Here is a 57671-nt window from a genome sequence, read left to right as displayed (position 1 = left end):
GACCCCCTCCCGTACCCGAGCCGCCGAGATGGTCGACTCAGCGTAAACACGCCGGGACATTTCCGGCATCCGGGACGGGTGCAGGGGGTGTACGGAAAGGGAACGAAGAAGGAATCGTGACTACTGCGGCGGGTTGCCCGTCGAGATCTTGAGGGTGAACTCGGCGTCCTCGTCCGTGATGTCCTCACCGGCCGGCGGGAACTGCTCCAGGACCGTGCCCTCGCCGTACGTGGACTCGTCCACCGGCGTCTGGGTCATGATCTTCCAGCCGGCCGCCTGGACACACGCCTTCACCGACTGGATGTTCTTGTAGGTGAAGTTCGGGACCTCGAACTTGGAGGGGTCGTCCTGCGACTCCGAAGGCTGCGTGCACTTCTTCATGTCGATGGTCTTGGTCAGGTCGGGGCCCTTGTGGCCGGGTGCCGCCGTCTGGCTCTGCTCCGTGCCGCCCGTGCCGCCCGCCTGCGGGTCCTGGGGGTCGTCCTTCATGTTGAGCACCGCCACCAGGCCGCCGATCGCGAGCAGTGCGACGGCGATCGCGCCGACGATGACCGGGGTGTTCCGGCGGGAGCCGGAGCCGGAGCCGCCGGTCGCGACGGGCGCGGGCGTCGGCATGGACATGGGCGCCGGGGCCGGCGTCGGGGCGTACGGCGAGGGGGCCGGGGTCTGGTACATCGGCGCGGGCGTCGGGGCCTGCTGCGGGTAGCCGTACGCCGGAGCGGGCGCCGGGGTCGCGGGGCCGTACGGGCCGGGCTGCGACGTCGGCGGCAGGTACGGCTGCTGCACGCCGTGCGCGGCCGGCGGCGGGGTCTGGCCGACGGGCGGGAAGACGGCCGAGCCGACGCCCGCGCCGCTGCTCACCGGACCGCCCTGGACGATCACGGGCGCACCGGTCTGGCCGGCCGCCAGGACCCGCAGGCACTCGTCGCGCATCGCCGCCGCGCTCGGGAACCGCTCGTTCGGGTTCTTCCGCAGCGCGCGCGCCACGAGCGCGTCCATCGCCGGCGTCACCGAGCGGTTGACGGAGGACGGGGCGACCGGCTCCTCCTGCACGTGCGCGTAGGCGATGGCGAGCGGCGAGTCGGCGTCGAAGGGGAGACGGCCCGTCAGCAGCTGGAAGAGCATGATGCCGACCGAATAAAGGTCGGAGCGGGCGTCCACCGCGCGGCCGAGGGCCTGCTCGGGGGAGAGGTACTGGGGGGTGCCGACGACCATGCCGGTCTGCGTCATCGAGGTGACGCCGGACTGCATGGCCCGCGCGATGCCGAAGTCCATGACCTTGACGACGCCGCGCTTGGTCGTCATCACGTTGCCCGGCTTGATGTCGCGGTGGACCAGGCCCATCTCGTGGCTGACCTCGAGGGCGGCGAGCACGTCGGCCGTGACCTTCAGCGCCTTGTCCGCGGGCATCGCACCGTACTGCTGGACGTCCGCGGCGAGGACCGAGCCGAGCGGCTGCCCCTCCACGTACTCCATGACGATGTACGGCATGACGGCGCCGTCGAGGGTGTCCTCGCCGGTGTCGAAGACCGAGACGATGTTGGTGTGCGACAGCTTCGCGACGGCCTGGGCCTCGCGCCGGAAACGCTCGCGGAAGGACTGCTCCCGGCCGAGCTCCGTGTGCAGCGTCTTGATGGCGACCTGCCGGTCGAGGGCGCTGTCGTACGCCAGGTACACCGACGCCATGCCGCCCTCGCCGAGAAGGTCACGCAGCTGGTACCGGCCGCCCGCGACCGAACCGCCCGCATAGCGGCCCTGTGCGCCGTCCTGGCTCATCTGTGCTTCCCCCTACGCGCGCGTGGCGGCGTTGATCCGGAATTTCCTGGCGCAAGTCTGCCGCAGGGCAGTGACACGTCAAGCCGCGCCCCGGTTCGGTACCCGTTCCGTGACCCTCCGCACAGGAAGCGTTTCCGCACGGGCGCGGGAAACCCGTCGAATTTGCACAGGCGTACGTCGAGGCGGTTGGATGGCCGGTCCATCTCGGACCGTGGTGTCGTACGGAGCCTGTAGCGTGACGACTGGACACGGCACGACAGACGACGGCGAGGACTGATGGCACCCGAATCCGGAGCAGGTAACGGTGTGCCGGACGCGTCGGCGGAATCGTGGGGCGAGGGCGGCGTCGTCGGCGACGGCCGCTACCGCCTGACGCACCGCCTGGGCCGGGGCGGCATGGCGGAGGTCTTCGCCGCCGAGGACGTACGGCTCGGCCGCACGGTGGCCGTCAAGCTGCTGCGCGCCGATCTCGCCGAGGACCCGGTCTCCAAGGCCCGCTTCACGCGCGAGGCGCAGTCCGTCGCCGGGCTCAACCACCACGCCATCGTCGCCGTGTACGACTCCGGCGAGGACCTCGTGGGCGGCCGGCCCGTGCCGTACATCGTGATGGAGCTGGTCGAGGGCCGCACCATCCGCGACCTGCTGCTCAGCGCCGAGGCGCCCGGTCCCGAGCAGGCGCTCATCATCGTCTCCGGGGTCCTGGAGGCGCTGGCCTACTCGCACCAGCACGGCATCGTGCACCGTGACATCAAGCCGGCGAACGTGATCATCACGAACACCGGTGCGGTGAAGGTCATGGACTTCGGCATCGCGCGCGCCCTGCACGGCGCGCAGTCGACGATGACCCAGACCGGCATGGTCATGGGCACCCCGCAGTACCTCTCCCCCGAGCAGGCCCTCGGCAAGGCGGTCGACCACCGCTCCGACCTGTACGCGACGGGCTGCCTGCTCTACGAGCTCCTCGCGCTGCGTCCCCCGTTCACCGGCGAGACCCCGCTGTCCGTCGTGTACCAGCACGTCCAGGACGCGCCGATCCCGCCGTCCGACGTGACGGGCTCCGTGCCGCCGGAGCTCGACGGTCTCGTGATGCGCTCGCTCGCGAAGGACCCGGACGACCGGTTCCAGAGCGCCGAGGAGATGCGCGGGCTCATCCAGTACGCCCTCCAGATGCTCCAGCAGCAGGGCGGTTACACCGGCGCGTGGAACACCGGGCCGGTCGAGATGTACGAGGGCGGGCACACCCCGGTCGGCGGCATGGCCGCGACGACCGCGATGGGTCACCCGATGCACGGCGAGACCGCGCAGGGCCCGATCCTCCCCCCGATGAACCCGAACGACGGCGGGTACAACGGCTACGACGGCGGCACGGGCGGCACCGGCGGCTACGGCCAGGACGGGTACGGCTCCCAGAAGGGCGGCGGCCGGGGCAAGATGCTGCTGTTCGCCGCGCTCGCGCTGATCGCGATCGTCGCGGGTGTCGTGTACGCGATCGACAAGGCGGGTGACTCGGGCGGCAACGTGAAGACGCCGACGAGCATCAGCAACTCGCCGTCCACGGCCTCCGAGGAGCCGACCGCCACCGAGGAGCCCACCCAGGAGCCCACCGAGGACACGGGCACGACGACCGGCGGCGAGACGCAGCAGCCGTGGAACCCGCCGACGACGCAGGAGCCGACCCGGTCCACGGGCGAGCCGACGACCGAGCCCCCGACGAAGCCGACGACCGCGCCGCCGACCCAGTCCACGGACAATCCGACGGAGCCGACGACCGAGCCGACGACCGAGCCGCCCACGCAGCCGACCGACCAGCCGACCGACGACTCCTCCGGCGGCAACGGCAACCCGGACACCCCGCCGACGGGCGGCGCGGGCGCCACGACCGGCTGACGAGGCCCTTCGGGGAGCCTCAGCCGGCGAAGGCGTCGCGGACCGCCGCGTACTCGCGCGTCCACCACACCGCCAGGGCCGACACCGCGGGGAACTGCGGGTCGGCCCTCCGGTCGTGCAGCTGGTAGCGCCAGCGCAGGGTCCAGAAGTCGTTCAGCCGCTCCCACCACACCCGGTGCGCCGCCGCCGCCAGCTCGGCGCCGTCCGCGCCCGTCGCCCGCCGGTACGCGCGCGCGTACGCCCGCACCTTCTCCAGCGCCAGCTCCCCCTCCGGCCGTACGAAGAAGATCGCGGCGGCCCTGACCGCCTCCTCGGCCCTGGGGCGGACCCCGAGCCGGTCCCAGTCGACGATCGCGGCCGGCTCCGCGCCCCGGTAGAGCAGGTTCAGCGGGTGGAAGTCGCCGTGCACCCAGCTGGCGGCCGAGGCGGGCGGCGGGCGGTGGTGGGCGTGCTGGGCGAGGAGCCTGCGGCGCTCCCTGAGGCGGTGCTCGGCGAGCGCGTCGAAGTCGTCGCGGGGGCGGTGCGCGCGGGCGAGGCGGAGCAGCTCGTCGATGGCCCGGAAGGTGTCCTCGGGGTGGGCGCTCTCGTGGTCGCCGCCGGGCGGCGGGGACTCCATGACCTGTTCCAGGCAGGTGTGGACGCGGCCGAGGAGGGTGCCGAGGCGGCGGGAGCAGCCGGTGGAGAGCTGGGCGCCGTCGCGGTGGCGGCCGTCGACCCAGGGGTGCAGGGCGTAGCAGTGTCCGCCGACGAGCGCGACCGTGCGGCCCCGGCTGTCGGGGAGCGGCGGCGCGACCGGCAGGCCGAGGGCGTGCAGGCGCTCGGTGGCCCGGTGCTGGCGGGTGATGGTGGCCCGGTCGGAGGTGGGGGCGTCCAGGTGCTGCTTGAGGAAGTACGCGCCGCGGGTGGTGGAGAGCCGGTACCCGCGGTTGAGTAAGCCCTCGGTCACGGGGACGCAGGAGAGGGGCTCGCCGACGTCCGCGTAGCGGCGCAGGAGGGGGCGGATCGGCGGAGCGTGGAGTACAGATGAGCGCGGCACTCCGCAGATGTTAGATCACGCTGCGTGGTGCAGGGGTCGCTCATCGGAGTTCCCGCTGTAGTCGAGCTCGTGGACCGTCACGAACTGCGGCTCGATCCGCATGAACACCGGGGTGAAGGGCTCCCCGTCCACCCGTACGGGCTCGGGGCCGAAGGCCGCCAGCTCCTCCGCCGTCGGCTCGACGATCTCCGCCGTGCCCGTGAACTGCACGGACCAGATCCGCTCGGCGCCGGACTCGGAGTTGTCCGCGCCGTACGCGACGACGCTGCCGTTGCAGGCGCGGTGGTAGCCGAGGCCCCGGTGCATCCGGAGCAGGACGCGGCCGTCGACCACGATGTGGCGGGCGGGGGCGACGAACGGCATGGCCCGCATGCTCGTCGCCACCCGGCCGTACGACACGCGGTTGAGCAACTCGATGGCGCGGATCTCGTCGCGGATCTCGTCGGAGGACATGGTCTCCACTCTCCGCCACCGGCACCGTGCCGGAAAAGGGGCCCCTGCCCCGGTTCGACGGGGACGTAGGTCCCGAAAACCGGCCGGAGGGCCCCGCCCGGGCCCGTACGGGGGAGGTACGGGCCCGGGGAGTGCCCAGGCCTCAGTGCCGCTCGGCCTGCAGTCGTGCCACGTACGCCGCCGCCTGCGAGCGGCGCTCCATGCCCAGCTTCGACAGCAGGCTGGAGACGTAGTTCTTGATCGTCTTCTCCGCGAGGTGGAGCCGCTCGCCGATGACCCGGTTGGTCAGGCCCTCGCCGATCAGGTCCAGGATCTTGCGCTCCTGCTCGGTCAGGCTGGCGAGCCTTTCGTCGCCCTTCGGGGTGTTGCCGTCACGCAGCCGCTCCAGGACCCGGGCGGTGGCCACCGGGTCGAGCAGCGACCGGCCGGCCGCCACGTCCCGCACGGCGTTGAGCAGCTCGTTGCCCCGGATGGCCTTGAGGACGTACCCCGAGGCCCCGGCCATGATCGCGTCGAAGAGCGCCTCGTCGTCCGCGAACGAGGTCAGCATCAGGCATTTGATCGACTCGTCCTGGGAGCGGACCTCGCGGCACACCTCGACCCCGCTGCCGTCGGGCAGCCGGACGTCGAGCACCGCGACGTCGGGGCGGGTCGCGGGGATCCTGACCAGCGCGTCCGCCGCCGTCCCGGCCTCGCCGACCACCTCGATGTCGTCCTCCACGGAGAGCAGCTCGTGGACGCCGCGCCGGACGACTTCATGGTCGTCCAGCAGAAATACCCGGATTTTTCCTTCTTCGCGCACGCGGTCAGTCTCACATATTGGGTCTTCCGGCGCCCGGGGTGCGCGGGATAACGTGCCGGGTGTTCCGACGGCGTCGTCGGGCCGCTGTCCATGCTCTGACCAGGGATGAGTCCCCCCTTTTCTCGATTTACTTGGAAATCCAAGCAAAATCGCAGGTCAAGTGGGGTTTCGCGGGAATGCCGCGTAATGGGTAACGTGCCTATGACGGCGCACGCCGGGGCACCTTTCACGCCCGACTCCGGCCGCGTCGCACCCACCCCGTGCGAAGGTACGGACAAGGCGGAGCCGCACTGGCCTCACCGGCGAACCCGGGGGCCGGACCGACGGAGGAGCACGCACGTGACCGTGGAGAGCACTGCCGCGCGCAAGACGACGCGACGCAGCAGCGGCACCAAGCGCACCGCAAGCGCGAGCACGAGCACCACCAAGAAGGCAACGGCCGCCACGGCCTCGGAGCCCGAGCTCGTTCAGCTGCTGACGCCCGAAGGGGAGCGCGTCCAGCACCCCGAGTACGACATCGACCTGAGCGCCGAGGAGCTGCGCGGTCTGTACCGCGACATGGTCCTCACCCGGCGCTTCGACGCCGAGGCGACCGCCCTGCAGCGTCAGGGCGAGCTGGGCCTGTGGGCCTCGCTGCTCGGCCAGGAGGCCGCCCAGATCGGTTCGGGCCGGGCCCTGCGCGACGACGACTACGTCTTCCCGACCTACCGCGAGCACGGCGTCGCCTGGTGCCGCGGGGTCGACCCGACGAATCTGCTGGGAATGTTCCGCGGTGTGAACAACGGCGGCTGGGACCCCAGCACCAACAATTTCCACCTGTACACGATCGTCCTCGGCTCGCAGACCCTGCACGCCACCGGCTATGCCATGGGCATCGCCAAGGACGGCGCGGACTCCGCCGTGCTCGCGTACTTCGGTGACGGCGCCTCCAGCCAGGGCGACGTCAACGAGTCGTTCGTCTTCTCCTCGGTCTACAACGCCCCGGTCGTGTTCTTCTGCCAGAACAACCAGTGGGCCATTTCCGAGCCCACCGAGAAGCAGACCCGCGTCCCGCTCTACCAGCGCGCCCGCGGCTTCGGCTTCCCCGGCATCCGGGTCGACGGCAACGACGTCCTCGCGTGCCTGGCCGTGACCCGGTCGGCCCTGGAGCGCGCCCGCCGCGGCGAGGGCCCGACGCTCATCGAGGCGTTCACCTACCGCATGGCCGCCCACACCACCTCCGACGACCCGACCCGCTACCGCCGCGACGCGGAGCGCGAGGAGTGGGAGGCCAAGGACCCGATCCTGCGCCTCAAGGCGTACCTGGAGAACGAGGGCCACGCCGATGCGGCCTTCTTCGAGGAGCTGGAGGCCGAGAGCGAGGCCCTCGGCAAGAGCGTCCGCGAGGTCGTCCGCGCCATGCCCGTCCCGGACCACATGGCGATGTTCGACAACGTGTACGCGGACGGGCACGCGCTCGTCGACGAGGAGCGCGCGCAGTACGCCGCCTACCAGGCGTCCTTCGAGGGCGGAGAGGCCGAGTAATCATGGCTGTTCAGAAGCTTCCCCTGGCAAAGGCGCTCAACGAGTCGCTGCGCAAGGCCCTGGAGACCGACCCCAAGGTCGTCATCATGGGCCTGGACGTCGGCAAGCTCGGCGGTGTCTTCCGCATCACCGACGGCCTGCAGAAGGACTTCGGCGAGGACCGCGTCGTCGACACCCCGCTCGCCGAGTCCGGCATCGTCGGCACCGCGATCGGCCTCGCGCTGCGCGGCTACCGGCCGGTCGTGGAGATCCAGTTCGACGGCTTCGTCTTCCCCGCGTACGACCAGATCGTCACGCAGCTGGCCAAGATGCGGGCCCGCTCGCTCGGCACCGTGAAGATGCCGGTCGTCATCCGCATCCCGTACGGCGGCGGCATCGGCGCCGTCGAGCACCACTCCGAGTCCCCCGAGTCGCTCTTCGCGCACGTCGCGGGCCTCAAGGTCGTCACCCCGGCGAACTCCTCCGACGCCTACTGGATGCTCCAGCAGGCGATCCAGAGCGACGACCCGGTCATCTTCTTCGAGCCCAAGCGCCGCTACTGGGACAAGGGCGAGGTCGACACCGAGGCCATCCCCGGCGAACTGCACAAGGCCCGGGTCGCCCGCGAGGGCACGGACCTCACCCTCGTCGCCTACGGCCCGATGGTGAAGACCTGCCTGGAGGTGGCCGCGGCCGCCGCCGAGGAGGGCAAGTCGATCGAGGTCGTGGACCTGCGCTCGATCTCCCCGCTCGACTTCGACACCATCCAGGCCTCGGTCGAGAAGACCCGCCGCCTGGTCGTCGTCCACGAGGCGCCGGTGTTCTTCGGCTCCGGCGCGGAGATCGCCGCCCGGATCACCGAGCGCTGCTTCTACCACCTGGAGGCCCCCGTCCTGCGGGTCGGCGGCTACCACGCGCCGTACCCGCCGGCGCGCCTGGAGGAGGAGTACCTGCCGGGCCTGGACCGCGTGCTCGACGCCGTCGACCGCTCGCTGGCGTACTGAGGAGAGCACGACCATGACGATCCGCGAATTCAAGATGCCCGACGTGGGCGAGGGCCTCACCGAGGCCGAGATCCTCAAGTGGTACGTCCAGCCCGGTGACACCGTCACCGACGGGCAGGTCGTGATCGAGGTCGAGACGGCCAAGGCCGCCGTCGAGCTCCCGATCCCCTTCGACGGGACGGTCCACGAGCTTCTCTTCCCCGAGGGCACCACGGTCGACGTCGGCCAGGTCATCATCTCGGTGAACGTCGGCGGCGGCGCCGAGCCCGAGGCGCCTGCCGCCCCGGCCGTGGCTGCCGCCCCCGCGCAGGAGACGGTCGCCGAGCCGGCCGCCGAGGCCGAGCCGGAGGGCCGCCAGCCGGTCCTCGTCGGCTACGGCGTGGCCGCGTCCTCCACCAAGCGGCGCGCCCGCAAGACGACGGCGGCCGCCCCGGCCGCCGAGGTCGCCGCGCCCGCCCCGGTGGTCCCCGAGCAGCTGAACGGCCACGGTCCCGCGACCGACCGCCCGCTGGCCAAGCCGCCGGTGCGGAAGCTGGCCAAGGACCTCGGTGTCGACCTGGCGACGGTCACCCCGACCGGTCCGGACGGGATCATCACCCGCGAGGACGTCCACGCGGCGGCCGCTCCGGCGCCCGCCCCGGTCGTGGAGGCCCCCGCGCCCGCGGCGGCCCCGGCCCCCGTCGCGGCACCCGCCGCGCCGACGGCCGTGGCGTCGGACGCCCGGGAGACCCGTGTGCCCATCAAGGGCGTACGGAAGGCCACGGCGGCGGCGATGGTCGGTTCGGCCTTCACCGCCCCGCACGTCACCGAGTTCGTGACCTTCGACATCACGCGCACGATGAAGCTGGTCGAGGAGCTCAAGTCCGACAAGGACATGGCGGGCCTGCGGGTCAACCCGCTCCTCCTCATCGCCAAGGCCGTCCTGGTCGCGGTCAAGCGCAACCCGGAGATCAACGCGGCCTGGGACGAGGCGGCGCAGGAGATCGTCCTCAAGCACTACGTGAACCTGGGCATCGCCGCGGCCACCCCGCGCGGTCTGATCGTGCCGAACATCAAGGACGCGCACGCCCAGACGCTGCCCGAGCTCTCGAAGTCCCTGAGCGAGCTCGTCGCCACCGCCCGCGAGGGCAAGACGACCCCGTCGGCGATGCAGGGCGGCACCTTCACCATCACCAACGTCGGCGTCTTCGGCGTCGACACCGGTACGCCGATCCTCAACCCCGGCGAGTCCGCGATCCTCGCGGTCGGTGCGATCAAGCTCCAGCCGTGGGTCCACAAGGGCAAGGTGAAGCCGCGCCAGGTCACCACGCTGGCCCTCTCCTTCGACCACCGCCTGGTCGACGGCGAGCTCGGCTCCAAGTTCCTCGCGGACATCGCCGCGATCCTGGAGAACCCGAAGCGCCTCATCACCTGGGCGTAGCAAGCGGGTTCGCCCGTTTCACGTGAAACATCCGGTGGTGGCATCAGCCACCACCGGATGTTTGGGTTGAGGCCATGGACCTCCACCTCGCACCGCCGCACGGCGCCGGGCCCGTACGCCTCGGCATGACCCTCGACGAGGCTGTCGCGGCCGTCTCCCCCTGGGGGGAGCCCCGGGTGCGCACCCGTCCGAACCGCGTCCTGGTGACGGTCTCGGCCGCCTGTGACCACGTGGGCGTCGAGGTGCTCCTGGAGGAGGAGAACCGCGTCACGGCCGTCGAGCTGTGGTGGCCGGGAGAAGGGCGGGAGACCTCGACGCGGCTGCTCCTGGAGGGCGTCGGCACGCTTCGCGCTGCCGACGTCGACGTCTTCCGGACCCCCGCCGACGAAGTCCTCCGGCGCATCGCCGCCCAGGGGTGGCGGGTGTACGACGCGGATGGCGAAGCCCCCTTCGTGGCCGGCCTCTCGCTCGGCTTCACCCGCCGCACCTCCCAGGAGGTCCCGCGCCGGCCCGACGGCCTCCCGGTGTGCTTCACCTCCGTCCTCGTCGGCGGCGAGGACTACTACGACTTCAGGCTCCCCCGATAGCCCAGGATCCGGCGCCCCGTAAGGAGTCCAGGATGCGGACGCGGCTGTCTGTTGCACCCCTGTTGTATCTATTCTGTGCGCATGCCATCAGCCCCCGCCGGTCCCGCCCCGCTGCCCACCAAGCAGCCCCCCGCCGCCGACCGTGTCTACATGCACGTCAAGCAGGCCGTACTCGACCGGCGTTACGAGGGAGGCACCCTCCTCACCGAGGGCGAACTCGCCCAGGCCGTCGGGGTGTCCAGGACGCCCGTCCGCGAGGCGCTGCTCAAGCTGGAGATGGAAGGGCTCCTCAAGCTCTACCCGAAGAAGGGCGCCCTCGTCCTCGCCGTCTCCGCGCAGGAGATCGCCGACGTCGTCGAGACCCGGCTGCTCGTCGAGGAGTTCGCCGTCCGCCGCGCCGTGCCCGCACCCCCCGCGCTCGTCGCCCGCCTCGAAGAGCTCCTGGAGGAGCAGAAGCGCCGCGCCGAGGCCGGGGACCTCGCCGAGGTCGCCGTCACCGACCGCTGCTTCCACGCCGAGATCGTCCGGCACGCCGGCAACCAGATCCTTTCCCGCCTCTACGACCAGCTCCGCGACCGCCAGCTGCGCATGGGCGTCGCCGTGATGCAGTCCCAGCCCGACCGCGTCGCCAAGAACATCGCCGAGCACGCCGAGATCCTCGACCGCATCAAGGCCGGCGACGTCGAAGGCGCCGCGCGCTGCGTCCGCCAGCACCTCAGCTGGGTCAAGGTCCTCGTCCGGGGTGAGGCCCGATGAGCCCCGTCAGCCTGCCCGACGATCCGCCCGGCGGTCGTCGCGCCGCCCTCGTCTGGGGCGTCGGCGTCGCCGTCTACTTCGTCGCCGTCATCTTCCGTACGTCCCTGGGCGTCGCCGGACTCGACGCCGCCGACCGCTTCGACGTCAACGCCTCGGCGCTCTCCACCTTCTCCATCCTGCAGCTGCTCGTCTACGCGGGCATGCAGATACCCGTCGGCCTCATGGTCGACCGCCTCGGCACCAAGAGGGTCCTCGCCCTCGGCGTCGTCCTCTTCACCACCGGCCAGCTGGGCTTCGCGCTCTCCCCCTCGTACGGCACCGCGCTCGCCTCCCGCGCCCTCCTCGGCTGCGGCGACGCCATGACCTTCATCAGCGTCCTCCGGCTCGGCAGCCGGTGGTTCCCCGCCCGCCGGGGCCCGCTCATCGGCCAGGTCGCCGCCCTCTTCGGCATGGCCGGCAACCTCGTCTCCACCGTCTTCATCGCCCGCGCCCTGCACGGCCTCGGCTGGACGACCACCTTCGTCGGCAGCTCCCTCGCCGGCGTCGTCGTCCTCGTCCTGCTGCTGCTCTTCCTCAAGGACCACCCCGAGGGGTACGAGCCGGAGCCCGCCCGCCACGCGGGCGCCGCCTTCGTCCGCCGCCAGATCGCCGAGTCCTGGCGCGAGCCCGGCACCCGGCTCGGCATGTGGGTGCACTTCACCACCCAGTTCCCCGCCATGGTGTTCCTGCTGCTCTGGGGCCTGCCGTTCCTCGTCGAGGCGCAGGGCCTCTCCCGGTCCACCGCCGGGACGCTGCTCACCCTGGTCGTCCTGTCGAACATGGTCGTCGGACTCGCGTACGGGCAGATCATCGCCCGCCACCACGAGGCCCGCGCCCCGCTCGCCCTCGGCACGGTCGCGGCCACCGCCCTGCTGTGGGGGACGACCCTCGCGTACCCCGGCGACCACGCGCCGATGTGGCTGCTCGTCACCCTCTGCCTGGTCCTCGGCGCTTGCGGACCGGCCTCGATGATCGGCTTCGACTTCGCCCGCCCGGCCAACCCGCCCGAGCGTCAGGGCACCGCCTCCGGCATCGTCAACATGGGCGGTTTCGTCGCCTCGATGACGACGCTGCTCGCCGTCGGCGTGCTGCTCGACGCGACCGGCGACGACTACCGGATCGCGTTCTCGTCGGTCTTCGTCCTGGAGGCCCTCGGCGTCGTCCAGATCCTGCGCCTCAAGGCCCGCACCCACCGCAGGGAACGGGAACGGCTCGTCGCCAGCCGCGTCGAGGCCGTGCACGTACCGGTGTAGAGACCGACGGGATCCATCGGGACGTCACCGCGCCCCGTATGGAGAGCGCCGCGATCTACCGGGGCGTCACCGCGAAGTTGTCCAGGATCGCCGCCGCCAGCTCCGCGTCGCCCTCGGTCTTGACCCGGTCGGCCACCTCGGCCGGCCGGACCCGGCCGCAGGCGAGGCGCACGAACGTCTCCCAGTCCGTCGTCAGCGTCACCGCGGGGCCCAGCGACGGCGCGCCGTCGATCGAACCGCGGCCCTCCGCGTCCACCCGTATCGTCCGCAGGAACTCCACCGGACCGGTCACGTCGAGCACCACCGCCGAGGACGCGGGCGCCCCGGCGTCCTTCGCGACCACGTCCGGCAGCGCCTCCAGGAGCACGTCCCGGGCCACCAGCGCGCCCGCCGAGTCCAGGTTCCCCGGCACGCCCAGCGCCGCCCGCAGGTCCTGCTCGTGCACCCACACGTCGAAGGCCCGGTCCCGGTAGCCCATTTCGAGGGTCTGCTCGGCGCTGAGGGGAGCGCGGATCAGATGCTCGGGGGAGCGGTTCTCGTTGCGGAGCTGACGGGCCCGCCGGATCAGGATGTACTCCAGCTCCGAGGTCATCTCCGGGGAGGTGTGGTGCCGCCGCACATCGACCTGTACCTCCATGTAGCGGGCGAAGTCAGTGCGCACGTGGTACAGATCGCGGGGCAGGGAGTGGATCGGCCGCGGATCGCCGAGCATCTCCGTCTCCATGCCGATCACATGGGAGACGATGTCCCGCACCGACCAGCCGACGCACGGCGTCGGCCGGTTCCATTCGCCTTCCACGAGCGGCTGCACCAGCTCGGCTATCGCCTCGATGGAGTGGGTCCAGGCGTCGGCGTAGTTCTGGAGGCTGGGATGGACGGTCACGGGACCCCTCGGCGGTTCTTCGGTGCGCGGGCTGAAAACACGACTGGATGGGAGGCTCGGACGCTAAGTTACGCTGCCCGAAGGCACCCCGGCAGTGCTTTCGTGTGACGATCGTAGGCCGGTGTTGACGGCTCGAATGCCAGGACGGTGGTAGTGTGCGCGCCTCGCTGATCCAGATCGCGGTAGACCCGGACGAACCGGTCGAAGCCCGTCGCGCCCGAGCGGCGCAGCTCGTACGGGAAGAATCCGGCCACGCCGACCTCGTCGTCCTCCCGGAGCTGTGGACCGTCGGCGCCTTCGCGTCCGACCTCTTCGCCTCCGAGTCCGAACCGCTGAACGGCCCCACCCACCGCGCCATGGCCGCGGCCGCCCGCGACGCCGGGGTCTGGCTGCACGCGGGCTCCTTCGTCGAGGCGGAGGGCGGCGCCCTCTACAACACCTCGCTCGTCCTCTCCCCCGACGGCGAACTCGTCGCCTCGTACCGGAAGATCCACCGCTTCGGCTTCGACAAGGGCGAGGCCGTCCTCATGGCGGCCGGCGAGGACCTCGTCACCGTCGACCTGCCGCACCTCACCGTCGGCGTCGGCACCTGCTACGACCTGCGCTTCCCCGAACTCTTCCGCGGCCTCGTCGACGCGGGCGCCCAGGCCTTCGTCGTCCCGGCCGGCTGGCCCGCCCGCCGCCGCGCCCACTGGACCCTCCTCGCGCGGGCCCGGGCCGTCGAGAACCAGGCGTACGTCCTCGCCTGCGGCACCGCCGGCACCCACGCGGGCGTGGAGCAGGCCGGGCACTCCATCGTCGTCGACCCCTGGGGCGAGACCCTCGCGGAGGCCGGTCCGGACGAGGAGGTCCTGCGGGTCGTCCTCGACCCGGAGAAGGTCCGCACGACCCGGGAGGAGTTCCCGGCGCTCAAGGACCGGGTCCTGGGGATCGCGGCGCCGAGGCGGGCCTGATGGCCCACCAGGACCAGGACGGCCCGATAGCCGGCCAGAGCGCCGACGGCCCGATGGCCCAACAGGACGACGACGGCCTGATGGCCCAACAGGACGACGACGGCCCGATGGCCCACCAGGCCGACGACGGTCCGATGGTCGGCCAGGAGGCCACCGCCGCCTTCGCCGAGCTCTTCGGGCCGCCGCCGGAGGGACCCGCGACACCCGTCGACTGGGACGCCGTCGAGGAGTGGCTCGGCCTGCGCCTGCCCGCCGACTACAAGGCCGTGGCCACCGCCTACGGCCCGCTCGACATCGGCGAACGGCTCTGGCTGCACACCCCCTTCACGAGCGACGCGCGCCTCTTCGACTACGGCCGCTTCGTCGAGGACGGCCGCCGGGACGCCCCCGGCGTCCTCCCCTTCGGCGAGACCCGCATGTCCGACACCCTCTACTGGGACACCACCGCCTCCGACGACCCGGACCGGTGGCCGGTCGTCGTCCACGTGCGGGACCTCGCGAACGCCGGGAAGGACCCCTGGCTCCGCCCCGGCACCACCCTCCTGCCGACCCTCGCCGGCTTCGTCGGCGACGGCCTGCGCCCGAGCCTCGCCCGCAGCGGCCTCGCCGGCGGCGAACCGTCCCCCTGGACCCCGCCGGCCCGCCGCCCCGAACCGACCCCCGAGCAGCGCGCCGCACTCGCCGGGGGCACCGGCCTCGCCACCCTCACCGCCCTGATCCCGCCGCCCGCCGCCCCGCACCTCGGCGAGCGGAGCTGGGAGTGGCTGTACGAGCGCCTCGGCACCCGCCTCCCCACCGAGTACGTCCGCCTGATGGAGACGTACGGCGGCGGCGAGTGGTGCCAGTGGCTCCGCTTCCGCACCCCGCTGGGCACCGAGCGGTACGACCTCGCGGGCACGGAGGAGTGGTTCGGCGCCGCCTACCGCGGCCTGCGCGCCGACTACCCCGAGTACCACCCGCTGGCCGTCTGGCCCGAACCCGGCGGCTTCCTGCCCTTCGCCGACTCCATCGACGGCGACGAGCTGTGCTGGCTCACCGAGGGCGACACCCCCGACGACTGGCCCCTGATCGTCATCCCCCGCCACGCCGGCCAGGGCCCGCCGCTCACCGGCACCCTCACCGAGACCCTCCTCGCCTGGCTGCGCGGCGAACTCCGCACGGAGGGCCTCCCCCGCCTCGTACGCCCCCACGAGGACCCGCTGGACGTCATCGACTTCACGCCCTACGGCCCGAAGGACGACTAGTTCAGGCCGTTGTCAGCTCCGTCGCGTCCGGCAGCAGCGCGGTCAGCTCCTGCCAGACGCGCTTCGCGGCGACCCGGCGCAGCCGGAACGGGGCGCCCGCCTGGGCGCCGCCCTCCGCGAGGGGCTCGGCGGGGAGTTCCCGCAGCCAGTAACCGAGCGGGCCGCAGTCCCAGGCGGCGACGGCGCGCGCGACCACGCCCTGCGCGCCGTCCTGCCGGCCCTGCCAGGCCGCCGTCATGCGCCACTGGGAGCGCAGCTCCACCACCAGCTCCGCGAGCCGGGCGGCGACCCCGTCGCCGCCCGCCGCGCGCAGCGCCTCCGCGACCAGCGCCCGCTCGTCCGCGCCCGGCGTCGAGGAAGCCTTCTCCAGGGCGGCCAGCCCCGCCTCCAGGACGCCGACCGTCGTCTCGACGACCTCCTCGGTCGCGTCCCCGTCCGACTGCCGCAGGGCGATCAGGTCGGCGAGCGTCCACACCACGGTCCGAGGCTCCACGAGGCGGTACTCGGCCTCCTCCTGGCCCGGCCAGGTCTCGTGGCAGACGACGTGGTCGTCGCCGATGAGCAGCCCGTGGTGGAGGACGCCCTGCCGCCCGCCCGCCTCCAGGGAGACGATCACGGACGGCTGCACGACCGTCCGCATCAGCGGCAGCAGGAGCGCGGACAGCTGCCCCGCCCCGTCGGCGAGTCCGGCGTCCCGCAGCCGCGCCGCCGCCGGCTCCATGGCCGCCGGGACAGGCTGTCCGGTCGCCAGCTGGGCGAGGACGAAGACGTCGTCGTCGCTCAGCCGGAAGCGGGATCGGGTCACGTCGAAGGAAGGCATCTCACGCTCATTCATCAGGTGGTCAGTACTGGGACTCGGTCCAGAAATGGGTCACGCGGGAGAGCCCGGCCTTCACCGCGCCGAGCTGCGTCAGGGTCGAGCGGTCCACGCCCGCGAAGATCAGGGCGAGGGACAGGTCCCCGCCCTCGGCACGCCCTTCGGCCCGCACGGAGAGCCGGCGGTTCTTGCCGCGCCCGGTCTCGCGGACGGTGATCGTGACGCCGGGGTCCTCGTCGTCGGCGGCGCGGGTCAGGACGTAGCCGTGCTTGTCGAGGGCCGCGAGCCGGTAGTGGTCGCCCGCGTACCGCAGGGCCAGGGCGCGCTGCTCCAGGGTGGCGCCGAAACGGTTCCGTTCCACGTACACGACGCGGTCGCCGACCCGGAGGGTGGACCGGTTCAGGCCGGGCAGCTTCATCCCCTCGACGTGCATCCCGCGCGCCTCGAAGGAAGCCGTCGGCAGCCGCCCGCCGCGTACCTCCGAGACGAGCGACTCCGGAGAGGTACGGGGGAGGGGGCAGGTCAGCGTGATCTCGCCGAACTCCGGCGAGACCCCCTTCCAGCCGGCCCGGTAGTCGTGCCGGTTCCCCTCCTTCCACGCCTGGAGGTCGAAGGGGGTCACCTGGATGTGCATCTTTTCTGACTCCTGCTCGATCGAGGGCTCAGAGGGCTCAGAGGGCTCAGAGGGCTCAGTCGAAGGGGTTCAGCGCGCTGCCGAGCTTCTTCGCGCCGTCCTTGAGGCCGTTCCCGAGGTCGGACGCCTTGTCGCCGACCCAGTCGCCGGCCGCCTCCAGCCCCTTCCCGATCGCCTCGTGGTTGTCCCAGATCATCGCGCCGGCGTACGCGACGCCGGTGCCGACGGCGAGGCCGAGCGTGACCGGGTTCGGGGCCACGGTCAGCGCCGTCAGCGAGGCGTTGAAGGCCGTCCCGGTGAGGTCCGTGGCGAACTTCGCCGGATCCGCCTTGATCATGTCCGTGTCGTACGTGGCGAGGTTGGCCACGCCGTACGCGGTGGCCGCCACACCGCCGACGACACCCGCCCCGCGCAGCCAGCCCGCCGCCTTGGCGGCGTTGGCGAGGCCGCCGTTCTGCGCGACCTTCAGCAGGTTGGCCTCGGCGGCGGTCGGCATGAAGAACGCGCCGTTGCGCATGAACCCGCCGTACATGGCGGCCTCGTCCGAGCCGGTGATCGCGGTCGCGACCCCCGGCGGCACCTTGCTGAGCAGGCTGCCCGGGGCGGCCCCGGCGAGCCGCATGTTGAACTGCTTGGACAGGAAGGTGCCGGGCGCCGTCGGATGGACGAACGGCGGCCGGAGCGCCTTGGACAGCTTGTACGAGTAGAGGCCGGCGGTCGTCAGGGCGCCCGCGAACGCGCCCGCCGTGATGGTGCCGTTGGTGAACTTCGAGACCAGGTCGGCGAGTTTCTCGTTGCCGGTGAGCTTCGCGAGGCCGTCGCGCTGGAGCCGCTGGACGTAGTCGTCGAGCGTCTCGTCGTCCTTCATCTTCAGCCAGGCCAGGTTCATCCGGTCGTCCTTGGCCTTGTCGTCGGCCGCGGAGACCTTGCCCGCGTCACCGTTGAAGCCGGTGCCGAGGGTCTCGTCGTTCTTGTCGCCGTAGCCGTCCACGACGACGGCCTCCAGGTCCTTCTTCAGGTCCTGGTCGGCGACGTCGAAGGCCTTGACGCAGCCGTCCAGGTGCTCGGCCCAGGACGTCTCGGCCTCCCGGACGCTCCTGGCCCCGTCCGGGTCGTGGTGCAGCGCGCTGCGCTCCTCGGGGGTCAGCCGCTCGTAGTCGTAGGCGACCCGTCCCTCCTCGGAGACCTTCATGCCGGCCCTGACCGCGTCGGCGCGGGCGTTCTCCAGCTGCTTCTTCAGCTCGGCGAACTGCTCGTGGGCGTTGCGGAGCAGCGTCGCGGTCGCCTTCGCCTGCGTCTGGGCCGCCTGGTACTCGTAGCGGGTGGCGGTGAAGTTGGTGTGGGCGGCGGTCGCGCTCTCGCCCAGCCAGGCCTGCGAGGCGGGCAGGGACTGCACGCTCTCGCCGTAACGTTCCTCCACCTTCTTCAACTCGCCCGCCATCTCGTCCCACTTGTCCGCGGTGGTGGCGAGCTTGTCCAGGTCGGTCGTCATGATCTCGGCGTACGTCAGCACGGTCGGTCCGCCCCCCCCTCAGTACTGTGTGATGCTCGAGGCCGGCCGGACGCCCGCGATCCGCGCGCGGGTGTCGAGCTCCTGGCCGCTGAAGGAGAGCGCCGTGCCGCGCAGGGCGGTCTTCTCGGAGGCGAGCCGGGCGAGGAGCGTCCTGACCTGCTTGTCCCAGGTGGTCTCGACGGTCTTCAGGCCGGCCGCGGTCGCCCAGCCGGCGAAACCGGCGACGGCCGCCGTGGTGGCGGAGTCCGCCCACTTGGCGGCCTTGCCGGTGTTCGGCTCCAGCTCGTTCTCGATCGTGTTCGCCGCGGCCTTCTTCTTTGCTGGTGCGGTGGCGAGATCGGGCGAACCGCCGGCGGAGCCTCCGCCGCCCCCGCCGTCGAGCTGGTTCAACCGCATGCCGACGGCGCCCTGTTCAGATGCGGAGGTCCGTATACCGGCCCATTCCTCGTCAAAGCCCATAGCCCAACGCCCCCATGAAACGAATGCTTGTGCCTTTGCAGGTGCATCGTATGTTTGCGTGGTGACGCGTGGGGCGCAAGGTCCTGGAACAGGCTCCGGCGAAGCCGGGTCGACCCCCTAGTCCTCCCGCTCCCGCTCCGCCATCCGGATGACGCACACGGCGATCGCGATCTGCAGCGCCGCGTCCGCGTCCTCCCGGACCACGTTCACCGCGTACGTCTCGCGGACGTGGAACCACTGCCGGGAGATGTGGGCCAGGAGTTCGCCCTCGTACTCGACGGTGAACTCCCGGTCCAGGATCCGGCCGCTGACGTCCAGTCCGGTGCCGTCGACGAGCGTCACCCGGTAGTGGTTGCGCAGCAGCGAGAGCCGCTTGCGGCGCACCGTCGCGAGCGGCCGCTCGTCCCGCTCGATCGTCATCGCGTCCCGGAGGCTGAACATCTTCTGCCGCAGGGTCACGAGGATCTGCCCGTCGGGGTCCTTCAGCTCCAGGGTGTCGCGCAGCCGCAGGGCCTTGCCGTCGACGAGGAAGGCGTGGCGGCCCTGCTCGTCCTCGATCCAGTAGTCGTCGCCGATCGCGAACATCTTGTCCCGTACGAGATATTTCACGCCGTATGCCTTCCCCGCTCGTCCCTCCCCTCACCCGTCTCTCACCCGAAGTAGCGGGTGAACGGGTCCGGGGTCGCGCCGAGCGTCGCGCCGAACGGCGAGTCGAGCTGGTGGATCAGCAGCACGGTGAAGGCGATGAACCCGGAAAGACCCATCACCATGACCACATGGGTCGTACTCCTCTTGATCCCGAAGAGGAACATGAACGCCAGCGTCAGCGCGCCGCCGATGAGCAGGCCCGTCCACAGCACGGGGGAGAGCCGCTCCTGTGCCGCCGCCTCCCGGCCCCGGCGCGCGTCGTCGACGTAGCCGATCTGGGCCAGCACCTCCTGGGCGGCGATCTGCTCCGGCACCTTGGCCGAGTCCCCCACCTGGCCCGCCTGCCGGAGCCGTTCGAGCAGCTGCCAGCCGGACGGACCGAGCGGTTCGCGCTCCGCCATCGCCGGCCATTCGACGCCGACGACGTGATCGGCGTAGGCACGGGCCGCGTCCCGCAGGGGCTGCCGCCGGGCGGCGGGGAGCGCGTCCGCGAGGAGGTACGTCTGGTGCAGCGCGCTGGCCTCGGCCTGGACGTTGTCGGCGGCGTCGGAGCGGGTGTCCCAGACGGACACCAGGCAGAGCCCGAGCACCACCGCATAGAGGACCGAGACCATCATGGCGATGTACTCGGCGACGTCCTCCCGCGGTTCCTCGTTCTCGTCGGCCGGAAAGAGCCGGGTCTTGGCGACGACGGCGAGCGCGGCGACGGCCGCGACGCCGAGGACGACGACGAGCGTTTCGAGCAAGGCCACGGTCAGTTCCCCCGGTTGCCGAGCAGGGCGGCCGCGAGGGCCGCCGGGATCAGGAGCAGCAGCAACATCGCGACGACCCCGAACTCATGGGCCTCCCGGGCCCGCCGCCGCAACCGCCCGAAGAGCCCCTCGTTGTCCGGCACGGCCTGGACGCGGGGCCGCTGTGCGGTACCGAGGTCGGTCCGGGGCGGGGTGGGGGGCCCGGGGACGGTCTCGCGACCGACGGGAGGGGCGGCACCCGGAGGGGAGGGGGGTGCGGATCGGGGCACGGAGGACGGGGCGGCCTGCGGGGCGACCCCAGAGAGCGAGGAAGCCCCGGCCCCGACCCCGGAGGCGCCGGCGGTCCCAGCAGTCCCAGCAGCCCCGGAGGTCCCGGGAGCACCAGCAGCCCCGGCGACCCCAGAAGCCCCGGAAGCCCCGGAAGCTCTCGCCGACCCAGCACCCCCGACACCCCCAGCGCCCGCCCCCGCACCCCGGGCACCACTACTCCCCGCCGCCCCACGGGCCCCCGCAGAAGTCCCAGCCCCCGCGGAAGCCCCAGCCCCCGCGGAAGCCCCACCCGCACCACTCCCCGCACCGCCACCCCTCCCCCCACCGGCCGCCGCCGCCCGGGGCGCGGCGACGGTGAAGGTGGCGGAGGAACGCGTGGTGACCGTGGGCGCGGGTACGAGGTCGCCGAAGGCGTCATAGGTCGGGACCCGGTCGCTGCCGGTGGCGAGCCCGGTACTGCGATGGGTGCCCGGCGGGAGCCGGACGGTGGCCGTGCAGCGCGCGGAGGCCCCGGGGACGAGCCTGGCGATGCCGCCCCGGCCGCAGTCCACGGCCCCGAGCCGCAGGGCGGTGTCGGCGACGCGTACGCCATGGAGGGCGAGGTTGCCCGTATTGCTCACGACGTACGTGATGACGGCGCGCCCGCCCGTGGGGGAGACCCGTTCGGTGAGCGTGAGCCCCCCGGCGACCCCGGAGTACCCGGAGCGGGCGACGGCACCGATCGTCCGCCCGAGGGACGGGATGTCCCCCTGGGCCCGCGCGGTGGCGAGGTGCACGCCGGGCAGCGCGCGGAAACGGGCCACGCACTCGACCTCCCCGAGCGCGGCGAGCGGCCGCCGGGGGCAGGACACGGCCCCGGCGGGCACACCGGGGTCGACGACCCGTACCCCGTACAGATGGGCCTCACCCCGGTTGACCAGCCGGTACCGCTTCACGACCTGAGCCCCGACCCGTACCGCCGGTGGCCGCTCCGCGGTGCCGGCGCGCCCGTCCACGGTCACGGTCATCCGCAGCGCCCCGTCTCCGACGCCCCCGGCCCGGGCGACGCCCCCGGGCAGGACGAGCAGCACCGCCATCAGCAGTCCACCGCTCACCCGACGGAGGTAATAGTCCGATGATCTGCCCACACGCGTCATGCGCCCCATGCCATCGCCCGCCCCCACCCCACCCCCACCCAGGACACGCCCCGGCCCCCCACCCGGCCCCCACTTTCCACCCGTACGGCACGCTCCCCATATACCGAGAAACCTGTTTCTGTCGCCTGTCCCCCTGTCCCCCTGTTCCATGAAGAACTGCGACAGGGGGCCGATCCCTTCATCACGCTGGGCGCATGCATCAAGAGACGATCTGCGACCTTTACCTGCGCGTGTCCCTCGACCGGGACGGCAAGACCGCGATCGAACGCCAGGAGGCCGACTGCCGTGCCTGGGCCGAGCGCAACGGACTGACCGTTCGCAAGGTCCACACGGACAGAGGCCGTTCCGGCTACAAGGCCGTGGAGCGCAAGGGCTTCGACGCCGCGCTGGCGGCCGTCACCGCAGGTGTCGTCGACACGCTGATCGTCTGGAAACTGGACCGCCTGTCCCGCAAGGGCATCGGCCAGGTGGGCAAGGTGCTGGACGGCATCGAGAAGGCCGGAGGCCGTCTCGTCTCGGTCGTGGACGGTCTCGACACCTCGAACCGCTCGGCACGCAAGGCCGTCGCCATGCTCGCGGAGCTCGCCCGGTCCGAGTCGACGAACCTCGGCACGCGCGTCGGTCATGCCAAGCGCCATCTGCGCAGCAAGGGCCGGTGGATCGGCGGACAGCCACCGTACGGGCTGCTTGTCGACCCCGAGATCCCGGCGCCCAGGGGCGGGCAGTGGAACGCGGCCAGCGTCATGCAGCTCCTGCGGTCCCCGGCGTTCGCCGGTCTGATGCCGGAGACCGAGACGGTGGAGACGGGCGACGGTGAGCGGAGGCACACGGGCAGGGTCTTCCCGTACCGCGATCCCGAGACCCTCGACACGGTCGCGATCGGAGAGGGGACCATCACGGTCGGGGAGCGTGAACAGATCATCCGCACGCTGGAATCCAGAACGTTCGCGCACGCGGGGAAGCGACGGCCGAACCCTGTCGGGCCCGCGCTTCTCACCGGGCTCGTCCACTGCGCGGTGCCCGGCTGCGGTCGTCGGATGCACTGTGTCGGCGGCAGCTACCAGCGCATGGCGCGCCGTGCGGGCAACCGGTGCGTCGGGGCGTCGGCGCTGGCTGCGACCGTGGACGACTACGTGACCCGACAGTTCCTCACGAAGATTCCCGCGCTGGAGCCCGGTGATCCGCTGCTCGTCGTCATCGCCGACCGTCGGGCCCACCGCGCGGACCCGGAGACCTGTGCGAAGCGCGACGCGCTCACTGCCGAGATCCAGGACCAGGAAGCCCGCTTGGCCGACCTGGAGGACGCACGCCATGTCCGTGGGGAGTTCGCCGGCGCGGCCGCCGTCGAACGCTACAACCGGCTTTCGGAGCACTTGAAAGGGCGCGTCGAGGAGCTTCGGAATCGTCTCCACGCGCTCCCCATGCCCTCCGTGGGCGGTTCCCCGATGCTTGGCGCGCGCGCCCTGTGTGACGCGTGGGAGAACGCGACGAACGAAGACCGGCGCGATCGGTTGTCGCTCGCGATCGACCGGGTCGAGGTGAGCAAGGGAGCACGAGGGCACCGGATCGTCCCGGAACAGCGCATCCGGATCCGCTGGGCGGAGCCTGCGGACACGGGCGCTGCCCGGTAGGCGCTCCACACCGCCGTGACCTCGCGTTCATGGGCGGATGGCAAGCTTGAAGCATGAACGATGCCGCCCCGGCGCCCACCCCCGCGCCCCGCCGCCGTGCCCGTGTCCGCGCCCCCGAGCTGATCGGCAAGGGCGGCTGGCTCAACACCGGAGGCAAGGAACTCACCCTCGCCGACCTCCGGGGGAAAGTCGTTGTAGTTGATTTTTGGACATTTTGCTGTGTGAACTGCCTGCACGTCCTCGACGAGCTGCGGGACCTGGAGGAGAAGCACCGCGACACGCTCGTGATCGTCGGGGTGCATTCGCCGAAGTTCGTGCACGAGGCCGAGCACCAGGCCGTCGTCGATGCCGTCGAGCGGTACGAGGTGCACCACCCCGTGCTCGACGACCCGGAGCTCGCGACCTGGAAGCAGTACGCCGTGCGGGCCTGGCCGACGCTCGTCGTGATCGACCCCGAGGGGTACGTCGTCGCCCAGCACGCCGGTGAGGGGCACGCCAACGCGATCCGGACGCTCGTCGAGGAGCTGGAGGCCGAGCACGAGGCCAAGGGGACGCTGCGGCGCGGCGACGGGCCGTACGTGGCGCCCGAGCCCGTCGCGACCGATCTGCGCTTTCCCGGGAAGGCCGTGGTCCTCGGCAACGGGAACTTCCTCGTCTCCGACACCACCCGGCACCAGCTCGTCGAGCTCGCCGAGGACGGCGAGACCGTCGTGCGGCGCATCGGCGAGGGGGTGTTCCGGGAGCCGCAGGGGCTCGCCCTGCTCCCGGACGGCAAGGTCGTCGTCGCCGACACCGTGAACCACGCCCTGCGCACGTACGACCCCGGGACCGGGGCCGTCGAGCTCGTCGCCGGCACCGGGAAGCAGTGGTGGCAGGGGTCCCCGACCTCCGGCCCCGCGCTCGACGTCGACCTGTCCTCGCCGTGGGACGTCGCCTGGTGGCAGGGCAAGGTGTGGATCGCCATGGCCGGTGTGCACCAGCTGTGGACGTACGACCCGGAGACCGGGACCGTCCAGGTCGCGGCCGGGACCACCAACGAGGGGCTCGTCGACGGGCCCGTCGCCGAGGCCTGGTTCGCCCAGCCGTCCGGGCTCGCGGCCACCGAGGACCGGCTCTGGATCGCCGACTCCGAGACCAGCGCCCTGCGGTACGTCGACGCCGAAGGCGTCGTGCACACCGCCGTCGGCACCGGGCTCTTCGACTTCGGGCACCGTGACGGCGCCGCCGACCAGGCGCTCTTCCAGCACCCGCTCGGCGTGACCGCCCTGCCCGACGGTTCGGTCGCCGTCTCCGACACGTACAACCACGCCCTGCGCCGCTTCGACCCCGCCACCGGCGAGGTCACCACCCTCGCCACCGATCTGCGCGAGCCCAGCGACGCGGTCCTCGTCGGCGGCGACATCGTGGTCGTCGAGTCCGCCCGGCACCGGCTGACCCGGCTGCGGCTGCCCGAGGAGGCCGTCCAGGTCGAGTCCGCCGCCTACCGGACGCAGCGCGAGGCCACCGAGATCGCCCCCGGCCGGCTCCGGCTCGACGTCGTCTTCCAGGCCCCGACCGGGCAGAAGCTGGACGAGCGCTACGGCCCCTCGACCCGGCTCCTCGTCTCCTCCACCCCGCCGGAGCTGCTGCGCGGCGGCGAGGGGACCGGGACCGACCTCTTCCGGGAGCTGGACCTCGACCCGGAGATCACCGAGGGCGTGCTGCACGTCTCCGCGATGGCCGCGTCCTGCGACGACGACCCCGCCAACGAGTACCCGGCCTGCCACGTCCACCAGCAGGACTGGGGCGTCCCTGTGAAGGTCACTGAGGCGGGCGTGACCCGGCTGCCGTTGATCCTCGCCGGTATGGACGGGTAGTCAGACGGCGGTCAGCGGACGATTCCCTGGTTCCTGGACGGGCGCCCCGCGGCCCCGTCCAGGCACCCCTCCACCCACGCCGCCGGATCGTGCACGGCCCGCTCGCCGCCCATCCCCTGGCGCTCCATGTCGGCGCACTCGCCCTCGCGCAGGGGGCGCCACTTCACGATCCGGACGGCCTGGAGGTATCCGCCCTCGTAGGCGATGTCCGTGCCCCACGGGGGTCGTTCGTCGTAGCGCGCGATCACGGCTCCGCCCGCCGCCGTGGCGAGCACCACGGCGGCGGCGAGGACGGTGACGAACTTCCCCCGGGGCGGCCCCTCATGACGTTCCATGAGGAGGACGCTGCCAGTCGGGGCCTTTCGCGGATGTTTCGCGAGAGGAGGACCTCAGCCCTCCAGGAACGCCACCAGCGCGTTCGCGAGGAGGAACGGGTCGTCCGCGCCGCAGAGTTCGCGGGCGCTGTGCATCGAGAGGATCGCGACGCCGATGTCGACCGTCGAGATGCCGTGCCGGGCCGCCGTGATGGGGCCGATCGTGGTGCCGCAGGGCATGTCGTTGCTGGAGACGAAGGACTGCCAGGGCACCCCCGCCTTCTCGCAGGCGGCGGCGAAGACCGCGCGGCCGCTGCCGTCGGTGGCGTACCGCTGGTTGACGTTCACCTTGAGGATCGGGCCGCCGTTGACGCGCGGGTGGTGCGTCGGGTCGTGGCGCTCGGCGTAGTTGGGGTGGACGGCGTGGCCGGTGTCGGAGGAGAGGCAGACGGTGCCGGCGAAGGCGCGGGCCCGGTCCTCGTAGGAGCCGCCGCGGGCGTAGACCGAGCGCTCCAGGACGTTGCCGAGGAGGGGGCCCTGGGCGCCGGTGTCGGCCTCGGAGCCGTTCTCCTCGTGGTCGAAGGCGGCGAGGACCGGGATGTACGGGAGGTCGTCGCGGCCCGCGAGGGAGGCGAGCGCGGCGGTGGCGGCGTGCACGGACAGCAGGTTGTCCATGCGCGGGCCGGCGAGGAGTTCCCGGTCGCGGCCGAGGTACGCGGGCGCGTCGACGGCGTGGACCATGAGGTCCCAGCCGGTGACGTCCTCGGCGTCGACGCCGGCCTCGGCGGCGACGAACTCGATGAGGTCGCCCTCGTGGACCTGTCCGATGCCCCAGATGGGCTGCATGTGGCGCTGGCGGTCGAGCTTGAGGCCGTCGTTGACCTGGCGGTCGAGGTGGATCGCGAGCTGCGGGACGCGCAGCAGCGGCCGGTCGACGTTGACGAGGTGGTGGCTGCCGTCGCGGAGGGTGAGGCGGCCGGCGAGGCCGAGGTCGCGGTCGAGCCAGGTGTTGAGCAGGGTCCCGCCGTAGATCTCGACGGCGACCTGGCGCCAGCCCTGCGCGCCCATGTCGGGCTGCGGCTTGACGCGCAGGTTGGGGGAGTCGGTGTGGGCGCCGACGATCCGGTACGGGGTGTGGGCGGAGGCGCCCTCCGGCACGTACCAGGCGATGATCGCGCCGCCGCGGATCACGTACTTCCCGCCGTGCGTACCGTCCCAGGCCGCGGTCTCCTCGACGCGGCGGAAGCCGACCTTCTCGAGCCGCTCGGCCGCGCTCGCCACCGCGTGGTACGGCGAGGGGGAGGCCGTCAGAAAGGCCATCAGGTCGTCGGTGTGGCCGCGGTCGAAGGGGCCGGCGGTGGGACGGGAAGCTGCGCTGCTCATGGGGTCACCTTACGCAGAGACCGGAATTCGAATACGAGACCCCGGAAATGGGGACACCGCCGGGACAGCACCCGGGACATCACCAGCCCGCGTTCGGGACGCCCCCTGGGACACTGCCCGTCCCTGTCCGGGACACCGCCCGCCTCCGTTCCTGCTCGTCCGTACGGCCCGCCCCCCGGACGGGCCGTACGGACGACCCCGCCCCGTCCCGAGCGCAGGAACGGCCCGCCCCCCTCCCCGGGGACGGGCCGTTCCTTCAGGACGTGGCGCGTCTTAGAACGCGGCCTCGTCCAGGTCCATGAGCGAGCCGTCGACGGCCTCGGCAAGCGCGCGCTCGGCGGAGACGCCGGGCAGGACGTTGGCGGCGAAGAACTTCGCGGCCGCGATCTTGCCCTGGTAGAAGGCGACGTCCTTGCCGGTGGCGCCCTCGGCCAGCTTCTCGGCGGCGACGGCCGCACCCTTGAGGAGCAGGTAGCCGACGACGACGTCGCCGGAGGCGAGCAGCAGGCGGGTGGTGTTGAGGCCGACCTTGTAGATGTTCTTGACGTCCTCGCCGGTGGCGGTGAGGTCGGTGATCATCTTGCCGACGATGCCCTCCAGGTCGACGGCCGCCTTGGCGAGCGCGTCGCGGGCGCCGGCCAGCTCCTCGCCGCCGGTGCCGACCGCGAGGAACTTCTTGATCTCCTCGGACAGCGCGTTCAGGGAGGCGCCCTGGTCGCGGACGATCTTGCGGAAGAAGAAGTCCTGGCCCTGGATGGCCGTGGTGCCCTCGTAGAGGGTGTCGATCTTGGCGTCCCGGATGTACTGCTCGATCGGGTACTCCTGCAGGAAGCCGGAGCCGCCGAAGGTCTGGAGCGACTGCGCGAGCTGCTCGTAGCCCTTCTCGGAGCCGTAGCCCTTCACGATCGGGAGCAGCAGGTCGTTCAGGCCGTGCAGGGCCTTCGCGTCCTCGCCGGCCGCTTCCTTGACCGCGATCGAGTCCTGCACGGAGGCCGTGTAGAGGACGAGGGAGCGCATGCCCTCGGCGTACGCCTTCTGCGTCATGAGCGAGCGGCGGACGTCGGGGTGGTGCGTGATGGTGACCTTGGGCGCGGCCTTGTCCATGAAGTTGGCCAGGTCGGTGCCCTGGACGCGCTCCTTGGCGTACTCCAGGGCGTTGAGGTAGCCCGTGGAGAGGGTGGAGATCGCCTTCGTGCCGACCATCATGCGGGCGAACTCGATGATGAGGAACATCTGGCGGATGCCGTCGTGCTTGTCGCCGATCAGCCAGCCCTTGGCGGGGTGCTGGTCGCCGAAGGTCATCTCGCACGTGTTGGAGGCCTTGAGGCCCATCTTGTGCTCGACGTTCGTGGCGTAGACGCCGTTGCGGGCGCCCAGCTCGCCGGTCTCCCAGTCGAACTCGTACTTCGGGACGAGGAAGAGGCTCAGGCCCTTGGTGCCGGGGCCGGCGCCCTCGGGGCGGGCGAGGACGTAGTGGAGGATGTTCTCCTCCATGTCGTGCTCACCGGAGGTGATGAAGCGCTTGACGCCCTCGATGTGCCAGGAGCCGTCCTCCTGCTGGATGGCCTTGGTGCGGCCGGCGCCGACGTCCGAGCCCGCGTCGGGCTCGGTGAGGACCATGGTGGAGCCCCAGCGCTTCTCGACGGCGATCTGCGCGACCTTCTTCTGCGCCTCGTTGCCCTCGTTGTAGAGGATGCCGGCGAAGGCCGGGCCGGAGGAGTACATCCAGATGGCCGGGTTCGAGCCGAGCAGCAGCTCCGCGTAGGCCCAGATCAGGGAGCGGGGGGAGACGGTGCCGCCGATCTCCTCCGGGATGCCCAGGCGCCAGTACTCGGACTCCATGAAGGCGTTGTACGACTTCTTGAAGGTGGCCGGGACCGGGGCCGTGTTGGTCTCCGGGTCGAAGACCGGCGGGTTGCGGTCGGCGTCGGCGAAGGACTCCGCGAGCTCGTTCTCGGCGAGGCGGCGGATCTCGTCGAGGATGCTCTTGGCGGTCTCGACGTCCATCTCCTCGAACGGCCCGGTGCCGTACACCTTGTCGCGGCCGAGGACCTCGAAGAGGTTGAACTCGATGTCGCGGAGATTCGACTTGTAGTGCCCCATGGCGACGGCTCCGTAAAGGCTCGGGGAGGCGGATGTCCTGATACGCGCGCGTGCTGGTGCTCGTACTACCGGCGAGTAGCCAACACTTCTCTACGATGATGCTACCCACCGGTAATAAGGGCAACCCCTATCCGGCCATCTGTGACACGAGCCGCACGAAAAGGGGCCCGGGGCATGTGCCCCGGGCCCCTCTCGCGGAGCGTACGGCCGGTACGTCTCCCGCACGCCCTCAGTACAGATGAGTGAGATCGGTTCCCTCCGGGGCGCGGAAGCAGCCGGAGACGACGGTGATGCCGATCAGGTTCTTCTTCTTCGGGTCCTTGCTGCCGACCCACAGCTCGGCGTTGACGGCGAAGTGCTCGTTCACCTTGTCCGCCGTGAGTTCGAGGGACTTGGCCCTGCTGTTGTTGGGGCCGTACGAGACGATCTTCCACCCCTTGGCGGGCAGCGCCTGGTGGAGCCGTTCGAAGCCCTGCTTCAGCTCGTCCTCGGAGACGTCGTACAGGGACCACGGGTGGCGGACCGAGAAGAGGTGCTCAGGGTCCTCCTTGCACCTGGAGGCACCCGCGCCGCCCGGGGTCGTCTTGCCCTGGGGCAGCCCGATCAGGTCGAAGATCTCGCTGGAGATCTCCTTGGTCCGCGTCCGGGCATCCTCGACGTCGAGGGTCGTGGGGGTGTAGCCGAGGTCGTCCGCGTCGTTCATGGTGCTGCATCCCGTCGCGAGGGTGGTGAGGCAGAGGAGGAGGGCGCCGAGCGCGGCCGGGCGCCGGGTGCGGCGTCGTCGCGAGATCGTCGCCGCATGAGTGCTGGTGGGGTGGTCGCTGGGGTTCATCAATCCTCGTTCACCTTGTCGTACGCGCCTGCCACGACCTTCGACTGGTTCTTGAGACTCTCCGAGTCCCGTGTCCAGTAGTCGCTGTGTCCGCTGGTGTCCACGTCCATCCGGTGGGCGCCGAACAGTTCGTCGGAGGGCACGGTCTGCACGTACCCGGCGTTGAACGGGATGCCGTTCCAGGTCTCGACGCCCCACGTGTAGCCGCCGAGCCCGGCCACCTTGCCGCCCGCGGGCACGACGTCGTTCCACGCCGCCTCGGACCAGACGTGGCCCTTGTCGACGTCCAGGTCCTCGGCCTTGCCGGTCAGCATGCCGGGGCTGCCGACGGCGACGATGTCGTCGGCCGCGAGATGGCCCCGGTTGGAGGCGTCGCCGACGACCGTGGAGCCGTAGCTGTGTCCGATGATCGTGGTGTGGCTCTTGTCGGCGCCGCCCTGCACGGTCTCCAGGCCGTCCATGAACTGGAGCAGTTTGGGGGAGCCGTCGTGCGCCCAGCCCTTCTGCATGGCGTCGGGGGCGATGGAGTGCGGAGCCTCGTAGCCGAACCAGGTGATGGTGGAGACCTTCTCGCCCGGCGCCCACTTCTGGGTCTCCAGCCACGTCTCCGTCATCCGCGAGATGTTGTCGTCGAAGTCGTTGAGGTTCGTCGTCGTGCCCGGCACGTAGACGGCGGTGTGGTCGGCGGTGTCGGGGTTGCCGTTGGCGATGATCGCCCGGCCGATGCCGTTCTTGTCGTACCCGAGGAGGTAGGCCTCGGGGAGGCCCTCCTTGCCCGTGGCGTCGAAGCGGGCCTGGATCGATTCGATGCCCTTGAGCTGGTTCTTCAGCGTCTCCTGGTTCTTCTGCCACTCCCGGTACTCGGGACTGACGACGACCGCCGGGTAGGAGCCGCTCGGGTTCGGGATGTACTGGTTCGGCGCGGGCTTGTTCAGGTCCGTCTGGATCTGCGCCCGGGTCTCCGCGAACACCATGCGGTTGGCGTCGTCGCGGACCGACGACGGCAGGCCGTCCAGGGAGCCGACGGATGCCGGGTAGAGCGTCGCGTACTCGTCGCGCTGCTCCTGGGTGAGGCCGTTCCACCAGTCGGCGTTCTCCTTGGGGGACTTGCCGTGGGGGATCTTGTCGTCGTCGGCGTACTTGCCGGCGGCGTCCTGCATCGCCTTGGTGTCCTTGGCGGCGTCCACGAGGGTCTCGTCGCTGACGGTGAGGCCGGGCTCGGCCTTGAGCTTGCGCAGGACGCCGGCGTAGCGGCCGTCGATCTCGGCGGCCTCCCGGACGGCGTCGCCGATGCGCTGGGCGATGTCCTCGGCCTTGCCCTTGTTGGCGTCGGCGCTGCCGATGCCCTCGGCCTTGCCGGGGAGGTAGGGGATGGGGGCGCCGTCGTGCGCGGTGTTGTTGCCCGGGGCGAGGACGGACGACTGGGTCGGGTAGGTCACCGTCCCGTCGGCGTTCACGGTGAACTTCAGGTTCTCCGCGTCTTCGAGGGCCTGCTTCAGCTTCTTCTGCGGGGCGGCGAGTTCGGCCGCGAGCCCGTTGAGCGCCGTACGGATCAGGCCGCACTCGGTGTGCAGGTACTGGTAGTTGCGGGAGAGCTGCTGGACGTCGCCGCCCGCCCTGCTCGCCGCCTCGCCCTTCTGGGTGTCGTGGATCTTGGCGAACATGCCGTTGTCCACGCGGTCCTTGTCCGCGTTGGCGCGGGAGCTGACCTTGCCCCAGCCGTCGGCGGCGTCGGTGTACTCGCTCAGCTTCACGTCGCGCAGTTGCTGCCAGGTGGGCATGCGGGATCAGCCCTCCTTCTTCTGGCCGGGCTGATCGGAGGGGCCCGACTGCCGGGCGCCCTCGGCGGCCACCTTCTGCCGGGTGTCCTCCTCGCGCTCGCCGAAGTCCCGTCCGGCGGCCTTGAGGGCGCCTTCGAGCCGGCCGCACTCGTCACGGACGGCGGAGACGCGGGTCTTCCAGGTGCCGAGGATCTCGGTGAGCGCGGCGGAGGAGTCGAAGCCGGCGGTGGAGCCGGTGACGCCCTCGTTGGCCGTGTCCAGGTCGGTGACCGAGTTCGAGGTGGAGGTCCGCAGCTCGCCCGCGGTGTTTCCGGCGCTGTGCCAGGGGCCGACGTCGGCCTTGAGGTCGCCGCCGCCTCCCCCTTCGGGGGCGGGGAGCCCCGCGAGGCTCATCGCCGCGGGTTGTTCTCCGATGATTTCCTGCCATTTGGCGTTGAGCGCCATCTGTCACCCCCGTGGTGGCCGGATTGCTTCCGCGAACCTAGCAAGAGAGGGAGTGCGGTGCGAAGAAACGTGCGAGAGGCGCCGATGCGCCTGCCCCGGCGGCCCGCCGGTCGATAGTCTGGGCCTCATGTACGGCTACGACCAGAATCCGGGTGCCCAGCAGCAGTACGCGCCCCCGCCCCAGCAGGGGCAGTACGCGCCGCCGCAGGCCGGGATGCAGGCCGGTATGCCGGGCGGCATGCAGGGCGGGTACGCCCAGCAGCAGCCCCCGCTGTACCCGGAGCCCTCGCCGCCCTCCCTCGCGGACGCCGTGCGCGCCTTCACGACCGGCACCCTGGCCCCCGAGGACTTCCAGCAGATCTTCGCGACCTCGAAGGTCTACTGCCCGCGCGGCGACAACCCGGGCTTCCTCGCCCTGCACAACACCCAGCAGCCGGTGATCCCGATGTTCACCTCGCTGAAGGAGCTGCGGCGGTACGCGGGCAAGGAGTCGAAGTACTTCGTGATCACCGGCGCCGAGGTGATCGACCTGCTGCCGACGGGCTACGGCTTCGTGCTCGACATGGAGGGCGACCACCGCATGGTCTTCGACGCGAAGGCCGTGGAGCAGATGGTCGACTTCGCGATGCGGCGGATGTACGGCTGACGGACGCTGGAGGTACGTGGGGACGCCCGGGAGGAATTCCTCCCGGGCGTTTCGCGTTCCAGGTGGTAGAAAGTTCAGCGTTCAACTAAAGTGGACGTACAAGGTCGCACCTAGGAGGTCCGGTCATGCCCGCTGTGACTGTCGAGAACCCGCTCACCCTGCCGCGCGTCGCCGCCACCGCCGACGCCGTCTCCCGCCCCGTGCTCGCCGTCACCACGGCCCCCTCGGGCTTCGAGGGCGAGGGATTCCCGGTGCGCCGCGCGTTCGCCGGGATCAACTACCAGTACCTCGACCCGTTCATCATGATGGACCAGATGGGTGAGGTGGAGTACGCGCCCGGAGAGCCCAAGGGCACGCCCTGGCATCCCCACCGCGGCTTCGAGACCGTCACCTACATCATCGACGGGACCTTCGACCACCAGGACTCCAACGGCGGCGGCGGCACCATCACCAACGGCGACACCCAGTGGATGACCGCCGGCTCCGGCCTCCTCCACATCGAGGCCCCGCCGGAGTCCCTCGTCGTCAGCGGCGGCCTCTTCCACGGCCTCCAGCTGTGGGTGAACCTGCCCGCGAGCGACAAGATGATGGCCCCCCGCTACCAGGACATCCGCGGCCGCCAGGTCCAGCTCCTCACCTCCCCCGACGGCGGCGCGCTGCTCCGCGTCATCGCCGGCGAGCTCGACGGCCACGAGGGCCCCGGCATCACCCACACCCCGATCACGATGATCCACGCCACCCTGCGCCCCGGCGCCGAGATCAACCTGCCCTGGCGCGAGGACTTCAACGGCCTCGCGTACGTGCTCGCCGGCCGCGGCACCGTCGGCACCGACCGCCGGCCCATCCACACCGGGCAGACCGCCGTCTTCGGCAAGGGCGGCGCGCTCACCGTCCGCGCCGACGAGAAGCAGGACGGGAACACCCCCGACCTGGAGGTCGTGCTCCTCGGCGGACAGCCGATCCGCGAGCCCATGGCGCACTACGGCCCGTTCGTCATGAACACCCAGGCCGAACTCCGCCAGGCCTTCGAGGACTTCCAGGCGGGCCGCCTCGGCACGATCCCGGCGGTCCACGGGATGGGCGAGTAGTCCGTACCGTCCGCTGACGGGCCGTCACCCGGACGGCCCGTCAGCGTGCGACGACACGCCGACGGGCGTGATCCGGTGGACGGGTGCAGACGCAGACACCGCTCCTCCCCGAACCCGTCCGCCGGTTCGCCGCCTGGTGCGTCGTCCTGCTGCTCGCCGCCGGGGTCGCCGCCGTCTTCATCTGGCTCTGCGTCGAATTCAAGACGGCCGTCACCCCCGTCCTCCTCGCGATCCTCGGCACCGCCCTCCTCGGGCCGCTCTACCGGCGCCTGGTGCTGATGAAGGTCCGCAAGGGCCTCGCCGCCGCGCTCACCGTCGCCGCCGTCCTCGTGGTCGTCGGCGGCGCCACGTACATCGTCGTCGTCGCCCTCATCGACACCGGCGACCAGATCATCGCCTCGCTCCGGCAGGCCGCCTCCGACATCGCCGACCACCTCGGCGCGGCCGGCACCTCCCTCGACGACCTCGCCAGGAACGCCGAGAAACTCCTCAGGGAGTTCGGCGGCACCGCCGCGTCCGGCGTCATCAGCGGGCTCAGCGTCGTCGGCCAGATGCTCGCCACCGCCGTCCTCGCGCTCCTCCTGATCTTCTTCTTCCTCAAGGACTCCGACCGGGCCGCCGGCGCCCTGCGCGCCCTCGCGCCCCGCGCCACCGGCGACCTCGTCGAGGCCATGGCCCGCCGCGCCTTCGAGGCCGTCGAGGGCTTCATGCGCGGCACCACCGTCGTCGCCCTCGTCGACGCCGTCCTCATCGGCATCGGCCTCGTCATCCTCGACGTGCCCGGCGCGGTGGGCCTCGCCGCGCTCGTCTTCGTCACCGCCTACATCCCGTACCTCGGCGCCTTCCTCTCCGGCGCGATCGCCGTCCTCGTCGCCCTCGCCGACCGCGGCTTCGTCATCGCGCTGTGGACGCTCGGCGTCGTCCTCGCCGTCCAGGTCATCGAGGGGAACGTCCTCCAGCCCCTCGTCCAGAGCCGGACCGTCCAGATGCACCCGGCCGTGGTCATGCTCGCGATCACCGCCGGCGCGTCCGTCGCGGGCATCCTGGGCATGCTCCTCGCCGTCCCGCTGACGGCCGCGGCGACCGGGATCCTGGGGGAACTGAGGACGCGGTACGGAAGCGCCGCCGCGGACGGTTAGGCCGGCGTCAGACCACCGCGCTCGAACGAGGCCAGAAGCTGTTCGAGCGCCGCCTGGTCGGGACCCACGAACGGGTTCGCGTCCGGCGCGGCGGCGAGCGTCTCCAGCATCCGGTCCGTCATCCGCACGGCCGGCGGCAGATGCGTGCACAGCACGATCTCCGGGTTCATCGCCCGCAGCGGTTCGAGCGAAGCCCGGTACCTCCCCGGGTCCACCAGCTGCACCCACGGGCTGTCGATCGTCGCCCACAGCAGCTGCGCCCGCCGCAGCTCCTCCGGCTTCAGATCGCTCGCGTGCCCGCTCTCGGCGAGCTCGGCGCTCGGCATCGGCCCGCCGAAGCAGTCCGAGCTGAAGCAGATCCGGGTCCGGTCGTCGTAGAAGCCGACGGTCGCCGGGTTGTCGTAGAGCGGCGGCCGGAAGCCGTGCAGCGTCCGGTCCCCGACGTCGAGGGACTGGCCCGGGTTGAGGAAGTACACCCGGTCCATGGGCAGCGCCCGCTCGGTCGACATGATGCCGAAACCGATGAACGTCGTGACCACGCGCGCGCGTGGCGCCGCGTCGAGCAGGTCGAAGATCCCGCCCGTGTGGTCCCGGTCGGGGTGCGTCAGCCAGATCCAGCGCACGTCGGCCGGCTCCACGACCCCGCCGAGCGCGGCGACGAAGTCACGGTCCTCGACCGAGAGCCCGGTGTCGACGACCACGGGCTCGGCGGCGGTGAGGACGTAGGCGTTGACGGGGAGGTGCCCGACGCCCGGAACGTCGAGACTGTCGGCGATCACCGTGGTGTCGCTGCCGACCTTGTGGGTGTCCATGACGCACTCCGTGCTCCCCCACACGCGACCGCCTGGAACCAGTCTGCGCCCCGTGTGGGCAATCGTCCCGGCGGAACGACTGCCCACAACGGGGCGGCTACCGACAGCAGCCGCCCTCCGACCCCGGCTCGTTCAGTTCGAACCAGATCGCCTTGCCCTCGCCCCGCGGATCCACCCCCCACGCGTCCGCCAGCATCTCCATCAGGACCAGGCCCCGCCCGCTGGACGCCATCTCCCCCGGGTGCCGCTTGTGCGGCAGTTCGTCGCTGCCGTCGGAGACCTCGACCCGCAGCCGCCGCGTCTTCTCGCCGCACGCGACCTCCGCGACGAGGAGCGCGTCGCCGTCCGTGTGGACGAGGACGTTCGTGACCATCTCGGAGACCATCAGGACCGCCGCGTCGAGCTGGTCCTCGTCCGACCAGTCGTGCAGCAGCTGCCGGACCTGCTCGCGGGCCTCGGCGATCCGTTCCGGTTCGGCCTGGGCGATGGTCATCAGGGTGCGGCGCGGGGCCTCCCGGACGGTGCCGGCGGGCCGGCGGGACAGCAGGAGCACCGCGATGTCGTCCTCCCGGCGGTCGGCGAGCGGCCCCGTCGTGTGGTGCGAGCCGGGCCCGTGGACGGCCTCCACGAGCGCGTCGGCGAGCCGCTCCAGGTCGTCGCCGTCATGGGACTCCAGGAGCTCCCGTACGCGCTCCCAGCCGCTGTCCAGGTCGTGCCCGCCGGTCTCCAGGAGCCCGTCGGTGCAGATCATGAGGGTCTCGCCGGGCTCCAGGGTGAGCCGGGTGGTGGGGTAGTCGGTGTCGGGGTCGATGCCGAGCGGCAACCCCCCGGCGGTGGGCCGGAGCAGAACCGTTCCGTCGTTCATCCGTACCGCCGGATCCGGATGCCCCGCGCGCGCGATGTCGACGATCCCCGTCTCCAGGTCGACCTCCAGGTAGAGACAGGTCGCGAAACGCGGACCGCCGCCGTTCCCGTCCCCGTCGTCCCCGTCCGTGATCCCGTACAGGAAGCGGGACGCGCGCGCGAGGACCGCGTCGGGACGGTGGCCCTCGGAGGCGTACGCGCGGAGGGCGATCCGCAGCTGTCCCATGAGGCCGGCCGCCCGCACGTCGTGCCCCTGCACGTCCCCGATGACGAGCGCGATCCGGCCCGTGCCGGGCTGGCCGGTGCGGGAGGAGCCGCCGGGCAGCCGGATCATGTCGTACCAGTCGCCGCCGACCTGGAGCCCGCCGCCGGTCGGCACGTACCGCGCGGCGACCCGGATGCCGGGGATGCCGGGCCCGAGGACCGGCATCATCGTCCGCTGGAGTCCGAGCGACAGCTCGCGCTCGGACTCGGCCACGCCCGCGCGTGCGAGCGCCTGCGCGAGCATCCGCGCGACCGTCGTCAGCACGGACCGCTCGTCGGGCGTGAACGCCACCGGGTGCTTGAAGGCCGCCATCCAGGCACCCATCGTCCGACCGGCGACGACGAGCGGCACGAAGGCCCAGGACTGGCGCCCGAACCGCTGCGCGAGCGGCCAGGTCATGGGAAACCGCCGCAGGTACTCCTCCGGCGTCGGCAGATAGATCGCCCGCCCGGTCCGCGCGACCTCCGCCGCCGGATAGTCGGTGTCCAGCGACATCGACGTGAACGGCCCCTCGTCGCCCTCGCTGTGCCCGTGGTGCCCGATCACCGTCAGCCGCTCGCCCGCCACGCCGAAGACCGCGAGCCCGTCCGGCGAGAAACCGGGCATGGACAGCGAGGCCGCCACGCGCAGCACCTCGGCCGTCGACCGCGCCTCGGCGAGCGCCCGCCCCGCGTCGAGCAGGAAGGCCTCGCGGGAGCGGCGCCAGTCGCCGGTGATGGGGGTGCGGGCGGCGGTGCCCGGCTGCTGCTCGGCGACCTCCTGGAGCGTGCCGACCAACTGGTAGTCGTTGCCCTCGATGAGCGGCTTCGACCTGCTCCGTACGGTACGGATCACCCGTCCGTGCTCGTCCATGATCCGCAGCCGGGCCTCCGCGAGGGTGCCCTCGGCGACGGCGAGGTTGACCACCCCGTCGATCTCGTTCCAGTCGACCGGGTGAAAACGCGACCGCACCGCCGCCTCGGTGAGCCGCACGGGCTCGGCGGGCAGCCCGAGCAGCCGGGCGGCCTCGGCGTCGAGCGAGACGATCCCGGACGCGTTGTCCCAGCGCCACAGGCCGGTCGCGATCGCGGCCAGGACGTCCTCGGTGCGCATTGCCCCACTTTATGAATATCGGACAGCAGGTCGCCACCGACACTATTCGAAATGCGATCTTGGACCGGCCGGTACTCTGGGTGGGTCTGCCCTCGTGTCCTGTGACATCTGTGACAGGGGCCACAAGGCAGCCGCCGACCCCAAGATCCCGAAGACTGGATGAACGACGATGCATCGGTACAGGTCCCACACCTGCGGCGAGCTCCGCGCCTCTGACGTCGGCACCGACGTCCGGCTGAGCGGCTGGCTGCACAATCGGCGCGACCTGGGCGGCATCCTCTTCATCGATCTGCGCGACCACTACGGCATCACGCAGCTCGTCGCCCGGCCCGGCACCCCCGCCGCCGAGGTTCTCGACAAGCTGACGAAGGAGACCGTCGTCCGCGTGGACGGCAAGGTCGTCTCCCGCGGCACGGAGAACGTCAACCCCGAGCTGCCGACCGGCGAGATCGAGATCGAGGCCGCCGAGGTCGAGGTCCTCGGCGCCGCCAAGCAGATCCCCTTCACCATCAACACCGACGACGGTGTCAACGAGGAGCGGCGCCTGGAGTACCGCTTCCTCGACCTGCGCCGCGAGCGCATGCACCGCAACATCATGCTGCGCTCCGCCGTCATCGCCTCCATCCGCTCCAAGATGGTGGCCCTCGGCTTCAACGAGATGGCGACCCCGATCCTCGCCGCGACCTCCCCCGAGGGCGCCCGCGACTTCGTCGTCCCGTCCCGCCTGAACCCGGGCAAGTTCTACGCGCTGCCGCAGGCGCCGCAGCAGTTCAAGCAGCTGCTGATGATCTCCGGCTTCGACCGGTACTTCCAGATCGCGCCCTGCTTCCGCGACGAGGACGCCCGCGCCGACCGCTCCCCGGGCGAGTTCTACCAGCTCGACGTCGAGATGAGCTTCGTCGAGCAGGAGGACGTCTTCCAGCCGATCGAGAAGCTCATGACGGAGCTCTTCGAGGAGTTCGGCGGCGGCCGCCACGTCACCTCGCCGTTCCCGCGCATCCCGTTCCGCGAGTCGATGCTCAAGTACGGCAACGACAAGCCGGACCTGCGCACCGACCTCGAACTGGTCGACATCTCCGACGTCTTCGAGGCGTCCGAGTTCAAGGCCTTCGCCGGCAAGCACGTCCGCGCGCTCGCCGTCCCGAACACCGGCGACCAGCCGCGCAAGTTCTTCGACTCCCTCGGCGACTTCGCGGTCTCCCTGGGCGCGAAGGGCCTGGCCTGGGTCCGCGTGGGCGAGGAGAACGCCCTCACCGGCCCCATCGCCAAGTTCCTCACCGAGGAGAACGTCAAGGTCCTCACCGAGCGCCTCGGCCTGGCTCCCGGCCACGCGATCTTCTTCGGCGCGGGCGAGTTCGACGAGGTCTCCAAGATCATGGGCCCGGTCCGGGTCGAGGCCGCCAAGCGCGCCGGCCAGTTCGAGGAGAACGTCTTCCGCTTCGCGTGGATCGTCGACTTCCCGATGTACGAGCGGGACGAGGAGACCGGCAAGATCGACTTCTCGCACAACCCGTTCTCCATGCCGCAGGGCGGCCTCGAGGCCCTGGAGACCCAGGACCCGCTGGACGTCCTCGGCTGGCAGTACGACATCGTCTGCAACGGCATCGAGCTCTCCTCCGGCGCCATCCGGAACCACGAGCCCGAGATCATGTTCAAGGCCTTCGAGATCGCGGGCTACTCCCGCGAGACCGTCGAGTCCGAGTTCGCCGGCATGCTCCGCGCCTTCGAGTACGGCGCCCCGCCGCACGGCGGCATCGCCCCGGGCGTCGACCGCATCGTCATGCTCCTCGCCGACGAGCCCAACATCCGCGAGACGATCGCCTTCCCGCTGAACGGCAACGCCCAGGACCTCCTGATGGGCGCCCCGACGGAACTCGACGAGTCCCGCCTGCGCGAACTGAACATCCAGCTCCGCAAGCCGGTCGAGAAGAAGACGGAGGACCGCCCGGTGACGGAGTCGGTCCACCCGGAGGCGGGCCGCTAAGCCCCCCCCGAACACAAGAGGGGCCCGAAACCACACATGGTTTCGGGCCTCTTCTGCTTCCGCCACGCGAATCGCCCTTCCGTCCCTCGTGCAATCTTGTGCATGGAGGCTTTGGCGGGCTACTGGCAGCCACCCAGCGCCATCGAACGCGGACCGTACGAGGCACGACTGCGCGGCAACTGGCCCGTCTACTACGACTCGGTCGCGGACCTGCACCCCCCGCAGCCGCGGCACACGGCGGATCAACCCGACGTGACGATCTTCAGTCCGTACCGGGACCCACGGACGCGATCCGCGTGCCTGGCCGTCCACACCGCCGGCATGCTGCCCGCCCCCGTTCCGGATCCGGTCTTCGTCATCCGCGACCTGGGGTGGTTCGAAAGGGTCCGGGAGCCCGGGGACCCGGCGTACCTCGTGGTGAACCCAGGCAGCCCGTGCGAGGGAGTCCTGCCTGCGACTCCGGAGGGGCGGGCCCTGTGGCGGTACCACTTCGAGAAGAGCGACCGGCCCGTCGGCCTGGCCCACGGCGTCGTCCGCATCCCCTGGCCCGGGACTTCGCGGGAACCGTCTCCGCGGACCACTGGCGGGCGGCCGCGGCGCGCGTGGTTCGTCTGTGTGCGGAGGAGGCCACCGAGCCACGGCTGACCCCCGATGGCGTGACGCGGGGTCGCGCCACCTCGCCCTCCCACCTCGCCGCAGAGTCGACGGAGTCCACCGGCTCATCGGCCGGATCACCCGCTACGAGGCTCGCTTCCGGGCCGACGGCCTACTGCCGGAGGGTGCGTACGTCCACTCCACCGAAGCCTGGGACTACGGCCGCGCCTCGGCCATGGCTCGCTGGGGTCTGGCCGCCGGCTACTGCACCTTCCCGGAGAGCGAGGCCGCCATCATCCGGGCCGGCCGCCTCGTACGCACCAACTACCGCTCCTGGGCTGAGTTCTCCGGGTCGCTGCCTCCACTTCGACGAGGAGGAGTTCGGCGAGTACGGCGCCCCGCTGCACGGCGGCATCGCCCCGGGCGTCGACCGCATCGTCATGCTCCTCGCCGACGAGCCCAACATCCAGCCCCGCAAACCGGTCGAGAGACCGCTGCCCCACCTGGCCGACACCTGAAGAAGGCACCGGAACCTCTCGGATTCCGGGCCCTTCGCGTCGCGTCGTCAGACCGCGCGGAGGCGGCGGAACTCATGCGGAGTGCGAGGGAACAAGGAGGAGAGGATGTTCGAGCGCAGCTCCCCGGAAAGTGAAGACGCGAGGAACTGTGTGCAGGAAACGGGAAAATGTTCCCATCGGTCGCCGCGCGCCTCGTTCACCATGACTGTCCACTGGTCCGGCCGGAGCCGGGGCCGAACAAGCCAGTAGAGACATTCCCCGTTGTCTGTCGTCGCCCATGGGATAACCCGGGCCCCCTCGACTTCCAACTCGGCAGGCTTCTTCTCGAACTCCCATAGGTCTTCCAGGTCTTCGGTCTGATTCCTGGCCCATTCGATCAGGTCGTAATTCTCATTCGGGCAGCCTGGCTCGAGGACGTACAGATAGTCGTCCCAGTTGCTGCCTCCGTAGAGGCGGATGAGCTCCTTGTAATCGGAGGGAAGCTCATCCCCAAGGCTCCGCTCCACGTCGCCCCAATCCTTCTGGCGGGACTCGGTCGGTGCCGGGAAGATCTCAAGAAGACGCGGAATGGCGTTGCTCATGTCGGGAGGCCTGTTTCTGAGATGCGATAGGTCCGGACGGTGGGGCCTGGATTCATTCGACTGCTTTCGTCAGCCGCCCCGCTTCTTGTTGGGTATGAACGCATTGTTTCCTGACTCAGTGATTCCGGTGCTTCTGTGCTGAGTGAATTGGAAGCCGTCCGAGCCGTAAGCCTCGATGTGCACACCGATGGGGATTTTTTCGCTCCCGATGTATCGAGGGGTGACGCTGTATTGGATGGTCTCTCCGGACTCGACCGCGGCCCTGATTTGATTCTCGATATGACGCATGACGGGGGAGTTCGCGTAGGAATGCATGGTGACGAAGTTCTCTGGGAGGTAATTGGATCCGCCGAGCTGTGCGCCGAGGAGGTGGGCCCGGTTGTATCCCATGTCCTTCTTCCAGCCAGGAGGGTCGCCGTGCGGGTCGGTGGGATTCTTCCCCATCATGTCGTCTCCCAGCGTGGCGTGCATTCCCGTCGGCCGGCCGAGTCCGTCCAGTTCACCGTAAACAACCCTACCGTCCCACGTAGGATCGTCGGGCTCGTTCTTCTTGCAGGGGAGGAGTCCGAGCGGATCGGCCCACAGAAGAGGATTGTGGACGTATGCCGCGGGGTTTGGTGCCGGGGCGAGGCCGAGGGGGTCCTGGCTGAGGTAGCGAGCGGATTCAGGGTCGTAGTAGCGGAAGTAGTTGTAGTGGAGGCCTGATTCGGGGTCGCAGTACTGGCCTGGGAAGCGGAGCGGGGTGTACGCGGTGGCGTCGCGATTCCATGACGTCGTGCCCCACAGGGTGGTGCGAGTCCGCCAGGCCAAGTCCCCGGACTCGTCGATGAGTTCCGTCGGGGCGCCTATCAGGTCGGTGACAATGGCGAAGAAGCGCTCGTCGTCCGTGTCTGTGCGGCGTTCCGTTTGGGAAATCGGCCGCAGGCCGGCATGTTCCCAGGTCAGGACGACGTTCGCGGTCGTCTGTTCGCAAAGGGTCGTGCCGTCCCAGGTGAAGTAAACCGTCTCAAAAGGAGACTGCTTGGATATTCGGCGGCCCAGGGGGTCGTACGCATACCGCCAGACCGACCCGTCCGGTGTCGTCACCGACGTTAGACGGTCTTCCGCGTCCCACTCATAGCGCCAGGTGTCGGGCTTTCGGGAGGGACGGTTCTTCTGGCGCAGGACGATCCGGCCCTGGCCGTCGTGTTCGTAGCGGACGGCACCCGCTCTGGTGATCTGCGTGCCTTCATAGGTGCGTGTGCCCGTTGCGGAATGGGACGGGTGCGTGGTCGGCCAGGAGGCCTCGATCTGATTTCCAGCGTCGTCGTAGGCATATCTTTCTGTCCAGCCCTGGGCATGGACGGCCGTGATGCGACCGGCCGAGTCCACGTCGAAGCCACGTGCTCCGGAGAGCGCGTCGCTGATGGCGATGAGACCGCCGCCTGCGCCGTAGGTGTACGAGCGATGCTGAAGACGGCTCCCGCGCGAGGTGACCTCCTGAGCCGTCAGGCGGTTCATCGCGTCGTACGACGACGTCAGCGACACGAAGTTCGAGACCGTGCGGTCCACCTCACGCCCCAGGGCGTCGAGAGAGAAGGCGATGTCGCGACCCGAAGCCGTGAGCTTCGTCCTGCGGCCTGCCCCGTCGTACGACCACGTGCTGACCGACCCGCCCGGCGTCGTGCGGCCCACCCGGCGGCCCGCTTCGTCGTACGCGTACGTCAGCGTTCGGCCGTTGACCGTCTCGGACTTCAGACGGCCGTAACGGTCGCGGAGGCGTATCAGCGTCGCGTCCGGACCGGTGGCCGACGCAAGCTCGTCGAAGAGGTCGTACTCGTAGGCGGTGACCACGCCCTCCGCGTCCTTGCGGACGGTCTGGCCGAGTTCGTTGTGCGTGTAGCGGACGCACTGCCCGAGACCGTTCGTGCGGGAGGTCAGACGTCCTGCCCCGTCGTATGCGTAGCCCAGCGTCCGGTCGTCGAAGTCCGTCTCCGAGACCAGCCGGCCCGCCGGGTCGTACGTGTAGTCCCAGGTCAGACCCTGTGGTGCGGTCACCCGGGTCAGGCGCAGGTTCGCGTCGTGGGCGAACTCGTAGCGGACGCCGTCCGGGGCCGTGCGGGAGGTCGGCAGGTCGAAGTCGGTGTACGTGAAGCGGGTCGTGCCGCCCAGTGCATCCGTGTGGGTGAGGCAGTTGCCCTCGCCGTCGTACGTCCAGGACTCCACCGTGCCGTCGGGTGCCGTCCGGTGCGCAAGGCGGCCTTCGACCGTCCAATCCAGGCGCGTGACCGCGCCCAGGGCATCCGTCACCTCGACCGTGCGGCCGAAGGCGTCGTGTGCGTAGCGCGTCGTGGCGCCCAGCGGGTCGGTGATCTCGACGGGGAGTCCACGGGCGTCCAGGACCAGTCGGGTGGTGGCGCCGAGCGGGTCCGTCATCGACGTCAGCCGGCCCGACTCGTCGTACGCGAACTCCGTTCGGGCGCCGGAAGGGGTCGTCACCGACGTGCGGTTGCCGTGCTCGTCGAAGGTCTGGCGGGTGACGTTGCCGTCGGTGCCGGTGATGCGGACCGGGAAGCCGCGGCCGTCGTACTCCGCCCGTGCCTGGCGCCCGTCCGGGCGCTCCATCGTCGTCGGCCGGCCGTGTTCGTCGTACGTGGTGCGGCTGACGTGGCCCAGTGGGTCCGTCCGGGACAGCAGGCGGTTGTGGCGGTCGTACGCGTAGCGTGTGACCGCGCCCAACGCGTCGATCTCGGCGACGACCTGGTTGCGCTCGTTGATCAGGTGGCGCTCGGTGTGCCCCAGGCCGTTCGTGAGGGTGGTCGTGCGCAGCCCGGTCGCGGGATCGAGGTCGTCCCAGGTGAAGGTGGCTTCCAGGTGGCCGTTCGCGCCCGACTGGTAGGTGCAGCGGTCCTGGTCGTCGTAGACGTAGTCGTAGCGGCTTCCGTTGGTGTCGGTCCACGAGGTGATGCGGCCGTGCTCGTCGCAGCCGAAGCGGAGGGGACGGCCCGAGGAGTTCACGACCTCGGTGAGGTGGCCGTCGGTGTAGCCGTACCGCAGGATCTCCTGGTCCGATCCGTCCTTCGCCGCCCTCGCGAGATGGAGCGCGGTCACCCGGCCCCCGCTCGTCGTGAGCTTCAGGTGGTACCCGCCGTGGTGGACGATCGCCGTCGGCGCACCCGACTCGTCGTACTCGAACGTGATCCACCGGCCGTTGCGGTCGTCGATCTGGGCCAGGAGCGCGCGTTCGTCGCCGTGGTCGACGAAGTGCCGGACCGTGCCGGTCTCGGGGTCGGTGACGGTGTAGCCGTCCTCGACCCGGTCCAGGGGCCACTGCCGCCCGTGCGTGGGCATGACCGGGACGCCGGGCGCCGGGTGCGGGTAGGCGAGGAGGCTGCCCTCGTCGCAGCTGAAGATCACTCCCTCGGCGTCGATCTCAAGCCGCTGGTCGATCGTCGACGACCACGTCGGGCCGAACCAGTGGCCGGAGCGGCGCGAGGAGTCGAAGGTGCGGCGGAAGACGAGGGGCAGCGAACCGGGCAGGGCGATGTCGGTCTGCGGCAGCAGCATCCGGCCGGAGGCGATGTCGACAGGATCGCTCTTGCACACCGTCTCGCGGCACGTCTTGCCGTTGCTGTGCGGGTCTTGTTCGTGGTCCCCGCGTACCCCGCGCGGCCTCTTCCCCTCCGGCAGGTGCTCCACGCCGTTCTTCACCGCGGCGCGCACGCCCCCGCGCAGCAGCCCGGTGCCCTTCGTGCCGATCAGCTCCGGTGCCATGCGGCCGAAGAACTCCGACGGGTCGCCCTTCAACGCCTCCCAGGCGCCCTGCAGCGCCCGGTCCGGGTTGGCCGCCGTGGACACCAGGCCGGCGAGCGTCATGTTGACGCCCTTGTAGTACTCCGCCGGGTGGGTCAGGTTGTACGGGTCGGTCGGGTTGACCGAGCGGACGAAATCGACCAGGCCGGCCGTGCCCTTGACGATGCCACCGCCGAAGTGGGCCAGCTCGATGCCGGCGCCCAGGCCGTAGTCCATCAGCTCGGCCTTGACCCGATCGCGGCCCTTCGGCTCCTTGGGCGCGTGGGCGAGGGCCGCGCTCACCGCCGTCCTCGCGGCCTCCGCGGCCTCGTCGCGCGCCTTCCGCGCGTCGTTCAGGATCTCCTGGGCGCGCTGCCGCTTGGCCGTGCCGGGGTCGGTGAAATCGCCGGGGTCCGGGAGGGGGGATTCGCTGTCGCTCGCCGCCTTGTAGGCCGCGACCTTCTTCTCGTACGTCTCGGTGGCGGCCTTCGAGTCGGCGTCGCCCTCCTCGTACAGGGCTATCGCCTCACGCGCCTTGCCCTGCGCGCTCACGATGGCGTGGGAGTACGTCTCCAGCGCCTTGGCCGCGTTCTCCATCGCGTCGGCGGCGCGCAGCCAGTCGGTCGGCAGGGTCTCGAACGCCGCCCGGAACCCGTCGGCCGCCGCGCCCTTCCAGTGACCGGAGTCCAGCTGCTTCATCCCGCCGCCGACCAGGTCGAACGCCTTCTGGAAGTCCCGGAGGTTCTGCACCGTCCCGGCGATCTTCTCCGGCTTGCCGTGGATCAGCTCGTCCGCGTCCTCGGTCTGCCCGAGCTGCTGCTCCCCGACCTCCGCACCGAGCGAGGAGGCGGCGCCGTCACCCCAGTCCTCGACTGCGTCCGCCCAGTCGTGCGCGCCCGTCTTGTCCAGGAGCTGACCGGTCTTGTCGGTCGCGAAGTCGATGCCCTCGCCGACGAGTTCCTTGCCTCGGTCGATGCCGTCGCCGATCTTGTCGATCCCCTTGTCGACCAGACCACCCCAGTCCACCATCAGCGGTCATCCCCCCAACGCGGCTGTTCCGCCTGCTCGACGGTCGCCTTGTCCGGGGCGAGGCCGGCCTTGAGCTCCTCGTCCATGCGCCGGCGTAGCTCCGGGTCCACCAGACCGGAACGCTCCAGCGAGTCCAGCCCCGCGTCCGAGACGTCGTAGCCGGTGTTCTTCCAGTTCTGCTCGACCTCTTCCCGGGCCTTCCTGAACGACTCCGCGCTTCCGTCCGCGTCGTCCCAGGTGTGCTGGTCGCGGATGGTCTCCCAGCTCATCTTCTTGACCTCGTCCTCGGAGAGGTGCGGGTTGCCGTTGAGGGAGTTCACGCCGATCTTGATCGAGTCCTTGAGGTACTGCTCGTACTCCGCGAACGAGCCGGCGGACAGGCCGACCCCGACGGCGAACTGGTTCCCCCGCATGGTCAGCGCGCGGACGCCCCACTCCCACCGCTCGCAGAACGTCCGGAACTCCGAGGTCAGGCCCCCGTGCCCCAGCTCCAGACCGGACAGGGCGAGGTCGGAGAACCCCCGGCCCGCCGACGCCTCGCCGACCATCCCGAGATCCTTCAGCTCGGCATGCGCCAGGTCGATGCCCTTCGCTATCGCCGCCAGCGCCTCCGGCGGTATCGCGAGATGGGGCTCGTCGCCGCTCATCGTGTCCCCGTTCCCCCGAGATCGGGCCCGTTGCCGCTCATCGTGTTTCCGTCGCCCCGAGATCCACCGCCACCTCGTCCGGGACGATCCCCGCCACCGGCGGAAACAGCGCCCCGTCCGTACTGCCCGCGTCCAGCGCCACCCCGCCCGGACCCGGCAGCATCGGCACCATCACGTCGAGAAGCCGCGCGCCGAGGATCGTCCGGTACGTCCACTCCCGCGCGGCCGCACCCCGTGCGACGGCGAACCGGGCCAGTGCCTCCTCGTCCGAGAACGCGCAGATCCACCGGACCCCGTTGGCGTCGGCGGTCCACAGGCTCTCGTGATCGTCGAACGGCACCAGGACGGCGGTGCGCCGGAATTCACCGAGCAACCGCGCAAACTCCCGGCGTGCCAGGGTGACTTCGGCGACGGTCACCGTCGCGGGGGTGGCGGGAACCGGCGGGACCTCCTCCGGCGCTTCTGCCAACTCCGCCAACCTGGAGAGCTGTTGAGGCCTCAGCGCGTCGTCGTCCCCGGTCTCGTCCACGCGCGCATGCTGCCATGCGGTCATTCACACCAGCAACGAACAAAAGCCCGATACGGCGACACCTGCCGGCGGTAGACCGTGCGGTCCGGCTCGAACCCCGCTGGTGTGCTGGCTGTTGGGTCGCAGAGCGGGTGATCGGCGGCCCCGCTGGACCGTGCGCGGTTCGGGACGTCTTTGTCAGGTCGACGGGCGTCGACCCGTACATAGGGTGCCGAGGTCCGGCCCGGCGGCCGCCTCGAACCTCCGCATGGCTCCGAGGCGGTAGCCCGTGACCGGCTGACGCCGCGACCACGGTTCCTCTTCGGCGTCCGCGCCGGAACTGCTTGCCGATGGCGACGTCCTCGGCGGAGGTGATGGTGGCGGCGCGAACCGGCCGGCGGCGGAGGCCAGGCGTGTTGGACCTGGGTGTTCCCCCGGGGCGGCCTGCGCGCCGGCTGAATCACCCGCCTGGGTGAAAGGCGCGGATTCCGCCCTCCCATGCATGTGGCATATGTCAACGTGTCGGTCATGGCGACAGCGACGAACCGGTTCACGCAGGCCGGTGAGCACGTACCGTGGAAGGCACCACCGATCCGGGAGGAGTCTGCCGTGAGCGTCCTGACTCAAGAGGGGTTCGAAGAGCTCGCTCGCGCCGGCGAACACGTGGACGAGTCGCTGCGTCTGGAGTTCATCGACGGGACGATCTGGGAGAAGGCTGTGCCGGACGGCGACCACGGGCGGATCATCGAGTGGCTGACGCGACTGTGCATTCGGGCCCATGTGGACTGGTGGCTGTACCCCGATCAGGGCCTGAGGATCGAGAAGTACCGCAAGGGCAATGCCCGGCCCGACGGCTGTCTCGCACCGAGCGGCACGTTCGTCGGTCAGGGCGAATGGGCGAGCGCCGACGGTGTCCTCATGGTCGTCGAGGTCACCTCCGGCGACTCGGACACCGGCCACCGTGACCGCGTCGAGAAGCCTCGTGCCTACGCCGAGACCGGAATCCCCGTGTACCTGCTGGTGGACAGGACGACGGGCGAGGTCAAGGTCCACTCGCAGCCGGACGGGGAGCGCTACGAGATGGTGGTGACCGTGCCCATCGGCAAGACGGTCACGCTGCCGGAGCCGGTGGGGATGGAACTGGACACCGAGCCCCTGAAGAACTGGGTTCACTGAATTCTCGCGCGGACTGTCACACATCTCTCCCCGCCTCCGTCAGTGCAGTGTCCGGCTCGGTCGAGGCGGACAACGGGAAGGCCTAAGGAGCCGAGATGTTCGCCGAGATGTCCACCACCGCCATCGTCGTCACCGCCGTCGCCGCGTTCATGGCCGGTTTCTCCGGGGCATCGATCTTCGCCAAGGCCAAGTTCGTCGTCGAGCCGCTCGCCGAGTACGGCGTGCCGCGGTCCTGGTGGAACCTGCTCGGGGCCGCCAAGGTCGCCGGGGCCGTCGGGCTCGTCGTCGGGTTCTACGTCCCGGTCATCGGGACCCTCGCCGCCATCGGGCTGATCCTGTACTTCGCCGGGGCCGTGATCACCGTGCTCCGGGCCCGCGCCTACGGGCACGCCCCCTTCCCGCTGATCTACATGGCGCCTGCCGTCGCCGCCCTCGTCCTGACCTGGTGACGCGAGCGTACGAAAAGGCCGCCGCCCCGGATCGGTACCGGGACGGCGGCCTTTTTCGTACGTCGGTGCCTCAGTCCTTCTTCGGGTCCTCCAGGCGCGGGAACAGCACCGCGCCCTTCGTCACCGTCGCGCCGGCCGGGAGCTTGCCCCACTCGCCCGCGTTCTGGACCGGCTGGTCCGCCAGGGCGCCCAGGGACGCCTCGGCGCCCAGGGACTCCCAGAGGGCCTGCGAGGTCTCCGGCATGATCGGGTTCAGGAGGACGGCGACGGCGCGGAGGGACTCCGCGGCCGTGTAGAGGACGGTCGCCAGGCGGGCCTTGCCCTCCGGAGACTCGTCCTTGGCCACCTTCCACGGCTCCTGCTCCGTGATGTAGCCGTTGACCTGCTTCACGAAGTCGAAGATCGCCAGGATGCCGCCCTGGAAGTCCAGCTCCTCGCCGATCTTCGCGTCGGCGGTCGCGACGGCCTTCGCCAGGCCCTCGTGGATCGCCTTCTCCGCGTCGCCGTCGGCCGTCGAGGCCGGCAGCTCGCCGCCGAAGTACTTGCCGACCATCGCGGCCACACGGGACGCGAGGTTGCCGTAGTCGTTCGCCAGCTCGGACGTGTAGCGGGCGGTGAAGTCCTCCCACGAGAACGAACCGTCCTGGCCGAACGCGATCGCCCGCAGGAAGTACCAGCGGTACGCGTCCACGCCGAAGTGCGAGGTCAGGTCCTGCGGCTTGATGCCCGTCAGGTTCGACTTCGACATCTTCTCGCCGCCGACCATCAGCCAGCCGTTGGCCGCGACCCGGCCGGGGACCGGCAGGCCCTGCGCCATCAGCATCGCCGGCCAGATCACCGCGTGGAACCGCAGGATGTCCTTGCCGATGAGGTGCACGTTCGCCGGGAAGGTCTCGTCGAACTTCGCCGGGTTCTCGTTGTAGCCGACGGCCGTCGCGTAGTTCAGGAGCGCGTCGATCCACACGTAGATGACGTGCTTCTCGTCCCACGGCACCGGGACGCCCCAGTCGAACGTCGAGCGCGAGATGGAGAGGTCCTCCAGGCCCTGCTTGACGAAGTTCACGACCTCGTTGCGCGCCGACTCCGGCTGGATGAAGCCCGGGTTCGCCTCGTAGAACTCCAGGAGCTTCGGGCCGTACTCGCTCAGCTTGAAGAAGTAGTTCTCCTCCTTGAGGATCTCCACCGGCTTCTTGTGGACGGCGCACAGCTTCGTGCCGTCCTCCGCCTCGATGAGATCGCCCGGGAGCTTGTACTCCTCACAGCCCACGCAGTACGGGCCTTCGTACCCGCCCTTGTAGATCTCGTCCTTGTCGTACAGGTCCTGCACGAACTCCTGCACGCGGTCGGTGTGACGCTTCTGCGTGGTGCGGATGAAGTCGTCGTTCGCGATGTTCAGGTGCTCCCAGAGGGGCTTCCACGCCTCCTCGACGAGCTTGTCGCACCAGGCCTGGGGCGTGACGTTGTTCGCCTCGGCCGTGCGCATGATCTTCTGACCGTGCTCGTCCGTGCCGGTGAGGTACCACACCTTCTCGCCGCGCTGACGGTGCCAGCGCGTGAGCACGTCGCCTGCGACGGTCGTGTAGGCGTGGCCCAGGTGAGGAGCGTCGTTGACGTAGTAGATGGGGGTCGTGACGTAGAACGCCTTCGCCCCCTGCTTCTCGGATCCAGTGGCCGCCATGGTCGAAATCCTAACGGTCGGACGAAGATCCACTCACATCCATAAACCGGGGGGTGTGGATGATGAGCGGCATGCGTGTACTCGTAGCCGAGGACGAGCCCGACCTCGCCGCCCTCCTCGCCACCGGCCTGCGGCGGGCCGGGTTCGCCGTCGACACCGTCCACGCCGGGGACGAGGCCCTGGACCGGCTCGGCCTGTACGCATGCGAGCCCGGTTGCGGTCCCGGCCCCGGCCCCGGCCCCGGTCCCGGCCCCGGTCCCGTCGGCGGTGCGCCGTACGACGTGCTCGTCCTCGACCGTGACCTCCCCCGCGTCCACGGCGACGACGTGGCCCGGCGGCTCGTCGCCGCCGGGGCGCCCACCCGGATCCTCATGCTCACCGCCTCCTCCGCCGTCGAGGACCGCGTCGACGGGCTCGACCTCGGCGCCGACGACTACCTCGGCAAGCCCTTCGACTTCCCCGAGCTCGTCTCCCGCGTCCGCGCCCTCCGCCGCCGCTCCGCCCGGCCCGCGCTTCCGCCCCTCCTCGTGCGCGACGGCCTCGTCATGGACACCGTCCGGCGGACCGCCGTCCGCGACGGGCGGGACCTCGACCTGTCCCCGAAGGAGTTCTCCGTCCTCCAGTTGCTCCTGGAGGCCGACGGCGCCGTCGTCTCCGCCGAGGAGCTCCTCGAACGCGCCTGGGACGCCCACGCCGACCCCTTCACCGGGGCCGTACGGGTCTGCATGAGCAAGCTGAGGGCGAAGCTCGGGGAGCCCGGTCCCATCCGGACCGTGCAGGGCGTGGGGTACGTGCTGTGAGCCGCCCGGGGCTCCTCGGGGCCGGGTCCACCATCCGTACCCGCATCGCGCTCGTCTACGGCGGTGTCTTCCTCGTCCTCGGCGCCGTCCTGCTGCTCGTGGTCAACCTGCTGGTCAGGGCCGGTACGGACGCCGATGTGGAGGCGATCGTCGCGCAGGCGGACGGCGCCGGGCCCGCCTTCGTCGAGGCGTACCGGATCGGCGACGACATCCGCCGGGCCCTCGGCGAGCAGATGCTCATGTGGTCGTCGATGGCCCTCCTCGTCATCGCTTGTGGTGCGGTCGTGGTGGGGTGGTGGACCGCCGGGCGGGTGCTGCGGCCCGTCCACGACATGACCGCGCGGGCCCGGCGGCTCTCCGAGCGGAACCTCGACGAGAGGCTCGCCGTACGCGGTCCCGACGACGAGCTGAAGGAGCTCGGCGACACGATCGACGCGCTGCTCGGGCGCCTGGAGGCCGCCTTCGACAGCCAGCGGCGGTTCATCGCCAACGCCTCCCACGAGCTGCGCACCCCGCTCGCCACGCAGCGCGCCGCGATCCAGATCGGGCTCGACGACGACTGCGAGGTCCGGCAGGTGCTCCTCGACGCCAACCGGCGCAGCGAGCGCCTCATCGACGGGCTGCTGCTCCTCGCGCGGAGCGAGCGGGGGCTCGCGGAGCGGGAGGACGTGCGGCTCGGGGACGTCGTCGCCGAGGAGTACGCGGGCGCGTGCGTGGTCGCCGACGGCGGTGTCGTACGGGGGAGCCGGGTGCTGCTGGGGCAGCTCGTGCGGAACCTCGTCGCGAACGCGGTCGCGTACAACGTGCCGGGGGGTGACGTGGCCGTACGCGTCGCGGACGGGGTCCTGACCGTCGTCAACACCGGGCCCGTCGTCCCGGAGGAGGACCTCGACGGGCTCTTCGAACCCTTCCGGCGGGGGGAGGGGCGGGACCGGACGGGGCCCGGCGCGGGGCTCGGGCTGTCCATCGTGCGGTCGATCGCGGCGGCGCACGGGGGTGCCGTGCGGGCGGTCGCGCGGGGTGCGGCGGAGGGGGGCGGGCTGGTGGTGACGGTGACCCTGCCGGTCACCGTCACCACCGCGTCCGTCCCGGCCTAGAACTCCAGGCCGGCGAGGAGGCCCCGGTAGAAGGCCGCGTGCGGGGTCTCGACCGGGGTCGCGCCCGCGAAGTACGTCGCCGTACGGGGGGTGCCGTCGAGCTTCCGGACGTAGTCGAAGGCCTTGTTGTCCTCCTCGCCCCAGACCACGAACCGCCAGTTCAGCGGCTTGTCCGTGGCCTCGGCGAGGGCCTGCGTCGCGGCCGTCTTCGACTCCGGCGCGCCGTCCGTCTGGAACACGACGAGCGCCGGGCGGGCCGGGTCGTTCTTCTCGTGGTGGGCGAGGACCTCTTCGACGGCCCGGTGGTAGTTGGTACGGCCCAGGCGGCCGAGGGTGGCGTTGACCTCGTCGATACGGGTGGGGGTGAGGTCGGCCGGGGCCAGGTCGACGGTGCCGTCGATGTCCGTCGAGAAGAAGACGGTCGTGACGGTGGCGTCCTCGTCGAGGTGCGCCGCGAGCGCGGTGACCTGCTCGGCGAGCCGCTGCACGGAACCGTCCTTGAAGTACCCGCGCATCGACCCGGACCGGTCGACCACGAGGTACACGGCGGCCCGCGCACCGGCGAGCTCCTGCTTCTTGAGCTGCGCGCCGGCGGCCTTGTAGGCGTCGACGAGGTGGGGTGCGGCTGCCTTCAGGGCGGGGAGGGGGACGGCGGGGGCGACCTCGCCGGCCGGGGCCTCACTGTCGGTGACCTCGTCGGCCGGGGCCTCGTCGGCCTGAGCCTCCGGCTCCGGGGTGGTGTCGGCCTCGGCCGCCGCGACGGCGACGGCGACCTCGGCCTGCGGCTCGTCGGCGTCCGCCTCCGGCTCGGCCGGGGCCGCGGGCTCGGCCGCGTCGGTGGCGGCGGCCTGCGGCTCGTCGGCGGCTTCCGCCTCCGGATCCGCCGGGTTCGCGTCGTCCGCGACGGCGGCCGCTTCGACGGCGGTGTCGGCGTCCGCCGCGGCAGCCTCCGGCTCCGCCAGGGTGGTGGCTTCGGCCTGCGGCTCGTCGGCAGCGTCCGCCTCGGGCTCGGCCGGGGCCTCGTCCGCCGCGTCGGGGGCGGCTTCGGCGTCGATGGCCGTCGGCTCCGCCGGGGTCGCGTCATCCGCGGCGACAGCCGCCTCGGGCTCGGCCGGGGCATCCTCGGCCGCTTCGGCGGCGGCTTCGGACGCGTCCGCGTCCGCCACGGCGGCTACCGGCTCCGCCGGGACCGCGGCCTCGGCCTGCGGCTCGTCCGCAACCTCCGCTTCCGGCTCCGCGGCGGCCGAAGCTTCCGGCTCCGCGGCGGCCGAAGCTTCCGGCTCCGCGGCGGCCGAAGCCTCCGGCTCCGCAGTGACCGAAGCCTCCGGCTCCGCGGCGGCCGAAGCCTCCGGCTCCGCCGTCTCGACCGCCTCGTCCGCCGTGGCCGCGACCGGCTCCTCGGCGTTCGGCGCCACCGCCGTCTCGGCCGACTCCTCCGTGACCGGCTCCGCCGTCGTGGTCGTGTCCGCCTCGGCCGTCCTCGCCCTCGGGATCTGCGGGTTGTCGAAGGCCGCCGCCACCAGGTCGTCCGCCGCCCGGCTGGCCGCGGTCTCCTTCGGCGGGGCCGGTTCCGACGGCTCCGTCTCCACCGACCCCGACGGCTCCTCGGACGTCACGGTCTCCGAGGCCTTCACGGCCTCTCCCGTCCCCACGGACTCACGCGTCTGGGGCGGGACGGAGGTTGCCGGGGACTCCTCGCGGTCCCGGCCGAACACCTTGCGCAGCATGCTCCGAATACCCATGGGCGAACCCTTTCGCATGAGTGGGGGTGCAGTGTGAATGTCCGTACTGGGCGTTTCGGGGCGTTCATCCCTGGCCAGGGCGGACACGTAAGGTTAGCGGCCGCCCCCTCCCCTTCCGGCGCCCCGGTCGCCCCCGGTTTCAGCGCTTTCATTCGGCGTTCACTCCGGTGCCACGTCACTCCACCCCCAGGCCTTCCCTGAACCTCGTGAACTGTTCCTCCGGGTCCCCCGTGTACGACCACGGCACCCACGCCGCCCGCTTCCCCAGCAGGGTCATCACGTCCCTCGCGATCTCCACCTGGCCCGCGTAACAGGCCGCGTGCGCGAGGAAGTTGAGGTCGCCGACCTCCTCCGGTGCCACCGGGCGGCCCGGGTCCCGGCCGCCGATCCAGCGCGCGAACGTCCGGCGCAGTTCCGTCACGGCCAGTTCGTGCTTCCAGTGCTGGTCGAAGCCGCGCACCGGGCCCCGGCCGAGCGCCCCGTCCGCGATGTACCGGTACTCCTCGACCCGGGCCACCTGCACCAGGACCGGCAGTGAGGAGCCGGGCGGGGCCACGCCCGCCGCGTCGCGGGCGAAGTCGTACATGCTGCCGTGCGTGCCGTGCCACCGCGCCGACCAGTAGCGGAGCACCTGGATGTGGCCCTCGGTGTTGTACGGGTCCCGGCGCCGCAGTTCGTCGAACCAGTGCCTCAGCTCGCGGCGTGCCACCCCGCCCTCGTAGAGCCTGGCCACCGAGAGGAGGGAGACCCACGGCATCGGGTCCGCGGGGGCCGCCTCCGCCGCGCCCCGGCAGGCGTCGACGGCCGCGTCGATCCGGGCCCGTTCGACGACGGCGCCCCGGCCGGCCGCGATGGCCGAGTCGAAGACCCGTACCACCTCGGTCGCGGCCCGCAGCACGGCGGCGTCGGGGTTGCCGGGCTCGGCGGCCCGCCAGGTCTCGACGGTGGAGCTGCCGGCGGCGGCGTGCGAGAGGAGCCGCAGCCGGTGGGTGCGGCGCGCCCAGTCCGTACCGGTGGCGGCGAGCAGGTCCCGTACGCCCTGCCAGCGGCCGATGACGATGTCGTGGCGCGCCTCGGTCAGCGCCCGGTCCCCGAAGTCCGGGTCGAAGTCGGGTACGAAGCGCTCCTGGCGGGACGGGCGCACGGAGCGGCGGCGTACGGCCATCGGGGGCCTCCTTCGGGTTCGGCTGCCGTAGGAAGAAGTCGCTCTGTCCGGTAGGTACGGACGTACCGGCGTCAGAAGTCCGTCGCGTAGCTCTTGTCGCGCGTTCCCGTACGCGGCCGCGTCGCCGGCGCCGAGCCCTCCGCCGCCGCGAGCGCGCGGACCGCGTCGAGGCGGGCCGGGCGGTAGTAGTCGCTGCCCTTCCGCCAGTACACGAGCAGCGGGAGCACGCCGACGAGCAGGCCGCCGAGACCGATGGTGAGGGCGGTCGTGGAGAGTTCGCCGAGGGAGGCGACGAAGGCCCACAGCATGAACGCGGAGCCGAGCAGCGGCCACAGTCCGCCGAGGACGAGGTTCTGCACGGAGCGGAACAGGACCGCCTTGTACGCGACGACGGCGGCGATGCCCGCGAGGCCGTAGTAGAACGCGATCTGGAGGCCGATCGCGGCGACGGCGTCGCTGAGGATCTGCTGCACGGAGCCGGCGGCCGCGGCCGCGCAGAACATCACGAGGGCGGCGCCGCCGACGGCGGCGATCGCGACCCACGGGGTGTTCCAGCGGCGGTGCACGAGGCCGAGCGAGGCGGGCAGGGTCCGGTCGCGGCCCATCGCGAACAGCGAGCGGGTGACCTGGAGGAGGGTGGTCTCCAGGGTGGCGACGGTGGACAGCAGGACGGCCACGACGAGCAGTTTGCCGCCGACGCCGGGCCAGATCTCCTCGCCGAGGACGGCGAGGACGTTGGGTCCGGCGGTACGGATCTCCTCGGCGCTCAGCAGCACGTTGACGGCGACGGTGAAGGCCTCGAAGAGGAGGAAGACGAAGCCGACGCCGACGAGCGCGGCGAGCCCGGCGGTGCGGCGGCTGTTCCGGGTCTCCTCGCTGAGGTTGCTGGTGACGTCCCAGCCCCAGTAGTAGAACGCGGCGATCAGCGCCCCGGCGGCGAAGGTGTCGGTCCCGTGGAAGTGGTCGAGGGCGAACCAGGACCAGTCGAAGGCGGTGGCCCGGCCGCGATGCACGACGGCGGCGAGGATGAAGCCGACCAGGATCAGCATCTCCACGCCGGACATCACGAGCTGCGCCCGTACGGTGAGCCGCGCGCCGCCCAGGACGACGAGCAGCATCATCAGGAACCAGGCGGCGCCGACGCCCGCCGCGAGCGGGGTGTTCGCGGCGAGATCCGGGTCGATCAGGGAGAGCGTGAGCGAGCCGGCGGGCAGCGAACCCGCCACCATGAACACGGTGGCGGCGATGACGAGCGCCCAGCCCGAGAGGAAGCCGAGGAAGGGGTGGAGGGTGCGGCCCACCCAGGAGTATCCGGCGCCGGCGTTGACGTCGATGCGGCCCAGGCGGGCGTACGCGAGGACGATGCCGAGCATCGGTATCGCGCAGTAGAGCAGGGCGGCGGGCCCGGCGAGGCCGACCGCGCCGAAGAGGACGGCGGTGGTCGCGGCCAGCGAATAGGCGGGGGCGCTGCCGGCGACGGCCATCACGATCGTGTCGAAGGTACCGAGCACATTGGGCTGGAGCCCTCTGTTCGTGGTGGTGCGCATGGCGGAGTCCTCGGGACGCTGGGGTGGGGCAGGGCGAGGCGGCGGAGCGAAGCGTCGGGCTTTCCGGGCCGGTTGGGGCCGACGGATCGAGCGCATCGTAGTCGTACCGTGGCGTTCCGGTAATGGCGGTGGGGAAGGTTCCATTCCGTAACCGCCGGTAAGTCCTTCCGTGCGCCCCCCGGGAGACGTTTACCGCAGGTCGGGACTGGCGATGGCGCGGGCCGCGCTCACCTCCGAACGGAGCGGCGCCAGGACTCCGTTCTCGTCTCCGGGGAGCTCCGCGCGGACCTCCACGAGGGTGTCCGTGCCG

General features: G+C 71.2%; 50 protein-coding genes (1 of these 50 cut by a window edge). 21 read left to right on the top strand and 29 right to left on the bottom strand.

What is annotated here, in order from left to right:
* Positions 1–120: 120 nt before the first annotated feature.
* Positions 121–1776, bottom strand: a complete 1656-nt coding sequence (locus GGE06_RS15915; RefSeq protein ID WP_116160043.1) for a protein kinase domain-containing protein — start codon at positions 1774–1776, stop codon at positions 121–123.
* Positions 1777–2052: 276 nt separating this feature from the next.
* Here GGE06_RS15915 and GGE06_RS15910 point away from each other — a divergent pair, with 276 nt between their 5' ends.
* Complete coding sequence (locus GGE06_RS15910; RefSeq protein WP_116160044.1) at positions 2053–3663, top strand: protein kinase domain-containing protein; 1611 nt, start codon at positions 2053–2055, stop codon at positions 3661–3663.
* 19 nt (positions 3664–3682) lie between these two features.
* Here the strand turns inward: GGE06_RS15910 and GGE06_RS15905 are convergent, their stop codons facing one another.
* From GGE06_RS15905 to GGE06_RS15895, 3 genes are all read right to left on the bottom strand, one after another.
* Complete coding sequence (locus GGE06_RS15905; RefSeq protein ID WP_184931106.1) at positions 3683–4699, bottom strand: phosphotransferase; 1017 nt, start codon at positions 4697–4699, stop codon at positions 3683–3685.
* 15 nt (positions 4700–4714) lie between these two features.
* Entirely contained in the window at positions 4715–5152 is a 438-nt protein-coding gene (locus tag GGE06_RS15900) for a pyridoxamine 5'-phosphate oxidase family protein (protein WP_116160046.1), read from the bottom strand.
* A 142-nt stretch (positions 5153–5294) separates the two neighbouring features.
* Positions 5295–5954 (bottom strand): response regulator, encoded by a 660-nt coding sequence (locus tag GGE06_RS15895; RefSeq protein ID WP_116160047.1) that lies wholly within the window; start codon positions 5952–5954, stop codon positions 5295–5297.
* A 339-nt stretch (positions 5955–6293) separates the two neighbouring features.
* On the opposite strand from GGE06_RS15895, the gene pdhA reads away from it, so the two are divergent.
* The 6 genes from pdhA (at position 6294) to GGE06_RS15865 (ending at position 12516) form a co-directional block, all read left to right on the top strand.
* Positions 6294–7478, top strand: a complete 1185-nt coding sequence (gene pdhA, locus GGE06_RS15890) for a pyruvate dehydrogenase (acetyl-transferring) E1 component subunit alpha (RefSeq protein WP_116160048.1) — start codon at positions 6294–6296, stop codon at positions 7476–7478.
* A 2-nt stretch (positions 7479–7480) separates the two neighbouring features.
* On the top strand, positions 7481–8461 hold the full coding sequence (locus GGE06_RS15885; RefSeq protein ID WP_030692395.1) for an alpha-ketoacid dehydrogenase subunit beta: 981 nt from the start codon (positions 7481–7483) through the stop codon (positions 8459–8461).
* A 13-nt stretch (positions 8462–8474) separates the two neighbouring features.
* A complete protein-coding gene (locus tag GGE06_RS15880) occupies positions 8475–9881 on the top strand; it encodes a dihydrolipoamide acetyltransferase family protein (RefSeq protein WP_184931105.1) in 1407 nt (468 codons plus the stop codon).
* 74 nt (positions 9882–9955) lie between these two features.
* A complete protein-coding gene (locus GGE06_RS15875; protein WP_116160050.1) occupies positions 9956–10468 on the top strand; it encodes a hypothetical protein in 513 nt (170 codons plus the stop codon).
* Between the two features lie 81 nt (positions 10469–10549).
* Entirely contained in the window at positions 10550–11224 is a 675-nt protein-coding gene (locus GGE06_RS15870; RefSeq protein WP_184931104.1) for a GntR family transcriptional regulator, read from the top strand.
* Positions 11221–12516, top strand: a complete 1296-nt coding sequence (locus tag GGE06_RS15865; RefSeq protein ID WP_184931103.1) for an MFS transporter — start codon at positions 11221–11223, stop codon at positions 12514–12516. The genes GGE06_RS15870 and GGE06_RS15865 overlap by 4 nt, the downstream gene beginning before the upstream one ends.
* Positions 12517–12571: 55 nt before the next feature.
* Here GGE06_RS15865 and GGE06_RS15860 read toward each other — a convergent pair whose 3' ends face one another.
* Positions 12572–13399, bottom strand: a complete 828-nt coding sequence (locus GGE06_RS15860) for a maleylpyruvate isomerase family mycothiol-dependent enzyme (protein ID WP_116160053.1) — start codon at positions 13397–13399, stop codon at positions 12572–12574.
* A 155-nt stretch (positions 13400–13554) separates the two neighbouring features.
* On the opposite strand from GGE06_RS15860, the gene GGE06_RS15855 reads away from it, so the two are divergent.
* Both GGE06_RS15855 and GGE06_RS15850 read left to right on the top strand, forming a co-directional pair.
* A complete protein-coding gene (locus tag GGE06_RS15855) occupies positions 13555–14352 on the top strand; it encodes a carbon-nitrogen family hydrolase (protein WP_116160054.1) in 798 nt (265 codons plus the stop codon).
* A complete protein-coding gene (locus GGE06_RS15850; protein WP_116160055.1) occupies positions 14352–15596 on the top strand; it encodes an SMI1/KNR4 family protein in 1245 nt (414 codons plus the stop codon). Before GGE06_RS15855 ends, GGE06_RS15850 begins: the two co-directional genes overlap by 1 nt.
* 1 nt (position 15597) lies before the next feature.
* Here the strand turns inward: GGE06_RS15850 and GGE06_RS15845 are convergent, their stop codons facing one another.
* The 7 genes from GGE06_RS15845 to GGE06_RS15815 all read right to left on the bottom strand — a co-directional run bounded on the left by GGE06_RS15845 (position 15598) and on the right by GGE06_RS15815 (position 21783).
* Complete coding sequence (locus tag GGE06_RS15845; RefSeq protein ID WP_116160056.1) at positions 15598–16416, bottom strand: histidine kinase; 819 nt, start codon at positions 16414–16416, stop codon at positions 15598–15600.
* A gap of 22 nt (positions 16417–16438) precedes the next feature.
* Entirely contained in the window at positions 16439–17047 is a 609-nt protein-coding gene (locus GGE06_RS15840; protein ID WP_184931102.1) for a hypothetical protein, read from the bottom strand.
* Positions 17048–17102: 55 nt separating this feature from the next.
* Positions 17103–18539 (bottom strand): hypothetical protein, encoded by a 1437-nt coding sequence (locus GGE06_RS15835; RefSeq protein ID WP_221518122.1) that lies wholly within the window; start codon positions 18537–18539, stop codon positions 17103–17105.
* Between the two features lie 39 nt (positions 18540–18578).
* Positions 18579–18956 carry a hypothetical protein gene (locus GGE06_RS15830; protein ID WP_246532583.1) on the bottom strand — a complete coding sequence of 126 codons (378 nt, stop codon included), beginning with the start codon at positions 18954–18956 and terminating at the stop codon, positions 18579–18581.
* Between the two features lie 180 nt (positions 18957–19136).
* Positions 19137–19628 (bottom strand): LURP-one-related/scramblase family protein, encoded by a 492-nt coding sequence (locus GGE06_RS15825; protein WP_116160060.1) that lies wholly within the window; start codon positions 19626–19628, stop codon positions 19137–19139.
* A gap of 41 nt (positions 19629–19669) precedes the next feature.
* Complete coding sequence (locus GGE06_RS15820) at positions 19670–20419, bottom strand: bestrophin-like domain (RefSeq protein ID WP_184931101.1); 750 nt, start codon at positions 20417–20419, stop codon at positions 19670–19672.
* A gap of 2 nt (positions 20420–20421) precedes the next feature.
* Positions 20422–21783 carry a CLIPPER-2 domain-containing protein gene (locus GGE06_RS15815; RefSeq protein ID WP_184931100.1) on the bottom strand — a complete coding sequence of 454 codons (1362 nt, stop codon included), beginning with the start codon at positions 21781–21783 and terminating at the stop codon, positions 20422–20424.
* 236 nt (positions 21784–22019) lie between these two features.
* On the opposite strand from GGE06_RS15815, the gene GGE06_RS15810 reads away from it, so the two are divergent.
* Positions 22020–23456 (top strand): recombinase family protein, encoded by a 1437-nt coding sequence (locus GGE06_RS15810; protein WP_184931099.1) that lies wholly within the window; start codon positions 22020–22022, stop codon positions 23454–23456.
* A 53-nt stretch (positions 23457–23509) separates the two neighbouring features.
* The gene (locus tag GGE06_RS15805) at positions 23510–25312 is read left to right on the top strand and encodes an NHL domain-containing thioredoxin family protein (protein ID WP_184931098.1); all 1803 of its coding nucleotides are present in this window, start codon (positions 23510–23512) and stop codon (positions 25310–25312) included.
* Positions 25313–25323: 11 nt separating this feature from the next.
* Here the strand turns inward: GGE06_RS15805 and GGE06_RS15800 are convergent, their stop codons facing one another.
* The 6 genes from GGE06_RS15800 to GGE06_RS15775 form a co-directional block, all read right to left on the bottom strand.
* Entirely contained in the window at positions 25324–25647 is a 324-nt protein-coding gene (locus tag GGE06_RS15800) for a hypothetical protein (protein WP_116160065.1), read from the bottom strand.
* Positions 25648–25701: 54 nt separating this feature from the next.
* Positions 25702–27009 carry a M18 family aminopeptidase gene (locus GGE06_RS15795; protein WP_116160066.1) on the bottom strand — a complete coding sequence of 436 codons (1308 nt, stop codon included), beginning with the start codon at positions 27007–27009 and terminating at the stop codon, positions 25702–25704.
* Positions 27010–27282: 273 nt separating this feature from the next.
* Positions 27283–29112, bottom strand: a complete 1830-nt coding sequence (locus GGE06_RS15790) for an acyl-CoA dehydrogenase (RefSeq protein WP_116160067.1) — start codon at positions 29110–29112, stop codon at positions 27283–27285.
* 229 nt (positions 29113–29341) lie between these two features.
* Positions 29342–29944, bottom strand: a complete 603-nt coding sequence (locus tag GGE06_RS15785) for a hypothetical protein (RefSeq protein WP_116160068.1) — start codon at positions 29942–29944, stop codon at positions 29342–29344.
* Complete coding sequence (locus tag GGE06_RS15780) at positions 29944–31725, bottom strand: alpha/beta hydrolase (RefSeq protein ID WP_184931097.1); 1782 nt, start codon at positions 31723–31725, stop codon at positions 29944–29946. Before GGE06_RS15780 ends, GGE06_RS15785 begins: the two co-directional genes overlap by 1 nt.
* A 6-nt stretch (positions 31726–31731) precedes the next feature.
* The gene (locus tag GGE06_RS15775; protein ID WP_147321085.1) at positions 31732–32169 is read right to left on the bottom strand and encodes a hypothetical protein; all 438 of its coding nucleotides are present in this window, start codon (positions 32167–32169) and stop codon (positions 31732–31734) included.
* Positions 32170–32296: 127 nt separating this feature from the next.
* On the opposite strand from GGE06_RS15775, the gene GGE06_RS15770 reads away from it, so the two are divergent.
* From GGE06_RS15770 to GGE06_RS15760, 3 genes are all read left to right on the top strand, one after another.
* Positions 32297–32815, top strand: a complete 519-nt coding sequence (locus tag GGE06_RS15770; protein WP_116160071.1) for an SseB family protein — start codon at positions 32297–32299, stop codon at positions 32813–32815.
* Positions 32816–32940: 125 nt separating this feature from the next.
* Positions 32941–33903, top strand: coding sequence for a pirin family protein (locus GGE06_RS15765; protein ID WP_184931096.1), 963 nt, complete (start codon positions 32941–32943; stop codon positions 33901–33903).
* A gap of 83 nt (positions 33904–33986) precedes the next feature.
* Entirely contained in the window at positions 33987–35042 is a 1056-nt protein-coding gene (locus tag GGE06_RS15760) for an AI-2E family transporter (RefSeq protein WP_116160073.1), read from the top strand.
* Here GGE06_RS15760 and GGE06_RS15755 read toward each other — a convergent pair.
* Positions 35039–35854 carry an MBL fold metallo-hydrolase gene (locus GGE06_RS15755; protein WP_184931095.1) on the bottom strand — a complete coding sequence of 272 codons (816 nt, stop codon included), beginning with the start codon at positions 35852–35854 and terminating at the stop codon, positions 35039–35041. The genes GGE06_RS15760 and GGE06_RS15755 overlap by 4 nt on opposite strands.
* 97 nt (positions 35855–35951) lie before the next feature.
* Positions 35952–38075: a SpoIIE family protein phosphatase gene (locus GGE06_RS15750; RefSeq protein ID WP_116160075.1), complete on the bottom strand. Its 2124-nt coding sequence runs from the start codon at positions 38073–38075 to the stop codon at positions 35952–35954.
* A 169-nt stretch (positions 38076–38244) separates the two neighbouring features.
* Here GGE06_RS15750 and aspS point away from each other — a divergent pair, with 169 nt between their 5' ends.
* From aspS to GGE06_RS42605, 3 genes are all read left to right on the top strand, one after another.
* On the top strand, positions 38245–40059 hold the full coding sequence (gene aspS / locus GGE06_RS15745; RefSeq protein ID WP_116160076.1) for an aspartate--tRNA ligase: 1815 nt from the start codon (positions 38245–38247) through the stop codon (positions 40057–40059).
* 102 nt (positions 40060–40161) lie between these two features.
* Complete coding sequence (locus GGE06_RS42610) at positions 40162–40704, top strand: hypothetical protein (protein ID WP_246532582.1); 543 nt, start codon at positions 40162–40164, stop codon at positions 40702–40704.
* A complete protein-coding gene (locus GGE06_RS42605; protein WP_312883152.1) occupies positions 40673–41305 on the top strand; it encodes a DUF1266 domain-containing protein in 633 nt (210 codons plus the stop codon). Before GGE06_RS42610 ends, GGE06_RS42605 begins: the two co-directional genes overlap by 32 nt.
* On the opposite strand, the gene GGE06_RS15735 is transcribed toward GGE06_RS42605, so the two are convergent.
* The 4 genes from GGE06_RS15735 to GGE06_RS15720 form a co-directional block, all read right to left on the bottom strand.
* Complete coding sequence (locus GGE06_RS15735) at positions 41219–41752, bottom strand: SMI1/KNR4 family protein (protein WP_116160077.1); 534 nt, start codon at positions 41750–41752, stop codon at positions 41219–41221. The two genes, GGE06_RS42605 and GGE06_RS15735, sit on opposite strands and share 87 nt — an antisense overlap.
* 69 nt (positions 41753–41821) lie before the next feature.
* Positions 41822–46552, bottom strand: a complete 4731-nt coding sequence (locus tag GGE06_RS15730) for a putative T7SS-secreted protein (protein ID WP_184931094.1) — start codon at positions 46550–46552, stop codon at positions 41822–41824.
* On the bottom strand, positions 46552–47199 hold the full coding sequence (locus GGE06_RS15725) for a hypothetical protein (RefSeq protein ID WP_116160079.1): 648 nt from the start codon (positions 47197–47199) through the stop codon (positions 46552–46554). Before GGE06_RS15725 ends, GGE06_RS15730 begins: the two co-directional genes overlap by 1 nt.
* Positions 47200–47236: 37 nt before the next feature.
* Positions 47237–47752 carry an SseB family protein gene (locus tag GGE06_RS15720; RefSeq protein ID WP_184931093.1) on the bottom strand — a complete coding sequence of 172 codons (516 nt, stop codon included), beginning with the start codon at positions 47750–47752 and terminating at the stop codon, positions 47237–47239.
* A 564-nt stretch (positions 47753–48316) separates the two neighbouring features.
* Between GGE06_RS15720 and GGE06_RS15715 the strand changes: the two genes are divergently transcribed.
* On the top strand, positions 48317–48883 hold the full coding sequence (locus GGE06_RS15715) for a Uma2 family endonuclease (RefSeq protein WP_312883151.1): 567 nt from the start codon (positions 48317–48319) through the stop codon (positions 48881–48883).
* 95 nt (positions 48884–48978) lie between these two features.
* Positions 48979–49332 (top strand): DoxX family protein, encoded by a 354-nt coding sequence (locus tag GGE06_RS15710; protein WP_246532581.1) that lies wholly within the window; start codon positions 48979–48981, stop codon positions 49330–49332.
* 70 nt (positions 49333–49402) lie between these two features.
* Here the strand turns inward: GGE06_RS15710 and metG are convergent, their stop codons facing one another.
* Complete coding sequence (metG, locus tag GGE06_RS15705; protein ID WP_184931092.1) at positions 49403–51010, bottom strand: methionine--tRNA ligase; 1608 nt, start codon at positions 51008–51010, stop codon at positions 49403–49405.
* A gap of 71 nt (positions 51011–51081) precedes the next feature.
* Here metG and GGE06_RS15700 point away from each other — a divergent pair, with 71 nt between their 5' ends.
* Together GGE06_RS15700 and GGE06_RS15695 are read left to right on the top strand one after the other, a co-directional pair.
* Positions 51082–51810: a response regulator transcription factor gene (locus tag GGE06_RS15700; RefSeq protein ID WP_184931091.1), complete on the top strand. Its 729-nt coding sequence runs from the start codon at positions 51082–51084 to the stop codon at positions 51808–51810.
* Entirely contained in the window at positions 51807–52907 is a 1101-nt protein-coding gene (locus GGE06_RS15695) for a sensor histidine kinase (RefSeq protein WP_184931090.1), read from the top strand. The genes GGE06_RS15700 and GGE06_RS15695 overlap by 4 nt, the downstream gene beginning before the upstream one ends.
* Here the strand turns inward: GGE06_RS15695 and GGE06_RS15690 are convergent.
* From GGE06_RS15690 to GGE06_RS15675, 4 genes are all read right to left on the bottom strand, one after another.
* Positions 52904–54649, bottom strand: a complete 1746-nt coding sequence (locus tag GGE06_RS15690; RefSeq protein WP_184931089.1) for a VWA domain-containing protein — start codon at positions 54647–54649, stop codon at positions 52904–52906. The genes GGE06_RS15695 and GGE06_RS15690 overlap by 4 nt on opposite strands.
* Before the next feature lie 175 nt (positions 54650–54824).
* Positions 54825–55814 (bottom strand): hypothetical protein, encoded by a 990-nt coding sequence (locus tag GGE06_RS15685; RefSeq protein WP_116160084.1) that lies wholly within the window; start codon positions 55812–55814, stop codon positions 54825–54827.
* 71 nt (positions 55815–55885) lie between these two features.
* Positions 55886–57361 (bottom strand): APC family permease, encoded by a 1476-nt coding sequence (locus tag GGE06_RS15680; RefSeq protein ID WP_116160085.1) that lies wholly within the window; start codon positions 57359–57361, stop codon positions 55886–55888.
* 189 nt (positions 57362–57550) lie between these two features.
* Positions 57551–57671, bottom strand: partial view of an FUSC family protein gene (locus GGE06_RS15675; RefSeq protein ID WP_184931088.1) — the final stretch only. The gene runs 1829 nt beyond the window's last position; only the last 121 of its 1950 coding nucleotides appear in the window; its start codon lies off the right edge, out of view — the gene reads right to left on this strand; the stop codon is at positions 57551–57553.

Origin of the sequence: Streptomyces nymphaeiformis (genome assembly GCF_014203895.1) — a bacterium.
Taxonomy (GTDB): Bacteria; Actinomycetota; Actinomycetes; order Streptomycetales; family Streptomycetaceae; genus Streptomyces; species Streptomyces nymphaeiformis.
This window is presented reverse-complemented; position numbering and strand designations above follow the sequence as displayed.

Coding starts and splice junctions, on each gene's coding strand:
- GGE06_RS15915 (WP_116160043.1), bottom strand. CDS start 1,776: ATGAGCCAGGACGGCGCACAGGGCCGCTATGCGGGCGGTTCGGTCGCG.
- GGE06_RS15910 (WP_116160044.1), top strand. CDS start 2,053: ATGGCACCCGAATCCGGAGCAGGTAACGGTGTGCCGGACGCGTCGGCG.
- GGE06_RS15900 (WP_116160046.1), bottom strand. CDS start 5,152: ATGTCCTCCGACGAGATCCGCGACGAGATCCGCGCCATCGAGTTGCTC.
- GGE06_RS15885 (WP_030692395.1), top strand. CDS start 7,481: ATGGCTGTTCAGAAGCTTCCCCTGGCAAAGGCGCTCAACGAGTCGCTG.
- GGE06_RS15880 (WP_184931105.1), top strand. CDS start 8,475: ATGACGATCCGCGAATTCAAGATGCCCGACGTGGGCGAGGGCCTCACC.
- GGE06_RS15875 (WP_116160050.1), top strand. CDS start 9,956: ATGGACCTCCACCTCGCACCGCCGCACGGCGCCGGGCCCGTACGCCTC.
- GGE06_RS15870 (WP_184931104.1), top strand. CDS start 10,550: ATGCCATCAGCCCCCGCCGGTCCCGCCCCGCTGCCCACCAAGCAGCCC.
- GGE06_RS15865 (WP_184931103.1), top strand. CDS start 11,221: ATGAGCCCCGTCAGCCTGCCCGACGATCCGCCCGGCGGTCGTCGCGCC.
- GGE06_RS15850 (WP_116160055.1), top strand. CDS start 14,352: ATGGCCCACCAGGACCAGGACGGCCCGATAGCCGGCCAGAGCGCCGAC.
- GGE06_RS15845 (WP_116160056.1), bottom strand. CDS start 16,416: ATGCCTTCCTTCGACGTGACCCGATCCCGCTTCCGGCTGAGCGACGAC.
- GGE06_RS15840 (WP_184931102.1), bottom strand. CDS start 17,047: ATGCACATCCAGGTGACCCCCTTCGACCTCCAGGCGTGGAAGGAGGGG.
- GGE06_RS15835 (WP_221518122.1), bottom strand. CDS start 18,539: ATGACGACCGACCTGGACAAGCTCGCCACCACCGCGGACAAGTGGGAC.
- GGE06_RS15830 (WP_246532583.1), bottom strand. CDS start 18,956: ATGCGGTTGAACCAGCTCGACGGCGGGGGCGGCGGAGGCTCCGCCGGC.
- GGE06_RS15810 (WP_184931099.1), top strand. CDS start 22,020: ATGCATCAAGAGACGATCTGCGACCTTTACCTGCGCGTGTCCCTCGAC.
- GGE06_RS15805 (WP_184931098.1), top strand. CDS start 23,510: ATGAACGATGCCGCCCCGGCGCCCACCCCCGCGCCCCGCCGCCGTGCC.
- GGE06_RS15800 (WP_116160065.1), bottom strand. CDS start 25,647: ATGGAACGTCATGAGGGGCCGCCCCGGGGGAAGTTCGTCACCGTCCTC.
- GGE06_RS15795 (WP_116160066.1), bottom strand. CDS start 27,009: ATGAGCAGCGCAGCTTCCCGTCCCACCGCCGGCCCCTTCGACCGCGGC.
- GGE06_RS15790 (WP_116160067.1), bottom strand. CDS start 29,112: ATGGGGCACTACAAGTCGAATCTCCGCGACATCGAGTTCAACCTCTTC.
- GGE06_RS15785 (WP_116160068.1), bottom strand. CDS start 29,944: ATGAACCCCAGCGACCACCCCACCAGCACTCATGCGGCGACGATCTCG.
- GGE06_RS15780 (WP_184931097.1), bottom strand. CDS start 31,725: ATGCCCACCTGGCAGCAACTGCGCGACGTGAAGCTGAGCGAGTACACC.
- GGE06_RS15775 (WP_147321085.1), bottom strand. CDS start 32,169: ATGGCGCTCAACGCCAAATGGCAGGAAATCATCGGAGAACAACCCGCG.
- GGE06_RS15770 (WP_116160071.1), top strand. CDS start 32,297: ATGTACGGCTACGACCAGAATCCGGGTGCCCAGCAGCAGTACGCGCCC.
- GGE06_RS15765 (WP_184931096.1), top strand. CDS start 32,941: ATGCCCGCTGTGACTGTCGAGAACCCGCTCACCCTGCCGCGCGTCGCC.
- GGE06_RS15755 (WP_184931095.1), bottom strand. CDS start 35,854: ATGGACACCCACAAGGTCGGCAGCGACACCACGGTGATCGCCGACAGT.
- GGE06_RS15750 (WP_116160075.1), bottom strand. CDS start 38,075: ATGCGCACCGAGGACGTCCTGGCCGCGATCGCGACCGGCCTGTGGCGC.
- aspS (WP_116160076.1), top strand. CDS start 38,245: ATGCATCGGTACAGGTCCCACACCTGCGGCGAGCTCCGCGCCTCTGAC.
- GGE06_RS42610 (WP_246532582.1), top strand. CDS start 40,162: ATGGAGGCTTTGGCGGGCTACTGGCAGCCACCCAGCGCCATCGAACGC.
- GGE06_RS15735 (WP_116160077.1), bottom strand. CDS start 41,752: ATGAGCAACGCCATTCCGCGTCTTCTTGAGATCTTCCCGGCACCGACC.
- GGE06_RS15730 (WP_184931094.1), bottom strand. CDS start 46,552: ATGGTGGACTGGGGTGGTCTGGTCGACAAGGGGATCGACAAGATCGGC.
- GGE06_RS15725 (WP_116160079.1), bottom strand. CDS start 47,199: ATGAGCGGCGACGAGCCCCATCTCGCGATACCGCCGGAGGCGCTGGCG.
- GGE06_RS15720 (WP_184931093.1), bottom strand. CDS start 47,752: ATGACCGCATGGCAGCATGCGCGCGTGGACGAGACCGGGGACGACGAC.
- GGE06_RS15710 (WP_246532581.1), top strand. CDS start 48,979: ATGTTCGCCGAGATGTCCACCACCGCCATCGTCGTCACCGCCGTCGCC.
- metG (WP_184931092.1), bottom strand. CDS start 51,010: ATGGCGGCCACTGGATCCGAGAAGCAGGGGGCGAAGGCGTTCTACGTC.
- GGE06_RS15700 (WP_184931091.1), top strand. CDS start 51,082: ATGCGTGTACTCGTAGCCGAGGACGAGCCCGACCTCGCCGCCCTCCTC.
- GGE06_RS15690 (WP_184931089.1), bottom strand. CDS start 54,649: ATGGGTATTCGGAGCATGCTGCGCAAGGTGTTCGGCCGGGACCGCGAG.
- GGE06_RS15685 (WP_116160084.1), bottom strand. CDS start 55,814: ATGGCCGTACGCCGCCGCTCCGTGCGCCCGTCCCGCCAGGAGCGCTTC.
- GGE06_RS15680 (WP_116160085.1), bottom strand. CDS start 57,361: ATGCGCACCACCACGAACAGAGGGCTCCAGCCCAATGTGCTCGGTACC.